Source organism: Microbaculum marinum (assembly GCF_037855135.1).
Taxonomy (GTDB): domain Bacteria; phylum Pseudomonadota; class Alphaproteobacteria; order Rhizobiales; family Tepidamorphaceae; genus Microbaculum; species Microbaculum marinum.
In genome coordinates, this window is sequence record NZ_JAZHOF010000004.1 from 511,333 (window position 1) to 568,021 (window position 56,689).

Genomic DNA, 56,689 nt, shown 5'->3' on the forward strand with positions numbered 1-56,689 from the left:
CTCCAGGGCGCGGCCGTGGCAGCTCGGCGCGGCGCTCGACATCCTGCGCGGTGTGCGGGCGGCCGACACGCCGGTGGTGTTCGCGACAGCGGTGAGCCGCGCCGACGAGACGATCGAGATCGTGCCGCTCGGCGACGCCGATCCCGCCCGCGCCGACATGCGCACGCTGGTGCTGGTCGGCTCGAGTGCGACGCGGACGATCGCCCGACCGGACGGTCGCGCGTGGGTCTATACGCCGCGCCGCGCGGGGGCCGTGGCGGTCGGCAAGGCCGAGGAGTGTGCGATTTGATCGCAGCCGTGTTCCATCAGACAGTGCCGCCTCCTCCCTCGGCTCATCGCCGCGGAACAGCTGATCCAGCGTCAGAACCCGGCGCAGCCGCCGTCCTGGGTCCCGGGTCAAGCCCGGGACATAGGCTGTGGTATGGGCAAATCCCGTACCCCACACTCGGACGACGTCCCGGGCTCGGCCCGGGACGTAGGCAGTGCTCTTGGAAATCGCGGTGCCATACGACGAGCCTACGCCCCGGACTTGATCCGGGGCCCAAGGCGGCGTTTGCGGAATTTGGCAGCGCCGAAGATCGGGCCGGAGATCGGACGGCGTCACGCCTGCCGGACACGCGCCTCCAGCCACGCGAGTGCTTGCTCGGCGGTGTCGACCGTCTCGGCGTCGGGATGGGCGGGGCGGGCGACCATCACGACCGGGATGCGGAGCGCGCGGGCGGCGGCGAGCTTGGCCTCGGTCGCGGTGCCGCCGGAGTTCTTGGTGACGATCACGTCGATGCGGTGCCCGTCCAGAAGCGCCCTCTCGGAAGGCTCGTCGAACGGGCCGCGCGCGATGATGACGACGGCGTTCGGGGGGAGATGTCCCGGATCGGGCGGATCGACGCTGCGGATCACGTATGTATGGACCGGCGCCTCGCGGAACGGCGCCAGTTCCTTCTGGCCGATCGTCAGGAAGACGCGTTTCGGGTCGTTTCCAAGCGCCGCGGCCGCGGCGGCCATGTCCGGCACGATCGTCCATCGGTCGCCTGGCTGCGGGCGCCACTCCGGCCGGCGGATCGCCAGCAGCGGGACGCCGGCCAAGCCGGCCGCTTCGACGGCGTTCCGCTTGATCCGGTCGGCGAAGGGATGGGTCGCGTCGATCATGAGGTCGAACCGCTCCGCCTCGAGATAGGCGGCAAGCCCCGCAGGCCCGCCGAAGCCGCCGACACGGAAGGGGACCGGCGGCGTGACCGGGGCCTTCGTGCGGCCGGCAAGCGACAGGAGCGGGGCGACGCGCGCGTCGCCGGCAAGGGCTCGGGCGAGCGCGCTCGCCTCGCTGGTGCCGCCGAGGATCAGGAGCCTGAGCTGTCTCATCGCGCCAAGGGGATGCCCCGATGAGCGCGGCCGCGCAAGCCCGTTCGCCGTGGCTGTCGATCATCGGCATCGGCGAGGACGGCATCGAAGGGCTGACCGGGGCCGCGCGGGCGCTGCTGTCCGGCGCGCGCGTCGTCTACGGCGGCAAGCGGCACCTGGCGCTTGCGGACGGGCTGATTTCCGGCGAGGCCAGAGCCTGGCCGAGCCCGCTCACCGGCGCCGTCGATGAGATCCTCGGGCTGGCGGGGACGCCCGTCGCGGTGCTCGCCTCCGGCGATCCGTACCTGTACGGCGTCGGCAGCCTGCTCGCCCGGCATGTGCCGGCGGCGCAGATCACCGCGATTCCGGCGCCGTCGGCGTTCTCGCTCGCCTGCGCCCGGCTCGGCTGGGCGGTCGCCGACTGCGCGCAGGTCACCTGCTGCGGGCGGCCGGTGGAGACGCTGGCGCCGCACCTGCAGCCGGGACGGCGGGTGCTGGTGCTGTCGGCCGACGAGACGACGCCCGCGGCGGTCGCGACATACCTGTCGGCTCGCGGCTTCGGCGCCTCGCGCCTGCACGTGATGGAGGCGCTGGGGGGACGGCGCGAACGGATCCGCGAGGCGGAGGCGTACGGTTTCGGCTTCAACGACGTCGACCCGCTGAACCTGATCGGAATCGAGGTCGTCGGCGCGGCGGGCGCAAAGGTGATCCCGCTGGCGAGCGGCCTGCCGGACGCCTTCTTCGAGAACGACGGCCAGCTCACCAAGCGCGAGATTCGGGCGGTGACGCTGTCGTCGCTGGCGCCGCGGGCCGGAGAGCGGCTGTGGGATATCGGCTGCGGATCGGGCTCGATCTCGATCGAATGGCTGCTGCGCCACCCCGCCAACCGGGCAATCGCGATCGAACGCGACCCGGAGCGTGCCGCGCGTGCGGCACGCAATGCCGCTAACCTGGGGGTGCCACGGCTCGAAATCGTCGAGAAAGCGGCTCCGGAGGCGTTCGCCGACCTGCCGGCGCCCGACGCGGTGTTCATCGGCGGCGGCGGACAGGCGGACGGGGTGATCGAGACGGCGTGGTCGGCGCTGCGGCCGGGCGGACGGATGGTGGTGAATGCGGTGACGCTCGAGACCGAGGCGCGGCTGATCGCGGCGCACGGCACGTATGGCGGCTCGCTGGCGCGGCTGTCGGTGGAGCGGCTCGAGGCGATCGGCGGCCGGCACGGCTTCCGGCCGGCGATGACGGTGACGCAGTGGGTGGGGCAGAAGCCCCGGGACGGCGGGGCATGATCGTCGCGGGGATCGGCTGCCGGTCGGGCTGCGGCGCCGACGAGATCGTCGCGCTGATCGGCGAGGCCGTGAAGCGCGCCGGGATCGCCAACTGCCGGTTCACCGCTCTCGCGACTGCCGCCTTCAAGGCCGGGGAGCCCGGCGTGCGCGAGGCGGCGGAGCGGATGGCGCTGCCGCTGCTGCCCGTGGGCGCGGATGCGATGCGTGCGGTCGAGGCCGATTGCCCGACCCGCTCGGAAAAGGCGCTGGAGGCGACGGGCTTCGCCTCCGTCGCCGAAGCCGCGGCGCTGGCGGCGGCGGGGCCGAACGGGCGGCTGGTGCTGCCAAGGATCGCCAGCGCCATGGCGACCTGCGCGCTGGCGGAAAGGGCGGGACGATGACGGTGCACTTCATCGGCGCCGGCCCGGGCGCGCCGGACCTGATCACGCTGCGCGGCCGCGACCTGATCGCCGCCTGCCCGGTCTGCCTCTACGCCGGATCGCTGGTCAACGCCGAGATCCTGGCGCACTGCCCGCCAGACGCGCGGATCGTCAACACGGCGCCGATGAGCCTCGACGAGATCGCTGCCGAATTCGAGACGGCGCACGCGGCGGGACAGGACGTGGCGCGGCTGCATTCGGGCGACCTCTCGGTGTGGAGCGCGCTCGGCGAGCAGATCCGGCGGCTCGAGGCGCTGGGAATTGCCTATACGGTGACGCCGGGCGTACCGGCGTTTGCAGCAGCCTCGGCGGCGCTGGCGAAGGAGCTGACGCTGCCCGAGGTGGCGCAGTCGGTGGTGCTGACGCGCACGTCGGGCCGCGCCTCGGCGATGCCGGAGGCCGAGACGCTGGACGCGTTCGGCCGGACGGGCGCGACGCTCGCCGTCCACCTGTCGATCCACGTGCTCGACAAGGTGGTCGCGGAGCTGACGCCGCACTACGGCGCCGACTGCCCGGCCGCCGTGGTCTACCGGGCGAGCTGGCCGGAGCAGCGGATCGTGCACGGCACCCTGGCGACCATCGAAGCGGAGATCGCGGCGCAACCGATGGAGCGCACCGCACTGATCCTGGTCGGCAAGGTGCTGGACGCGGAGGAGTTCCGCGACAGCGCGCTCTACGACGCGGGCTATCAGCGCCGCTTCCGCGGCCGGGAACCGGAGGCGTCATGAGCGGCGTCGCCAACCGGAGCAAAGGGCGCGTGGCCGGCGAGATTGCCGTCGCGGTCGAACACGGCGATTTCCAGCGCCATGCCGGTGCCGGCGATCACGTCGGCCGCCGTGCGCCACGCCGCGCCCGCCACCACGTCGCCGAGCGGGATGCCCTCCTCCGCCGCGGCGGCGAAGGCTTCGGGCGTGGTATTGGCGGCGACGATGCGCGCCCGCAGGGCGTCCGAGCCGCCCTCGGCAACCGCCACGTCGGCCAGGGCATCGAGGTCGACGCGGCCGCGCTTGGAGTGCAGGTCGAGGAAGCCTTGCGCGAGCTTGGTCATCTTGGCGATGCCGCCGGCGATCGTCACCTTCGGCACGGGATGGGTGCGCAGGTATTTCAGGGTGCCGCCGACGAAATCGCCCATGTCGAGCAGCGCCTCGTCGGGCAGGCCGTGCATCCGGGCGATTGCGGCTTCGGAGGCGCTGCCGGTGGCGCCGGCGACATGGTCGCGGCCGGTCGCCCGCGCCACATCGATGCCGCGATGGATCGAGGCGATCCAGGCGGCGCAGGAATAGGGCACGACGATGCCGGTGGTGCCAAGGATCGACAGGCCGCCGACGATGCCGAGGCGGCCGTTCAGCGTCCTTTCGGCAAGGGTCTCGCCGCCGGGGATGGAGATTTCCACATCGACGTCGCCGCTTGCGCCGGTGTCGGCGCAGACTTCGGCAATCGCCTGCGCGATCATCCGGCGCGGCACCGGGTTGATGGCCGGCTCGCCGGGCGGCATCGGCAGGCCCGGCCGGGTGACGGTGCCGACGCCCTCGCCTGCCCTGAAAGCGACGCCGCCGCCGGGGACGCCGGGCCGGACGGTCGCGACGATGAGGGCGCCGTGGGTGACGTCGGGATCGTCGCCGGCGTCCTTGACGATGCCGGCGCGCGCCCAATCCTCTCCGATGTCATGGCGGGCAAGTGCGAAGGCCGGCGTCTGGCCGCCCGGCAGCGTCACCGTTACCGGATCGGGGAAATCGCCGCCGACGAGCGCGGCGAAGGCCGCCTTGGCGGCCGCCGTGGCACAGGTTCCCGTGGTCCAGCCCCGGCGCAGCGGGCGCGTCTCGTCCATGGCGTGGCAGATAGCGCGTTGCGCGGGGGCTGTCACGGTGGATCGCCGGCCGGCATCCGGCGGCCCGATACGGCCGCAGGGTTGATCCTGCCGCCGTCACTCGCTAGTGCCGCGCCTTTCCTCGGTTATTGTTCGAAGACGCCATGACAACGCTCGACCTCCTCCGCCGCCTGATGGGAGACGTCCCGGTCTTCGAACTGGGCCACGTCTGGCTGGCCGGCGCCGGGCCGGGCGATCCGGCGCACCTGACGCTCGACGCGGTCGCGGGCCTCGCCCAGGCCGACGTGGTGGTGCACGACGCTCTCGTCGACCCGCGCACGCTGGCGATGCGCCGCGACGGCGCGGTGCTGGAGTTCGCCGGAAAGCGCGGCGGCAAGCCGTCGGCGACGCAGGCCGACATCACCCGCCGCCTCGTCGAGCTCGCCCGTCAGGACAAGCGGGTGCTGCGGCTGAAGGGCGGCGACCCGTTCGTGTTCGGCCGCGGCGGCGAGGAGGCGCTGACGCTCGCCGCGCAGGGGATCCCGTTCCGGGTGGTCCCCGGCATCACCTCGGGCCTGGCCGGGCTGGCGCTCGCCTCGATCCCGGCGACGATCCGGGGCGTCAACCAGGCGGTGATCCTGGCGACCGGCCACGGCGCCGACACCGAGGAGGGTCTCGACTGGGCGGCGCTGGCGGCGACCGGCCAGCCGATCATCCTGTACATGGCGATGAAGACGCTCGACCGGATCGCCGCGGCGCTGGTCGCGGGGGGGCTGAGCCCCGAAACGCCGGCGGCGATCGTCGTCTCCGCGACGCTGCCGGGGGAGCGTGTGCTGACCTCGACGCTGGCCGACATCGCGTCGGATGCAGAGGCCGCCGGGCTGGAGCCGCCGGCGATCGTGGCGATCGGCGGCATCGTCACCGTGCGCGAACAGCTGCTGGCGCTGATGCCGCGGGTGCTGGAGGCGGTGTCGTGAGCTCGGCTTCCAGCGGGGCAAAGGGGCTGATCGTCGCCGCGCCGCGCTCGGGTTCGGGCAAGACCACGGTGACGCTGGCGCTGATCGCGGCGATGCGGCGGCGCCGGCTGACGGTGAAGACCGCGAAATCCGGTCCCGATTACATCGATCCCGCCTTCCATGCCGCAGCCAGCGGCCGGCCCGGCATCAACCTCGACAGCTGGGCGATGCCGCCAGAGCTCGTGGAGGCGCTGGTCGGCGAGGCCGCCGCGGGGGCCGACCTGCTGGTCATCGAGTCGTCGATGGGCCTGTTCGACGGCATCGCCGGGGAACCCGGCCGGCGCGGCGCGGGCGCTGACCTCGCAGCGCGCCTCGGCCTGCCGGTGCTGCTGGTGATGGACGTCTCCGGCCAGTCGCAGTCGGCGGCGGCCGTCGCGCACGGGTTCGCGACGCTCGATCCGGCTGTCCGGATCGGCGGCGTCATCCCCAATCGCGTCGCCAGCGAACGCCACCTGACGCAGGTCGCCGATGCGATGGAGCGGATCGGCATGCCGGTCGCAGGCGCGCTGATGCGCGACCAGACCGTCGCCCTGCCCGAACGCCATCTGGGCCTCGTGCAGGCGCGCGAGCACGGCGACCTGGAGGCGCTGCTCGAGCGGCTGGCGGATCTCGGCGAAAATCAGCTGAACCTCGACAGGATCCTCGACCTGGCGGCACCGGTGGATGCCCGTGCCGGCGCGGCCGGGGCGCCGCTGAGGCCGCCGGGACAGCGCATCGCGCTGGCCGAGGACGCAGCCTTCACCTTCGTCTATCCCCACCTCGTCAACGGCTGGCGCCGCGACGGCGCCGAGATCGTGCCGTTCTCGCCGCTCGCCGACGAAGCTCCGCCGCCGGACTGCGACGTGTGCTGGCTGCCGGGTGGCTATCCGGAGCTGCATGCCGGCGCGCTGGCCGCGGCGACGAACTTCCGCGACGGTCTGACGCGCTTTGCGGAGCGCCGCCCGGTGCATGGCGAGTGCGGCGGCTTCATGGTGCTGGGACAGGGCATCGAGGACGCCGACGGCCACACGCATGCGATGACGGGCCTGCTCGGCCACGCCACCAGCTTCGCCAGGCGCAAAATGAATCTCGGCTACCGGCAGGCGCGGCTGCTCGCCGACTGCCCGGCCGGCAGCGCCGGAACGGTGCTCAGGGGCCACGAATTCCACTACGCGACGGTGACGGATCCCGGCGGCGACGATCCGCTCGCCGAGATCGCCGACGGGACCGGCAAGGCGCTCGGCCTCTCCGGCGGCCGCCGCGGGCTGGTCTCCGGGACCTTCTTCCATGCCATCGCCCGCGCCGGCTGAAACCGCGCGTTCGAACTCACTACGGGAGCACAGATGACGACGTTCGCCACACTCGACGCCCTGCGGGCCGCCTGCGCCGACCTTCCAGCCGGCAGCGCCGATGCCGCCGCCGCGGTCGCCGACAGGCAGTTGCAGCTCACCAAGCCGCCGGGAAGCCTCGGCCGGCTGGAATCGCTGGCCGCCTGGCTGGCGCGCTGGCAGGGCCGCGAGGCGCCGCTGCTCAACAGGGTGGTGATCCTGGTGTTCGCCGGCAACCACGGCGTGACCGCGCGCGGCGTCTCCGCCTTCCCCTCGAGCGTCACCGCCCAGATGGTCGCCAACTTCGACAGCGGCGGCGCCGCCATCAACCAGCTTGCCAAAGCGGCGCGGGCGGACCTGACCGTGGTGCCGCTCGACCTCGACAGGCCGACGGCGGACTTCACCGAAAGCCCGGCCATGAGCGAGGCCGACTTCCTCGCCGCCGTCAACGCGGGATACGCAGCCGTCCCGGAGGGCACGGACCTCCTGTGCCTCGGCGAGATGGGGATCGGCAACACCACCACGGCGGCAGCCCTGACGGCGGCGCTGTTCGGCGGCGACGGCGAGCACTGGGCCGGCCGCGGCACCGGCATCGACGATGCCGGGCTGAAGCGCAAGCGCGAGGCGATCGACGCCGGCCTCGACCGGCACCAGGACATTCTCGCCGACCCGCTGCTGGCGGCACTGTCGCTGGGCGGGCGCGAACTGGCGGGCATCTTCGGCGCGGCGCTCGCCGCGCGCATCAGGGGCGTGCCGGTGCTGCTCGACGGGTTCGTCTCGACGGCTGCCGCCGCGCCGCTCGCAAAGCTGTCGCCGACCGGGCTGGATCATGCCATCATCGGCCATTCGTCCGCCGAGGCGGGGCACTGGCGGCTCGCCGAGGCGCTCGGCAAGGTGCCGCTGGTCGATCTCGGCATGCGCCTCGGCGAGGCCTCCGGCGCCGCGGTCGCGATCCCCATCCTGCGGGCTGCCGTGGCCTGCCACAACGGCATGGCGACCTTCGCCGAGGCGGGCGTCGACAACAAGGACTGAGACCATGTCGCGACACGCCGAACTCGCCGCCGCCTTCGGCCTCCTGACGCGGCTGCCGACGGGGTGGATCGCCGATCCCGCCGAGCGGCCCGACCCGGCCCGGGCTGTCTGGGCCTATCCGTTCGCCGGCCTCGCCGTCGGGGCGATCAGCGGCGGGGTCTACTGGCTCACGCACGTGATCGGGGTGCCGTCCTTCATCGCCGGCGTGTTCGCGCTGGGGTCCATGGTGCTGGCGACCGGCGCCATGCACGAGGACGGCGCGGCCGACACCGCCGACGGCCTGGGCGGCGGCGCCGACCGGGCCGGCAAACTGGAGATCATGCGCGACAGCCGGATCGGCACGTACGGGGTGATCGCCCTCATCCTGATATTCGCGCTGCGGCTGTCGGTGATCGGCACGCTGGCCGACGCCGCCCTCGTCGCGGCAGCGCTGATGGCGACGGCCGCACTGTCGCGCGGCGCCATCGTGCCGCTGATGCACTGGCTCGGTCCGGCCCGCGCCGACGGCCTGGCGGTGCATGTCGGCCAGGCCGGCCGCAACGCGACGGCGGAGGCAGCGGCGATCGCCGCGCTGACCGCGTTCCTGCTGCTGCCGTTCGCAACCGCGCTGGCGGCAATCCTGGCGGCGGCGATCGGCGCCGCGATCGTCGGCCTGCTGGCCCGCTCGCAGCTCGGCGGTCAGACGGGAGACATCCTCGGCGCCGCCTGCGTGGCGGCGGAATGCGCCGCCCTCACCGCCATCGTCTCCATCACCGCACCAGGCTGACGCCTCGAACGCCCGACAGGCGCAGCGCGAGCTGCGCCAGCAGCAGGAAGCCGATGACGGTCGCCATGATGCAGACCGCGAACGCCGCCGCCTGGTTCAGCGCGCCGCGATCGTCGAGATAGAGCACCGAGACGGCTGCGAGCTGCGTCGACGGCGTGATCAGGAAGATCACGGCAGACAGCGTCACCATCGCCCGCATGAAGAAGAACACGCCGACGCCGAGGATCGTCGGCCAGATCAGCGGCAGGGTGATCCGCCACACCGTCGTCAGCTTGGTCGCGCCGAGCGTCGACGAGGCCTCGTCGAAGGTCGGGCTGATCTGCTTCAGGTTGGTGGTCGCCAGCAGGAAGCCCTGGGCGTGGTAGTGGTAGACGTTGCAGACGGCAATGATCAGGATCGTGTCGTAGATCCAGTAGACGGGCTGACCGGGTGTGTTGAAGGCCAGGATGTAGCCGAGCCCCAGCACCATGCCCGGCACCGCCGCCGGCAGGATCGCCAGGAAGTAGACGAAGCGGCCGGCGCGGCTCGGAAAGCTGTGGTTGGCATAGGCCGCCCCGATGACGAACACGATGGCCAGCAGCGCCGTGACGAGCGCGACCTCGATGCTGGTCCACAGCGGCTCGATGCCGTTCTGCACGTCGAAGCCGTAATGCCGAAGCGTCAGCGACAGGTTGTAGGGCCAGAGCCTGACGAAGCTGGCATAGACCACGATCGCCACAAGCGACAGGATGGCCGCGGCGATGACGATGCTGTAGGCGAGCCAGACCATGTCGCGGCCGAACCTCGGCTTCGGCACCAGCGGCACCGATTGCGACGTCACAGAGGCGAACTGCCGGCGGGCAATCCATTTCTCGCCCATCACCGCCAGCGCCGCCGGCAGCAGCAGCACCACGCCGATCACCGCGCCCATCGAGAAGTTGGCCTGGCCGGAGACCTGATTGTAGATCTCCACCGCCAGGACCGAATAGTTGCCGCCGATGACGACCGGATTGCCGAAATCGGTGATGACGATGGTGAAGACGACGAAGCCCGCCGAAGCCAGCCCGTAGCGGGTGCCCGGCAGCGTCACCGTCCGGAAGATCCGCCAGGGCCCGGCGCCGAGGCTCTTGGCCGATTCGTAGATGCGCGCGTCGGCGACCGCCAGCGCCGTGGTCAGGATCAGAAAGGCGTGCGGAAACGCATAGACGACGTCGGCGATGAAGATGCCCCAGAAGCCGTATATGTCGATCTCGGTGCCGAAGGTACGGTTGACCAGGCCGTTGCGGCCGAGCAGGAACTGCAGACCGAGCGCCTGCACGAGCGACGGGGAGAAGATCGGCAGCAGCGCGACGAGGCGCAGCACCGACTTGCCGGGCATGCAGCTTCTCTGCATCGCGTAGGCGAAGCCGTAAGCCAGCACCAGCGTGGTGACGGTAACGCTGATGCCGACCTGGAAGGTATTCCCGACGATACCGAGGAACCGGGCGCTGGTGAAATAGAGAACGAAGTTGCCGAGGCCGATGCCCTGCGGGGTGACGAACGAGGTCTTCAGGATCGCCCACAGCGGCACCAGCACGAACACCACCAGCAGAAGCCCGGTGATGCCGACCACGGCGGCGCCGAACACACGGTCGGCATCAAGATGCCGGCGGCGCACCGGACTCGTCGTCACTGAGGTCATGCGGGCGAGGCTGCCAGCCGCCTGACCCTGTTCTCGGGCAGAGCGAAGCGGATCGTGTCGCCCACCGTCAACGGTTCCCGGCGGCCATGAATCTCGATTTCCATGTTCTGGCCCGACGTCTCGACGTCGAGCCGCATGGTGTTGCCCAGGAAGGCCAGCTTGCGCACGGTGCCCTCGAACATGCCGTCCGGCCCGACGCTGACGTGCTCGGGGCGGATTGCCAGGACCGAGGCGCCGCCGCCGGCGCCCAGCCGGTCGCGCAGGGCGGGATCCTCGATGATGTTGAGCCTGCCGATGAACTGGCCGACAAAACGCGTGGCCGGCTCCCAGTAGAGGTCCTCCGCGCTGCCGACCTGTTCGATGCGGCCCGAGTTCATGACGACGATCCGGTCGGCCATCTCCATGGCCTCGTCCTGGTCGTGCGTCACCATGATCGTGGTGATGCCGAGCCGCTTCTGGAGATCGCGGATCTCGCCGCGCAGGCTCTCGCGCACCTTGGCGTCGAGCGCCGACAGGGGCTCGTCGAGCAAGAGCACCGACGGCTCCGGCGCAAGCGCGCGGGCAAGCGCCACGCGCTGCTGCATGCCGCCGGACAGTTCGTGCGGGTGCTTGCCGGCATCGCCGCGAAGGTGGACGATGTCGAGCATCTCGCCGACCCGCGCGTCGATCCGGGCGCGATCCCATTTGCGGCATTCGAGCCCGTAGGCGACGTTGCGCGCCACAGTCAGGTTGGGGAACAGGGAGTAGGACTGGAACACGACCCCGAAGTTGCGCTTGCGGGCCGGCAGGTCGGCGAGGTCGCGGCCTTCGAGGAGGATCCGCCCCTCGTCGAGTTCCTCGAGCCCGGCGATCACCCGCAGCAGCGTCGTCTTTCCGCATCCCGACGGCCCCAGGAAGCAGACGAACTCGCCTTCGGTCAGGTCGAGATCGACATGGTCGACCGCCACGACATCGGCAAAGCGCTTGGTCACGTCGCGCAGGCTCAGATACATCCGCGGACTCCAGTTTGGCCGAACGGTTTGCGCCGGGTATCGGATACGAAGCGGCGGGGACAGCGCGCGCGCCGTTCCCCGCCGGATTGCGCGCGCGGTGGCGCCTACTCCTCGTAGCGCTTCTGCCACTCGGCGAGGATGCGGTCGCGGTTCTCCGCTGCCCACGCGTAGTCCATCTCGAACAGCACCGTGGAAATGTCGTCCGGCAGACCCGCGGCCTTGAACTTCTCCGGCATCTCGCGACCCTGCATGGTCACGATCGACTTCCACTTGTTGTACTGCTCCTCGGCGCTCTTGGAGAGCGTCCAGTCAAGGAACTTCTTCGCATCTTCCTTGTTCTGCGAGGATGCCATAAGGGCGTTCGCCTCGAGCTCGTGGCCGGCGCCCTCGGAGGGAAGCACCATGGCGATCGGGTAGCCCTCGTCGATGTTCTTGATGGCGCGCAGCGCAAAGGAGATGCCGATCGGAAACTCGCCGGCGCTGGCCGCGTTGCAGGGCTTCGAGCCGCTCTTGATGTACTGGTCCATGCTCTTGTCGAGCGCGTCCAGGTACTCCCAGCCCTTCTCCTCGCCCATCATCTGCAGGATCGAGGCGACGTGCAGGTAGCCGGTGCCGGAGCTTGCCGGATTCGGCATCACCAGCTTGCCCTCGAACTCCGGCTTCGTCAGATCCTGCCAGGAGGTCGGCATCGGCAGACCGGCCTTTTCCATTTCCGGAAGGTTGACGCAGAAGGCGCCCATGTAGCCGGTGGTGGCGAACCAGTGCCCGTCCTTGTCGCGGAAGCGCGCCGGCACCTTGTCGATGCCTTCGGGCGTGTAGGGCTCGATCATTTCCATGATGCGCGGATCGACCATCGAGGTGGCCGCCCAGCCCCAGATCACGTCATGCTTGGGATTGTCGGCTTCCGCCAGCATGCGGGCGCGGAGATCGCCGGTGGACAGCCGCAGCACGTCGACCTCGACGTCCGGAAGGTCCTCCTGCATCGCCTCCAGGAAGGAGGCCAGTTCGTCCTCCTCGTAGGAGGTGTAGACGGTAATCTTTCCGGCGTCGGCGACGCCGGGAAGCGCTGCAAGCAGGGTCGCGCCGACGAATACGCCGGCTGTCACCCGCGCGACGCCGGCCAGGACGGCACGTCGTGCGAAACGATCGGTCATGTCTGAATTCTCCCTCAACCCGCCGGATGCACGTCGTGTTCACCCGTGACGCCATAGTGTCATAAAACTGTAACACCACAAACAGGGCTGTAAACGTTCATCCAGCCTGAATGTGGCGTTTCGCGCGAAGAGAGTGGCCGCAAACGAAAAGGCCGGGCTCCCCCGCGGGAGCCCGGCCTTTGGTCTGCCGGTTCGGCGTCGGCCGCCTACTTCAGTGCGCGCTTCCAGCGGTTGAGGTTGGTGAAGACCTCCTGGGTGATCCGGGTGCCGTGATTGTAGCGCCGGAAGGGACCACGCTTGTCCTTGTCGCGCTCGTAGGTGTTTACGGCGTAGGCGCAGGGATCGCACTTGCCGCGCTTGGAATAGACGGGCGCCCCGGTCATCCCGACGGTCTCGTTCGGATAGAAGACGCGGCGCGGCTGGGACACGGTCACGTTGCCCTTGCTCTGCCACATCGTCAGCTTCTTGTCGCTCGGGTAGCCGGTAATGATCGCCCTGCGGCCCTTCAGGGAACCGCTCTTCCAGAAATAGCCGAACCAGCCGGTCTTGTTGCCGATGTTGCAGTTCAGCTTGATCGCGCCGTAGTCGTAGTCGTCGCGTCCCTCCAGGGCCCAGTACGTCACGGTGTAGAGCCGCGTCGCCCGGCAATGGCCGTACGGAGAGGTCTTGCCGTTGCGGCCCGGATAGATCTTGTAGGTCAGGTAGTCGTGCCAGCCATCCCCCGGCCTGTAGACGCAGGAGCCCGCCGTCACCACGGTGTCCTTGTTGATGAACCAGCCGGTGCAGCGCTTGCGGGTGGCCTCGGCGCCGTCGATGTTGTCGTCGCCCTCGAAGGTCACCAGAGCGACGGCGCTGGCTGGAAACTCCTCCGTATTGACGATCTCGACGCGCCTGTTCCGGGGCCGGTCCTCGTTCGGGGCGCCGATCGAGCGGCTCGGCTCGATGGCCTTCAGGACCGCGAGTTCCTCGTCGCCGCCGAATTCCGCGCCGAAATCCTTCAGCGCTCCCGGACGGCCGGAGAAGCTTCGCGACACCTTGCCGCCGCTCGCCGACTCGACGGCCGACAGGCCCTTGCCGTCGCTCGACATGGGCGCGTGCCCGCTGGCGGCAAAGGCCGCCGGCGCCAGGACGGCAAGTGCCGATCCGAGCACCACCCCAAAACCAATACGCTTCATGATCGTCCTCGTTGTGTTGTCGCGATGCGCCGCCGTGCGGATTCGTAACGAATACCGGCTGATTCGCAGCACCCCCGTCGGCGTGACGGCACGTCGCCCGAATTTATGCGACCGCGCCAGCCTGTCAAGCATACGCCCGCCAGCAAAAACATGGTTTTCCGACGTTCGTATCAGTAATATCAAAAGAATAAAAAGTATAAATCAGACTATTCGAAACATATTTCCGCAAAGACTTGCCGAAGACGTCGTGTATACGGCAAGAACGAATTTTCGCGTCTGTAGCATGTCGGCAACCCTGCCCGCCGCCGATTTGCACGGCCCCGGCTCCCGCAGACGGCGAAGGGCGGCGCGCCATGCGCGCCGCCCCTGCCGACGGACCGGAGACCAGGCCGTCACTTCCAGTTGCTGATGTTGTTGAACACGGACCTGTTGATGCGGGTGCCGTGGTTGTTGGTGCTGAACGGCGCGCTGCCATAGGTGCCGTAGGCGTGGATCGCCATGCTGCACGGGCTGCAGTTGTCCGAACGGTTGTAGTAAACGGGCGAGCCGCTCATGCCGCCGGTCGTGTCGTTCTTGTAGAAGACCCGCCTCGGCTGGGAAACGGTGACGCGGCCCCTGCTGTACCACTGGGTGAGCGGCTTGTCGCCGGGATAGCCGGCGATCTTCGTCGGCAGGCGCTTGAGGCTGCCCTTCTTCCAGAAATAGCCGAACCAGCCGGTCTTGTTGCCGACCTTGCACTTCAGCTTGATGGCGCCGTAGTCGTAGTCGTCGCGGCCGGAATTGGCCCAGCCGGCGACCGTGAACAGCCGCTTCGCCCGGCACGAGCCGTACGGCGCGGTCGTTCCGGTGTAGCCCGGATAGACCCGGAACGAGGACTTGGAGTAGTAGCCGACGCCGGGATCGTAGACGCAGTGGCCGGCGGTCACCACCAGCCGCGGGCTGACCATCCAGCCGGTGCAGCGGCCCTCTTCGAACGTGATCAGCGTCACCGCCCGATAGGGGTACTTCCTGGTGTTGTTGACCTGCTTGCGGGTGTCCGCGCCGATGATCGATTCCGGCCCGATCGGCTCCAGCGCCCGGATCGCCGCGATCTCGGAGGTGGGAAGCCTCTGCTCGAGCGCAGCCGCGATGCCGCTGTAGCCGGTCGAGCCCTTGTTGCTTTCGGAAAGACGGCCATTGCCGCGCTTTTCCGAGACCCTCAGGTCCTTGCCGTCGTCGGACATGGCCGTGTGCATGCTCTGGGCCGAAGCCGCGAGAGGTGCGGCAAGCAGCGCAAATCCGAGCATCACGCCCGTAATCAATGTCTTCATTTCTGCCCTCGTAGTCGCTAGTATAGGGGTTTCGCCGCGTTCGACCGGCAATCACAGACGTCGAACGCCATAAGGCCGGCCGATTGCACTGCCGGCAATACCGCAGAGCCAGGCAATCGGGCGATCCGTGGAACCATTATCGGTCCGCCCCCTTCCTATACATTGGTAGCCGGTGAAATGGAATTGCCGTGCGAGCACTTCGATGCGTCTTGAAACCGCCCGAGCCGGTGAGCACAGTGGGCGGCGATTCGGGATCCGAACTCTGGAGGAGTGAAACGATGCGCCGCCTAGCACACCTGTGCCTGACCGTGGCCGGACTGGCGATGGCAACCGTCGGCAGCGCCGATGCGGCGACCTGCCACGGCGGCGCGAGCTTTTCCCAGTGGCTCGAAGGGGTCAAGGCCGAGGCCGCGGCGCAGGGCATCTCGCAGCAGACGATCCAGTCGGCGCTGGGCAACGTCCGGTTCGACCAGTCGATCGTCAACAAGGACCGCGGCCAGGGCGTCTTCTCGCAAAGCTTCCTCGAGTTTTCCGACCGCATGGTCAACCAGTACCGGCTCGACAACGGCCGCAAGCATCTCACCGGCAAGAAGGCGATGTTCGATTCGATCGAACAGCAGTTCGGCGTGCCGGGGCCGGTGCTGGTGGCGTTCTGGGCGCTGGAGACGGATTTCGGCGCGAACACCGGCGACACCTCGACGCTGAACGCGCTGGCGTCGCTGGCATATGACTGCCGGCGGCCGCAGCTGTTCCGCGAACAGCTGCTGGCGGCCCTGAAGATCATCCAGCGGGGCGACCTCAGCGTCGCCGAGATGCGCGGCGCCTGGGCGGGCGAACTCGGGCAGACCCAGTTCCTGCCGAAGGACTACTGGGAGACGGCGGTCGACTTCGACGGCGACGGGCGACGCAACCTGATCAAGAGCTCGGCCGACGCGCTCGCCTCATCCGCCGCGCTTCTCAAGAAGCACGGCTGGCGCGCCGGCCAGCCGTGGCTGGAAGAAGTGAAGGTCCCCGCCGGCATCCAGTGGGACCAGGCCGACATCGCCATCCAGCATCCGCGCTCGGAATGGGCCCGTATCGGGGTTACGCGCATCGACGGTTCGCCGCTGCCAGCCGACGGGCTGCCGGCATCGCTGCTGCTGCCGATGGGCCGCAACGGTCCCGCCTTCCTTGCCTATCCGAACTTCCAGGTCTACCTGCAGTGGAACCAGTCGCTGGTCTATGCGACGACCGCAGCCTACCTCGCCACCCGCCTGGCGGGAGCGCCGAAGGTCAGCCGCGGCAGCGCGCCGGCGCTGAGCCGCAACCAGATCATCGAACTGCAGAAGGCGCTCGTCGCCCGTGGCTACGACGTCGGCAAGGTGGACGGCATCATCGGCGCCAACACGCGGGCGGCGGTGAAGGCGGTGCAGGCGCAACTGGGCATGCCGGCCGATTCCTACCCGACGCCGGACCTTCTGCAGAAGCTGCGCTGACGCGCCGCCGCGAAACACGCCCGCGCATCGTCGGCCGGTCCGGTGAGGCAACAGGATGGATGAGGGAGCAGCCGTTCAACTCGCCGCAGGCGACCTGCGGGCGGAGATCCGGCCGGATTGCGGCGGGTCGCTGGGCGGCTTCTGGTCGCAGACGCCGGCGGGCACGACCGACTGGATGCGGCGGGCCCGGCCGGACGCCGCGGATGCACGCGGCATGGCCTGCTATCCGCTGGTGCCGTTCTCGAACCGGATCCGGGAGGGACGGTTCACCTTCCTCGATCGCGAAATCGTGCTGCCCCTGAACTACGCGCCGCACCCGCACGTCATTCACGGGCACGGCTGGCAGGCGGCCTGGCAGGTCGCCGAGAGAACCGGCCACACCGCCGTCCTGCACTACCGGCATGCCGCCGACGCCTGGCCCTGGACCTACCTGGCCGAGCAACGCTTCGCACTGGACGCCGCGACGCTGACCATCGCGATCTCGGTGACGAACCTCGACGACACGCCGATGCCGGCCGGCATCGGGCTGCACCCCTATTTCCCGCGGCACCCCGGAGGCCGGCTTTCGGCATCGGTCGGGGGCCTGTGGCGGTCGGACGACGAAGTGATGCCGACCGACCTGGTTCCAGCCGACACCGTCTGGCCGGCGGGAGCGCCGCTGATCGCGGACGAGCAACCGCTCGACAACTGCTTCACGGCGTGGGGGAAGCGGCTCGCAATCGACTGGCCCGGCTCGGACCGCGGTGACGCACGGCACCTGTCGCTGGAGGCATCCGGACCGCTCGACTTCCTGATCGTCTTCACCCCGCCCGGCGCCTCCTTCTTCTGCGCCGAGCCGGTGTCGCACTGCATCGACGCCTTCAACCTCGCGCGGACCCGCGACGACACCGGAATGGTGGCACTCGGTCCCGGCGAGACGCTGTCGGGCGAAGTCGTCTTTCGTCCGGGTCGGGCGCGGTAGTCCTGCTACCGCGATGCGGTCCTTGCCGGCCGCTGCCTCGGCAGGAAGGGGCTTATCTCCATCGAACGGTCCGGCCGCACCACGATGACGCTGTCCTCGGGTACGGCATGCCACTCGGAATGCTGGTCGTCATAGGGTTCCGAGGCGATCACCACGCCGCTGCCGAAGGCGCGGTGATAAAGCGTCGGGGCGATATGGTGGCGAGCCCACCGGAACGCCCACAGGCTTTCGCCGTCGGTGTGGACGGCGGCGAGTTCGAGGGGCTCGTTGTGATCCAGATCGGCGTTCAACGCGACGATATCGCTGAGCGTTTGCGCCATCGCGGCGATCGGATCGGTCTCCATCCCCCTGCCCATGGCAATCAGGAAGATCGCCTCACTGTCGCTCGCACCCTTGCGATAGCGGTAGAGGTCGGCGGGAATCATCATCTCGATGGCGCGGCGGATCCGCGTGTAGCCGCCGATGTAGCCGTTGTGCATGAACAGGCGCCGGCCGACCGCAAACGGGTGACAGTTCGCGGTCGCCACCTCGCCGGCGGTCGCCGCCCGGATGTGGCCGGCAAACATCGGCGAACGGAGCTGGTGACAGATCGACAGCAGGTTGGAATCGCCCCAGGCGGGACGGACCGAGCGGTACAGCCCCGGCGCCTCCCGGTTCCCGTACCAGCCGACGCCGCAGCCGTCGCCATTGACCGTCCAATGCGACTCGCGCGCCTCGCGCGACTGCCGGATCAGCGAGCGGGGCGGATCGGACAGCTGCGTCTCGAGATAGATCGGCTCGCCGGAATAGGCGACTAGACGGCACATGACGGTGATCCTCCCGGGCGTTTCGCGGAAGTATCGCCGAATTCGGCGGGAGAAAGAAGGACGACGGCAGCCCCTCCAAGGCCGGCCGGATCAGCGCAGCGCGTTGCCGTCGGTAATGCAGGCGCCTACACCGCCACCGGCAGGTCGACGACGCCCTCCTCGCCGAACACCCGGCGATAGCGGGCGACCTCGTCGTTCGGACCGGAAGCCTTGGTGACGTTGTCCGACAGCTTCACCGCCGGACGCCCGTCGGCCTCGGTCACCTTGCAGACGAGCGAGATCGCCTTGAGCTGGCCGTCGAAGCCGCTCGGGGCGCAGCCGCGGAAGTCGTTGGTGAGATTGGTGCCCCAGCCGATCAGCACGTTGGTCTTGCCGCGCAGGTGGCGGACCGAGGCCTCGATGGTGTCGACGTCCATGCCGTCGGACAGGATGATGGACTTTTCCATCGGATCCTCGCCGTAGGCCTTCCAATAGGAGATCAGTTCCTCCGCCCCCTCGATCGGCGGCTTGGAATCCGGCCGCGCGCCCTTCCAGCCGGCCACCCACGACGGCGCGTTCCTGAGAAAGTTGGTGGTGCCGAAGCAGTCCGGCAGCACGACCTTCAGATTGCCGTCGTACATCGTCGCCCAGTCGGCGAGCACCTGATAGGGGGAGGCGCGGAGCTCGTCGTCGCTGTCGGCCAACGCGGCATAGACCATCGGCAGCTCGTGGGCGTTGGTGCCGATCGCCTCGAGGCCGAGTTCCATCGCCATCTTGACGTTGGAGGTTCCCGTCAGGCTGTCACCGAGACCCTCCTTCAGCGCCTCCACGCACCAGAGCTGCCAGAGATAGGAGTGCCGGCGCCGGGTGCCGAAGTCGCCGACCTTGAGCGGACCTTCCTTGGCGAGCACCCTGAGGCGTTCGATCTTGTCCCAGAGCCGCGACTTGGCGCGCGCGTAAAGCACGTCGAGCTCGAAGCGGTTCATGCCGCGCACCGCCGCACGGGAGCGCAGCTCGGTGATGATGGCGAGCGCCGGGACCTCCCACATGCTGGTCTCGCGCCACGGGCCCTCGAAGCGGAGTTCGTACTGGCCGTCGTGGCGGGTCAGCTCGTATTCGGGAAGCTGGAAATCGGCGAGCCAGGCCAGGTAGTCCGGATCGAAGATCTGGGTGCGGCCGTAAAACGTGTTGCCGGCGAGCCAGATCAGCTCGTTCTTGCCGAAGCGAAGCGTGCGGGCGTGGTCGAGCTGGGCGCGCAGCTCGCCCTCGTCGACCTCGTCGGCAAGCCTGACGGACTCCGTCCGGTTCACCAGCGAGAAGGTGACGTTCACGTCCGCGTGCAGCCGATGGATCATCGATCCCATCAGCAGCTTGTAGAAGTCCGTATCGAGCAGCGTGCGCACGATCGGATCAAGCTTCCAGGTGTGATCGTGCACCCGCTTCGCGATATCAACCCTTACGGGCATGCCTGCCTCCCCCACGCGCGGGACCGTTCGGTCCCTGGAGGCGCATAGGACAACACCGCGGGTGTGCCGCGCAACCCGCAGGCGTCATGACGGCTATGCCGACCGTGCAACGGAGGCGTCGGATTGGGCCTTCCGGGCAGCCGCGCGCGGCCTCATGCGATGGTCACGCCGCCGTCGGCCACGATGACCTGTCCGGTGATGAAGCTCGCAGCCGGCGACGCCAGGAAGGCGGCGACCGGACCGATCTCCTCGGGCCGGCCGATCCGCCGCAGCGGCGTCGCATCGGTGCGCTGCTTCAGGCCCTCTGCGTCCTCCCACAGGGCGCGCGCGAAGTCCGTCCTGATCAGCCCCGGAGCGATGCAGTTGACGCGGACGTTCCTGGGGCCCCACTCAACCGCGAGGTTCCGGGCGAGGGCGAAGTCGGCGGCCTTGGAGATTCCGTAGGTGCCGATGACCGGACTGCCGCGCAGCCCGCCGATCGACGACACAATGATCATCGATCCGCCGCCGCGCTCGGCCATCTCGGGCAGCACGAGGTTGGCGAACCAGACGTTCGCCTTGACGTTTGAGTCCATGATCTTGTCGAACTGCTCGTCGGTGAGCGACGACATCGGGCCGTAGTGCGGGTTGACCGCCGCGTTCGACACCATGACGTCGATCCGGCCCCAGTGCTCGCGGGTGCGTGCGACCAGCGCCTGCACCTCGTCCCGGCGGGAGACGTTGCAGGGCACGACGATCGCCTCGCCGCCATGCGAACGGATGCCCTCGGCGACGGTCTCGCAGGCCTCCCGCTTGCGGCTCGAAATCACCACCCGGGCGCCGAGCGAGGCCATCGTCTCGGCGATCGACCTGCCGATGCCCTTGCTGGACCCCGTGACGATGGCGACCTGCCCGGCGAGGCTGAAGGGGTTGTTCATCGGGCTGCTCAGGCCGCCACCAGGCTGTCGCCGCCCGCAACCACGTCGAGATGGTGGTCGACGTTTCCGAAGGTGGCGTCGATCATCGTCGCCCGTTTGAAGTAGTGGCCGACCTTGAATTCCATGGTCATGCCGACGCCGCCGTGCAGCTGAATGCCGCTCTGGCCGACGCTCTTCGCCGAGCGCCCGATCTGGACCTTGGCCGCAGCCACCGCCTGCCGGCGGGCGGCCGCGTCAGGATCGCCGGCCATCATGGTCGCGAACATCGCCATGGAGCGGGCCTGCTCCAGGTCGACATACATGTCGACGGCTGCATGCTGCAGGGCCTGGAAGCTGCCGATCGGCACGCCGAACTGCTTGCGCACCTTCAGGTACTCGACCGTCTCCTCGTGAATCACGGCGAGATTTCCGACGGCTTCGGCGCACAGCGCGGCGATCGCCTCGTCGACCGCCCGTTCGATGACGGGCAGTCCGTCCTCCGGGTTGCCGACGACCGCCTCCGGGCCGACCCGGACGTTCTCGAACAGGATGTCGGCAGCCCGGTGGCCGTCCTGGGTCGCGTAGCCGCGCCGCGAGACGCCCTCGGCGCCGGCATCTACGAGGAACAGTCCGATGCCGTCGCGGTCGCGGCGACCGCCGCCGGTACGGGCGGAGACGATCAGCCGGTCGGCGCTGTCGCCGTGCAGCACCACGGTCTTGTGTCCGTCGACGATCCAGCCGTCGCCGTCCTTGCGGGCCGTCGTCGCGACATCGAAGAGGTCGTAGCGCGACTGGCTCTCCGCCTGGGCGAAGGCGAGCAGCAACCCGCCCTCGGCGATCTGCGGAATCAGGTCGGCCTTCTGGTCCTTGCTGCCGGCATGGCGCAGCAGGCCGCCGGCCAGCACCACCGTCGGAAAATAGGGCTCCAGAACCAGCGCCCGGCCGAAGGCCTCCATCACGATCATCGTCTCGACCGCGCCGCCGTCGATACCGCCGTACTCGGACGCGAAGGGCAGCGCCAGCAGGCCGAGCTCGGCGTACCGGGCCCACATGTCCCGGCTCCAGCCCGGCTCGCCGCCGAGCCATCCGTTGCGGCTCTCGAAATCGTACCGGTCGGCCAGAAGCCGCTCGACGCTGTCCTTGAGCAGCCGCTGCTCGTCGCTGAGATCGAAGTCCATGCCGTCCCCTAAAGTCCCAGGATCGCCTTGGCGATGATGTTCTTCTGGATCTCGTTCGATCCGCCGTAGATCGAGATCTTGCGCCAGTTGAAGTAGGTCGGTGCGGCAGGTCCCGCCCAGTCCGGACCGATCGGCGGCTCGTTCGAGCCCTCGTCAGGCTCTTCCTCGTATGGCAACGCGAAGGGGCCGACCACGTCCATCAGCAGTTCCGTCGTCGCCTGCTGGATCTGCGAACCCTTGATCTTGAGGATCGACGAGGCCGGATCGGGCCGCCCCGTATTGCCGCGCCTGGCGTCGGCCGCGACGACGCGGAGCTGGGTCATCTCCAGCGCCTTCAGCTCGATCTCGACGGAGGCAAGCTTCTCGCGGAACTTCGGGGATTCGATCAGCGGACGGTCATCCTGCGTCACCTGGCCGGCCAGTTCGCGGATCCGCTGCAGCCGCTGCTTGGAGACGCCGACGCGGGCGATGCCGACGCGTTCGTTGCCGAGCAGGAACTTGGCGTAGTCCCAGCCCCTGTTCTCCTCGCCGACGAGGTTTTCGGCGGGCACCCGCACGTCGTCGAAGAACACCTCGTTGACCTCGCGGCCGCCGTCGAAGGTCTGGATCGGCCGCACCGTGATGCCCGGCGTCTCCATGTCGATCAGCAGAAACGAGATGCCCTGCTGGCGCTTTTCGGCATGCGGGTCGGTGCGCACCAGGCAGAAGATCCAGTCGGCATACTGGGCGAGCGTCGTCCAGGTCTTCTGGCCGTTGACGACGTAGTGGTCGCCGTCGCGCCTGGCCGAGGTCCGCAGCGAGGCGAGATCGGAGCCGGCTCCGGGCTCCGAGAAGCCCTGGCACCACCAGTCGTCGATATTGGCGATGCGCGGCAGGAAGCGCTGCTTCTGGGCATCGCTGCCGAAGGTGTAGATGACCGGACCGACCATCGACACGCCGAACGGCAACGGCATCGGCGCCGGCGTGCGCTGCATCTCCTCCTGGAAGATGTACTGCTGCATCGGCCCCCAGCCGGTGCCGCCGTACTCGACCGGCCAGTGCGGCACCGCCCAGCCCTTCTCGTTGAGGATGCGCTGCCAGGCGACGATGTCGTCCTTCGACAGGTGGTGCCCGTCGACCATCTTGGCGCGGATGGCCTCGGGCAGCGCCTTGCGGAAGAACGACCGCACCTCGTCGCGGAAGGCGATCTCCTCCTCGGTGAACCTGAGATCCATCGACGGCGTCAGCCTCCGTTGACTTCGAACAGCCCGGCAGCCCCCATGCCGCCGCCGACGCACATCGTGACGACGACGCGTTTGGCGCCGCGCCGACGACCCTCGATCAGCGCATGGCCGGCGAGTCTGGCCCCCGACATGCCGTAGGGATGGCCGAGCGCGATGGCGCCGCCGTTGACGTTCAGCTTGTCCGGGTCGATGCCCAGACGGTCGCGGCAGTAGAGGACCTGGACCGCGAAGGCCTCGTTCAGCTCCCACAGGTCGATGTCGTCGACGGTCAGGCCGTGCCGCTCGAGAAGACGCGGCACCGCGAACACCGGGCCGATGCCCATCTCGTCGGGCTCGCAGCCGGCGGTGACGAAGCCGCGGAAGGTGCCGAGCGGCTCCAGTCCGCGCTGCTCGGCCAGCTTCGAATCCATGATGACGCAGGCCGAAGCCCCGTCGGAGAGCTGGCTGGCGTTGCCGGCGGTGATCGTCTTGTCATCGCCGCGCACCGGCTTGAGGCCGGCAAGGCCCTCGGCGGTCGACTCCGGCCGGGGACCCTCGTCCCGGTCGAGCACCGTCTCATTGTAGGAAACCTCCTTGGTCTCCTTGTCGACGACGGCCATCGTCGTCGAGATCGGCGCGATCTCGTCGGCGAACCGTCCGCCCTGCATCGCAGCGCCGGTGCGCTTCTGGCTCTCGAGCCCGTAGGCGTCCTGCCGCTCGCGGGAGATCCCGTAGCGCTCGGCGACCACCTCCGCAGTGTCGATCATCGGCAGGTAGACTTCCGGCTTCATGTCGAGCAGCGCCTGATCGAACTGATGGAAGGTGTTGCGGTGCTCGTTCTGGACGAGGCTGATCGACTCCAGCCCGCCGCCGACGCCGACCTTCATGCCGTCGTGGATGATCGAGCGGGCGATGACCGCGATCGACTGGAGCCCCGACGAGCACTGCCTGTCGATCGTCGACCCGGCCGTCGTCACCGGCAGGCCGGCGCGCAGCAGGGCGCGGCGGGCGACGTTGCCGCCGGTGGTGCCCTCGGGCATGGCGCAGCCCATCACCACGTCCTCGATCTCGGCGGGATCAACCCCGGAGCGCTCGACCGCGGCGGCGATGGCATGGCCGCCGAGGGTCGGACCGTCGGTGTTGTTCAGCGCGCCGCGATAAGCCTTTCCGATGGGCGTCCTGGCAGTCGATACGATCACGGCGTCAGTCATTCGAACTCGTCTCCTGGTGGGAATGGAAGGCCGGCGTCATCCGGCCGTATGGGTCGCAACCCGGCGTTTTTGGCGTTCTTCGTCGCGAAGTGCAATCTTCGAAAGCTTGCCGACCGCGGTGCGGGGCAGCGCGTCGCGGAATTCCAGCTCTCTCGGCATCTCGTGCCGGCCGATCCTGTCGGCCAGAAAATCCTGCAATTCGGCGAGCGTGAAGGACGCCGATCCGGGACGCAACGTCACGAACGCCTTGGCGGATTCGCCGCGGTAGTCATCGGCAACGCCGATCACCAGCACTTCGGCGACGGCTGGATGCTCGTAGATCGCCTGCTCGATCACCTGCGGATAGACGTTGAAGCCGCCGGACAGGATCATGTCCTTCTTGCGGTCGACGATGAAGAAAAAGCCGTCGTCGTCCATGTAGCCGATGTCGCCAGTCAGGAAACGGCCGTCGACGAACGCCGCCGCCGTCTCCTCCGGCCTGTTCCAGTAGCCGCGGGTGACGTTCGGCCCCCTGATCCGCAACTCGCCGGTCTCCCCGGCAGGAAGCACGCGCGTGGAATCGTCCAGGGCGACGACGTCCACCTCGATGCCCGGCATCGGCACGCCGATCGAGCCCGGCTTGTCCGGTCCGTCCGCCGGCAGGTTGGTGCCGGCGGGAGACGTTTCGGTCATGCCCCAGCCGCCGAGCAGCTTCAGTCCGGTCAGGCGCCTGAACCGCCTTGCGCTTTCCACCGGCAGCGGCGCCCCGCCGGAGCCGCAGTAGCGCAGCGAGGACAGGTCGCGGTCCTCGATGCCGGGCGCGTTGGCGATCGCGATCCACATCGTCGGGACGCCGAGAAAGACCGTCGCGCGCCTCTCCTCGATGTCGCGGATGCTGGTGTCGACGTCGAAGCGCGGCCGCAGCAGGATCTCGTTGCCGGCCCTGAACTGGCGCAGCAGGATCGTCGTCAGCGCGTAGATGTGAAACAGCGGCAGCACGCAGACGACGCGGTCCTCGCCCGGCTTCGACAGCTTCTGCGCCTCGAACCAGGTCTCGTAGATCGACGTGGCGGCGGTCAGGTTGGCGTGGGTCAGGATCGCGCCCTTGGGGCGGCCGGTGGTGCCGCCCGTGTATTGCAGCAGCGCGATGTCGTCGGGATCGATGCGGGGCCACGCGGACGGTGGCTCGGCACCGAGCACATAGTCCGACCAGCGCACGATCGCCGGATCGTCCGGGATCGGCGCGAGAGGGACCGGCGGAGCGCCCCAGGCGGTATCCCCGCCGACGATCACCTTGTCGAGATGGCCGTCGGCAAGGAGCCGGCACGCCATCGGCAGCAATTCGCCGAGATCGGTGGTGATCAGGGTCCGGGCGCCGCTGTCGCGCAGTTTCCAGGCAAGCTCGCGTTCGGCGTCGAGCGGACTCAGCATGACAAGTCGCGCACCGGTCTTCAGACCTCCGAAGAACGCGACCGGATGCCATGGCGTGTTGGGCAGGTAGACGGCCAGGGTCGTATCGCGGCCGATCCCGTCGCGCAGCAGTGAGGCGGCCGCCTCGTCGACGAGCCGGCCGTAATCACCATAGGTGAGCGGGACGCCGCGATACTCGGTGGCGCGACGAGGGCCGTAGTCCGCGACGGCCCTGTCGAAAAGTTCAGGGATGGAGGAGGTTTGAACGGGTGCGTCCCAGCTGATGCCCGGCGGATAGGATTTCTCCCAGGCAAAGGGACGCCCGGTCATGCGGCGCGTACTTTCTTTCCCGCCAGGGACGCAAAACCCGCTCCCTCGTCGGCGAGCTTCTGCAGCAGCGGGGCCGGCCTCAGGGCGTCGTTGCCCGTCTGCTCCGCATAGAAGTCGAGGCGATCGCGGATGTGGGCGAGGCCGACCTGGTCGGCATAGAACATCGGACCGCCCCGCCAGATCGGGAACCCGTAGCCGTAGATCCAGACGACATCGATGTCGCCGGAGCGCTGGGCGATGCCCTCCTCCAGGATCTTCGCGCCTTCGCTGATCATCGGGTAGATCAGCCGCTCGACGATCTCCTCGGAGCCGATCTCGCGGCGCTCGATGCCGAAGCGCTTCGCGGTCTCGACGATCAGCGCCTCGACCTCCGGATCCGGAGTGCCGCCGCGTGCGCCCTTCTCGTAGATGTAGAAGCCGCGACCGGTCTTCTGCCCGAAGCGACCCATCTCGCACAGCGCGTCGGCGATCTCCGCGCGGCCGCCCTCGGCATCGGCGCCGACGTGCTTGCGGATCCGCCAGCCGATGTCGAGGCCGGCGAGATCGCCCATCGCGAACGGACCCATCGGAAAGCCGAAGTCGGTGATCGCCTTGTCGACCTGCTGCGGGGTGGCGCCTTCGAGCAGAAGCTGCTCGGTCTGCAGCTGGCGGGCCTTGAGCATCCGGTTGCCGACGAAGCCGAAGCAGACGCCGACCACGACCGGCACCTTCCTGATCTTTCGGCCGAGGTCGATGGCCGTCGCCAGCACGTCGAAGTCGGTCTTTTCGCCGCGGACGATCTCCATCAGCCGCATCACGTTGGCCGGGCTGAAGAAATGCGTGCCCAGCACCGATCCCGGCCGGTTCGTCGCCGCGGCGATCTCGTCGATATCGAGATAGGAGGTGTTGGAGGCCAGCACCGCCCCGGGCTTGGCGATCGCATCGAGCTTTCCGAAGATGTCCTTCTTGATGTCCATTTCCTCGAACACCGCCTCGATGATGAAGTCGGCATCGGCGAGATCGGACATGTCCGTGGTGCCGGTCAGCCGGCTCATGCGGACCTTGAGCTCCTCCTCCGACATGCGGCCGCGGCTGACCGAGATGCGATAGTTCTTCTCGATCGTCGCAAAGCCGCGGTCGAGCGCCTCCTGCGAGGTCTCGACGATGGTGACCGGGATGCCGACATTGGCGAAGTTCATCGAGATGCCGCCGCCCATGGTGCCGGCGCCGATGACGCCGACCGTCTTCACCTCCCTCGGCGTCGTGCCCTTCGGCATGTCGGACACCTTGGAGGCCTCGCGCTCGGCGAAGAAGATGTGGCGCTGGGCCTTCGACTGGTCGCCGGCGACCAGTTCCATGAACTTCTCGCGCTCCTTCGTCAGGCCCTCCTCGAAGGGCAGCTCGAACGACCAGCGCACCGCTTCGACGCAGGCATGCGGCGCTTCGAGGCCGCGCGCCCTGGCGGTCAGCTTTCCGGCCGTCTCGTTGAAGGCCGTATCGTCCGCCTTGACCGCCTGCAACTTGTCGTCGCGGTCGCTGAGCCGCACCGGCCCGGTGCCGTCGGCCGCGAGCCTGCGGGCGAGCTCCAGGGCGGCCTCGTTGACGTCGCCGTCGGTCACCTCGTCGACGATGCCGAGCTTCAGGGCCTTGTCGGCGCCGACGAAGTCTCCGCTGACGATGATCTTGAGCGCCTCCTCCGGCCCGATCAGGCGCGGCAGCCGCTGCGTGCCGCCGGCACCGGGCAGCAGGCCGAGCTTGACCTCGGGAAGGCCGACCCGCGCCTTAGAGTCGGCCACGCGGTAGTGACAGCCGAGCGCCAGCTCGAAGCCGCCGCCGAGCGCCGTGCCGTGCATCGCGGCGACCACCGGCTTCGGCATGTCCTCGACCGCGTTGATCAGTTCGAACAGCGCGGGAGGCTGGGGCGGCTTGCCGAACTCGGTGATGTCGGCGCCCGCCGAGAAGGTTCGTCCGGCACAGGCCAGCACCACCGCCTTGACGTCCGCATCGTCGCGCAGGCCGGCCATCGCCTCATAGACGCCGGATCGCACGGCGTGACCAAGCGCGTTGACCGGCGGATTGTCGATCGTCACGACAGCCACTTCGCCGTCCTTGCGCACAGATACGACGTCACTCATTCCATACTCCCTTCGGTGTTCGCTGATCTGGAAGGCAGGCCAACCGCGATAGCGGCGGGGCCGGGACCAAAGCCATGGTTCGGGCGATACCTATAGGCGCTGCGAACCCTTCGGCAAAGGGCCGAACCGCCCGGCCTGCATCAAATCGCGCGTCCCCTCACCGAACTTGAATTCCGCAGTGCGAAATTCCGTTTTGCAAATTGACGTGGACGCTAAAAATTGCTGGTCTGGTTGTCAACGCAGGATTGAGACGATGCCACCGGTGCCGCAAAAAGAGCCGACGCAGCAGGACCGCAAGTTCGTCGTCGCCCTGGCGCGCGGCCTCGACGTCCTGCGCGCCTTCCGGTCCGCCGAGGGGATGCTGGGAAACAACGAGATCGCCGAGCGGACCGGGCTGCCGAAGCCGACCGTGTCGCGGCTGACCTATACGCTGACGAGGCTGGGCTACCTGACCCACGTGCCCCGCTTCAGCAAGTACAGGCTGGCGCCCGGAGTGCTGGCCCTCGGTTATACCGCGCTCGCCCACCTGGGCATCCGGCAGGTCGCGCGGCCGTTCATGCAGGACCTGGCCAACCATGCCGACGCGTCGGTGGCGCTGGGCGCACCCGACCGGACCCGAGTGATCTATGTCGAGCACTGCTTCAGCCGGTCGGTTCTGACCGTGCGCCTCGACGTCGGGTCGCGCATCCCGATCGCCACGACGGCCGCGGGCCGTGCCCTGATCGCGGTAATGAGCGACGAACAGCGCGATGCGACCTACCGCATCCTTGCCGAGCGGGCCGGCGCCGGCTGGCCGAAAATGCTGGAGGGAATCGAGACCGCCATTGCCGGCTACGAGGCGCGCGGCTTCACGATGTCGATCGGCGACTGGCAGCCGGACGTCAACGGCGTGGCGGTCCCGATCGTCATGCCCGACGGGACGGGTATGTTCGCCTTCAATTGCGGCGCGCCGGCATTCAGCATCAGCCCCGAAAGACTACTGGAAGACATCGGGCCGAGGCTGAAGGGGATCGTCAGAAAAGTGTCCGCCATCCTGAATGGCGGGGAAAACGAACCGGGCGAAGACTTGAACGAGGCCCGGAATTACCAGGGAGGAAACGTTGTCAATACAGGTGGGGGAGGCCGCGCGGGCCGACGGTTCACGGCCTGACCTGTCCGACAGCGGCGCGGCGCTCCTGTCGGTCGACGCCGTGGCGATCCGCTTCGGCGGCATCGTCGCGCTCGACGGCATCTCGTTCGACATCGCGCCGGGCGCGGTGCTGGGGCTGATCGGCCCAAACGGCGCCGGCAAGACCACCCTGTTCAACTGCATCAGCCGGCTCTACACGCCCGGCGAAGGCGCGATCCGTTACCACGGCACGAACCTCCTCGCGCTCTCCGCCCACCAGATCGCGCAGATCGGCATCACGCGCACCTTCCAGAACCTCGCGCTGTTCCGGACGATGTCGGTTGCCGAGAACGTCCTGGTCGGCAGCCATCCGCGCACACGAAGCAATTTCGTGTCCGACGCCCTGGGATTCGGCGGGATCAGGCCGCACCTGGCCGAGGAGATCGCCGAGATCCTGGACTATCTGGACCTCACACACATCGCCCACCGCATCGTCGCCGACCTGCCGACGGGCACCCAGAAGCGCGTCGAACTGGCCCGCGCGCTCGCCGGCCGGCCGAAGCTGCTGCTGCTTGACGAACCCGCCGGCGGCCTCACCCACAGCGAGGTCGACGAACTCGGCGACCTGATCCGCGCGATCCGCGACGACCGCGGCGTCACCGTGCTGCTGGTGGAGCATCACATGGGCCTCGTCATGGCGATCTCCGACACCGTCGTCGCGCTCGACTTCGGCCGCAAGATCGCCGAGGGCACGCCGGCCCAGGTGCAGAACGACCCCGAGGTGATCAGGGCCTACCTGGGGAGCGGCAAGCGATGAGCGAACCGATCCTCAGCGTCCGCGGGCTGGAGGCCTGGTATGGCCGCATCCAGGCACTGTTCGGGCTCGACTTCGAGGTCGCCGCCGGCGGCGTCACGACGCTCCTCGGCGCCAACGGCGCCGGCAAGACGACGACGCTGCGCGCGCTCAGCGGCATGATCCAGACGTCGGGCGACATCCTGCTCGCCGACACGCCGATCCGCGGCAAGGCGACGGAGGACATCGTCCGCCTCGGCGTCGCCCACGTGCCCGAGGGACGCGGCACCTTCACCGCCATGACGGTTGAGGAGAACCTGCAGCTGGGCGCCATGACGCGGCGCGATACCGGCGGGATCGCAGAGGACATCGACCGCATCTACGACTACTTCCCCCGCCTCGCCGAGCGCCGCCGCCAGCAGGCCGGCACGCTGTCCGGCGGCGAGCAGCAGATGCTGGCGATCAGCCGGGCGCTGATGCTGCGGCCCCGGCTGATGCTGCTCGACGAACCCTCCTTCGGCCTGGCGCCGCTGATCGTCGAGGAACTGTTCGCCATCCTGCGCCGCCTGAAGGACGAACAGGGCCTGTCGATGCTGGTCGTCGAACAGAACGCCTCGATGGCGCTCGACCTCGCCGACGAAGCGTATCTCATGGAGACGGGCAAGCTGATCATGTCGGGACCCGCGCAACAGATCGGCAGCGACGAGAACGTCCGTCGGGCGTACCTGGGCTACTGAGGGGCAAGGAATGGAACTCTTTCTCCATCAGGTTCTCGCCGGGCTCGCGACGGGCGGCATCTACGCCTGCATGGCGCTGGCGATCGTGATGATCTACCAGGCGATCCACCACCTGAACCTCGCCCAGGGCGAGATGGCGATGTTCTCGACCTTCATCGCCTGGCAGCTGATCGAGTGGGGCCTGCCCTACTGGATCGCCTTCTTCCTGACGATCGCGATCTCCTTCGTCGCCGGCATCGTCATCGAGCGCACCGTCTTCAAGCCGCTGCACGGCGCCCCGGTGCTGGCCCACATCGTGATCTTCATTGCCCTGTTCGCGATCCTCAACAGCGCCGCCGGGTTCATCTGGGAATTCACCATCAAGACCTTTCCCACCCCGTTCGGCTCCAGGTCGCTGCTCGGGGACGGGCTGATCAGCGCCCACCATGCCGGCATGATCGGCGTGACGCTGGTGGTCCTGGTGCTGCTGTTCCTGTTCTTCCGGCACACCCGGATCGGGCTCGCGATGCGGGCCGCCGCAGTCAACCCGGAGTCGGCGCGGCTGGTCGGCGTGCGGGTCGGCTGGATGATCGCGCTCGGCTGGGGAATGGCGGCTGCGATCGGCGCGGTCGCCGGCATGCTGATCGCCCCGGTGGTGTTCCTGGAGCCCAACATGATGCTGTCGATCCTGCTCTACGGCTTCGCAGGCGCCGTGGTCGGCGGCCTGACCAGCCCGGGTGGCGCGGTGGTAGGCGGCTTCACGGTGGGCGTGATCGAGAACCTGGCCGGCACCTTCATCCCCTATGTCGGGCAGGAGCTGAAGCTGACCATCGCGCTGGCGCTCATCGTCGTCGTGCTGATGTTCAAGCCGACCGGCCTGTTCGGCACGCGGCTGGTAACGAGGGTCTGAGCGATGGATCGCAGCGTCGCTTCGGAAACTCCCGCGAAAGCGGCCCCTCCGGACCGGGCCGAGACTTCGAACGCCGACCTGGGCATTCCGGCGGCGTGGAACAGGGCGGCGCTCGTCCTCGGCCTGCTGATCGCCGTCGCGCTGCCCTTCGTGGTGAAGAACTTCATGATCTTCCAGCTCACCACGGTGATGATCTACGCGATCGCAATCCTCGGGCTGAACCTGCTGACCGGGTTCAACGGCCAGTTCTCGCTCGGCCATTCGACCTTCGTGGCGATCGGCGCCTATACTACCGCGATCCTGATGGAGTTCGCGGGGGTGCCGTTCTACTGGACGGTCCCGGCCGCCGGCATGGTCTGTTTCGCGTTCGGGTTCCTGTTCGGCTTCCCGGCGCTGCGGCTGGAGAGCATCTACCTGGCGCTCGCGACCTTCGCGCTGGCGGTGGCGACCCCGCAGATCCTCAAGTCCACCCCGCTGGCGCCCTGGACCGGCGGGGTCCAGGGGATGGTGATCCTGAAGCCGGAGGCGCCGTTCGGCCTGCCGCTGAACGCCGACCAGTGGATGTATTTCGTGACGCTCGGGATCGGGCTGGCGCTCGCCGTCGCGGCGGTGAACCTGATCAACAGCCGCAGCGGACGCGCGATGAAGGCGATCCGCGACAACCCGATCGCGGCGCGGGCGATGGGCATCAACATCTCCCTCTACAAGACGACGGCGTTCGGCGTCAGTGCCCTCTACGCCGGCATCGCCGGCTCGCTAAGCGCCGTCGTGGTCCAGTTCGTGGCGCCCGACAGTTTCACCTTCGTGCTGGCCATCGGGCTGTTCGTCGGCCTGGTGATCGGCGGCGTCGGATCGATCCCCGGCGCGATCTTCGGAGGCCTGTTCCTGGTCTTCGTGCCCAACATCGCCGAGGAGGTCTCCAAGGGCCTCGCAGGCGCTGTCTACGGCGTCATCCTGATCCTGGTGATCTACCTGATGCCGAGCGGCGCGGCCGGGCTCGTCCGCCTGGCCGCGCTGAAGGTTGCAGCATGGCGCCGCTGAGGCGCCTCAACTGGGGAGGAAAGAATGACGATAGGCAAACATGCAGCCCTGGCCGGATTTGCCGCCGGCCTCGCCCTGGCCGCCTCGGCGGCCGGCGCCCAGACCTACGATCCCGGCGCCACCGACACGTCCATCAAGATCGGCAACATCAACCCCTACAGCGGACCGGCCTCGGCCTACGGCCAGATCGGCAAGACCATCGGCGCCTATTTCGACAAGGTGAACAAGGAAGGCGGCGTCAACGGCCGCACCATCGAGTTCATCTCCTATGACGACGGCTACAGCCCCCCGAAGGCCGTCGAGCAGGCGCGCAAGCTGGTGGAGAGCGACGAGGTGCTGTTGATCTTCCAGAGCCTCGGCACACCGTCGAACACTGCCATCCAGAAGTACATGAACGCCAAGAAGGTGCCGCAGCTGTTCGTCGCCACCGGCGCCACCAAGTGGGGCGATCCGGAGAACTTCCCCTGGACCATGGGCTGGCAGCCGAACTACCAGAGCGAGGGCCGCATCTACGCCCAGTACATCCTGGAGAACCATCCCGACGCCAAGGTCGCCGTGCTCTACCAGAACGACGACTACGGCAAGGACGTGCTCGAGGGGCTGAAGGACGGGCTCGGCGACAAGGGCGGCATGATCATCGCCGAGGCGCCGTACGAGACCTCCGACCCGACGGTCGATTCCCAGATCATCAACCTGAAGTCCTCCGGCGCCGACCTGTTCGTCAACATCGCCACGCCCAAGTTCGCCGCCCAGGCGATCAAGAAGGTGGCGGAACTCGACTGGCATCCGGTGCAGATCGTCAACAACGTCTCGCAGTCCGTCGGCAGCGTCCTCAAGCCCGCCGGCCTGGACAATTCCACCGGGGTCCTGTCGACCGCCTACACCAAGGATCCGACCGACCCGCAGTGGGCCGACGATGCCGCCTACAAGGAGTGGGAGGCCTTCATGGACGAGTACTATCCCGACGGCGACAAGACCTCGAGCTTCACGGTCTACGGCTACACCGTCGCCCAGACCCTGATGAAGGTCCTCGAACAGGCCGGCGACGAGCTGACCCGCGAGAACATCATGAGGCAGGCGGCGAACCTGAAGGACGTCGAGCTCGGCATGCTGCTGCCCGGCATCGTCATCAACACTTCCGAGACGGACTTCTTCCCGATCGAGCAGATGCAGATGATGAAGTTCAACGGCGAGCGCTGGGAGATGTTCGGCGACGTCATAGACGGCGCGGTCGGCAGTTAGCAGCGCAGGCAGGCGACCCCGCGACCATTGGCCCCCGGCAGACGTTGCCGGGGGCGTTTTTCCATGTGGCGCCGGGACGCCGCTGCTGTAGCCTCAGCATCGATCACGACCGCATCGGAAGGAATGCCGCCCATGAAGATCCTCAGCCCCAAGACCGTGGCCGCGCCGGGCGGTCCCTATGTCCACGGCATGATCATCGATCCCGGCAGGACCTGGCTGTCGGTGTCCGGGCAGGTCGGAACGAAGCCGGACGGCAGCGTCGCCGAGGGAATCGTCGAGCAGACGCGCACCGCCTGGACCAACCTGACCGAAATCCTGAAGGAGGGCGGCATGGAGATCCGCGACATCGTCAAGGTGACCTCGTTCCTGACGTCAGCCGATTTCATCGGCGACTACGGCAGGACGAGGGCGGAGTTCCTCGGCGACTTCCGGCCGACCTCGACACTGCTCGTCGTGGCGGGACTGGCGAGTCCGGAGTTTCTGGTAGAGGTCGAGGTCCTCGCCGCCCGGTAACCGGGCCGACAGTGCGGAGCGACGCCATGCGCTGCGGTTTCATCGGCCGCGGCCATCTCGGCGGCCATCAGTTCGGTGTCCCCCTCGATCTGGCCGGCATGACTTCGCAGACCTTCATCCGGGCGCGGGAGGTCTATGGCGGCGGGGCCTGGTCGACGCGGGTGGTGAAGCTGCTGGCGGATGCACGGGGCACCGACCTGCGCGCGCCGGGCTTCCGGAACGGTTGAACAGGGCGGCGCGCCGCCTTTGTTGCAGCATTCCGATGCGTGAAATACCTGCCCGAGGTTTCGCGGCACGGCAGGTTCCATGCTAGATCCCGTATCGGGATTGTTTTTGACGGAACATTCGGAAATGTCGGCAGGACTGCAGCACGAGAGCGTGTTCACGCTGGAAGCAACCCAGCTGAAATTCGGGGAAGGCGCCGTCGAGGAACTGGGATGGGAAATCCAGCGCCTCGGGCTGAAGCGGATCATGCTGGTCGCCGATCCGGTGCTGCGCGACTACGGCGTCACCGACCGGGTGCTGGCCCAGATCGAGTCAGGGGGCGCCACGGCCGAGATCTACGAGGACATCGCGGTCGAACCGACCATCGGGAGCTTCCAGAAAGCCGCCGACTTCGCCAAGGGGCGCGACTTTGACGGCTTCATCGGCCTCGGCGGCGGCTCGACCATGGACACCGCCAAGGTCTCGAACCTGATAAAGGTGCACGGCGGCGAGATCATGGACTACGTCAACCCGCCGATCGGCGCCGGCCGCAAGCCGCCCTCGCCGCTGCTGCCGCTGATCGCCATCCCGACGACGTCGGGTTCGGGCTCCGAGGCGACGACGGTGGCGATCCTCGACATCCCGGACCTGAAGGTGAAGACGGGGATCTCGCACCGCTTCATGCGCCCTCTGCTGGCGATCGTCGACCCGGATCTCGCCCGCACCACGCCCGGCGCCGTGACGGCTTCGGCAGGCCTCGACGTCGTTTGCCACGCCGCCGAAAGCTATATCTCCAAGCCCTTCGACAAGCGCGACCGGCCCGCCAACCCCGGCGAGCGGCCCCCCTATCAGGGCTCCAACCCGATCGCCGACATCTGGTCGATGAAGGCCCTCGAGTTCGGCGGCCAGTTCCTGGCCCGCGCGGTGCGCGACGGCGACGACCTGGAAGCGCGCGGCACGATGATGCTGGGCGCCACGATGGCCGGCATCGGCTTCGGCACGGCCGGCTGCCACATCCCGCACTCCTGCGCCTATCCGATCGCCGGCCTTAAGCACGCCTACACGCCGGCGGGGTACCGCACCAACCATGCGTTCGTGCCGCACGGGTTTTCGGTCATCGTGACCGCGCCCGCCGCCTTCCGTTTCACCTATGACGCGGCGCCGGAGAAGCACATCAAGGCGGCCGAACTCCTGACGGGCGGCCCGATCGACAATCCCGGCCCGGAAAGCCTGCCGAGGGCCCTGACCGACCTGATGAAGCAGGTCGGCGCGCCGAGCGGCATCGAGGAGCTCGGCTACACGGAAGCGGACATTCCGGACATCATCGATGGCGCCCTGAAGCAGCAGCGCCTGCTTGTGCTCGCCCCCAAACCGCCGGAGCGAGGCGATCTCGAGGCGATCCTGAAGCAGTCGCTGAAGCTCTGGTAGGGCGGCGCCGGCGACGACGGAGCGACGCGTCCGGGACTCTGGGACCGGTCAGGGCGGGCATCGAGCCCGCCCTGACCGTCACCCCCACCCCGACCCTCCCCCATCAAGGGGGAGGGAGAGTTAATCGACGGGCCGTCACTTCAACGCGCTTCGTCATGTGACGCACACATTCCGGCATTTCGATTCCCGCCAGTGCACCAATATCCCCCTTCCCCCTTGATGGCGAAGGGTCGGGGTGGGGGTGCGCGGCGCAGTGGCCGGGATCCGAACGGAACGTTGCGAGGCCGTTCGGATCGGCCGCCTCGAGATGGTCCGCCCAGTCACGCCAGCAAGAGCATCCTTCGTAGACGAAGGCCGCGCCGTCGAGGGTCGAATAGTGCATCCGGATGATGGCGCACGAGCCAGGCGTCGAGCCGTGCCCGGCCTGGGCGTTGGGATCGACCCCCACGGGCCGGGAGCCGAGCCTGGCAAGCGCGAGGACGGTGGGCGCACCGATGAAGCCGGCCGGATCGCGTGCGTCACAAGATGAGGTGCGGTTGACGTGATGGCCCGTCGATTAACTCCCCCTCCCCCTTGATGGGGGAGGGTCGGGGTGGGGGTGAGCGGCGCGGTGGCTCGATGCCACCGGGCCGCGTCCGTACCCGGGGCTCGCATGTGAGGATACCGGCTCTTCCTACAGCGTCCTGATGGTCTTCAGGGCGCCGTCGAGCATCTCGCCCTTCTCGTCCTTCAGCGCCGCCTCGATCAGGCGGTGCAGCCATTCGGCCGCGTCGTCGCGCCCCTTGAGGACGGGAAGTGCGGAGAGGACGCGGTCGAACTTCGATTCGCCGCGGGCATGGGTGTCGCTGTAGCCCTTGATGAGGCGGCGGCAGCGAATGACCTCCACCGCGAGATCGTAATCTTCGGGGATGGTGGCGTTGGCGAGCGACAGCCAGTCCTCAAGATGTGCCGTCTCGGTCCGGTGGCGGAGGCTGCGACGGCGTATCCGCCGCAGGCCGCCGACGAAGTAGAGCGCCAGGAACCAGCGGATCGTGTCGGTGCGAACGTGGCGTCCCCTGTTGACCAGCCGGTCGAGCGTCCGGCGCAGGCCGGGGCGCGTCACGATGAAGTTGCCAAGACCGGCCGGCATGGTGCCGCAGACTTCCTCGATGCGCGGGTGCATGAATTCGGTGACGTGCATCACGTTGCGGTCGCCGACGCCCATCTGCGTCTCGATGCGGCGGAAGCGGGAGGCTCGGGTCTTCAGATCGGCGACGCGGACGACGTCGTCATAGGCCATGGCGTTGGCAACGTACTTGGCCGACTCCACGGTGAAGCGGAATCCCTTTTCCACCCCGCCTGAAGCGCTGTCGCGATCGTACTGCGCCTTCAGCCGGTCGAGATACTCGCCGCCATAGCCGACGTCCTGGAAATCGACGACCTTCTCGAGCCCCGCCCGCAGCATCGGACGGGCAGCGGCGGGGAACTCCCGTTCGATCCGCTCGAGCAGGCCGCCCCAGGCACGGCGTTCCTTTTCCGGACCGACAACTCCCTTGTCGCCGGAGCGGACATCCGACCGTGTCAGCGACGCAGCGGCTGCGGGATTGCCGATCGCCTCGGCACCGGCCCGGAAAGCCCTGAGGCTCGCCTCGATGCCGCGTCCGCCCGCCTTGATCGTCTCCTCGAAGGTATCCGGTGCGAACGGCAGGACCCGGGCGCCCGCCAGCGCGCCGAACAGGCTGGCGGAGATGACGCTGCCGTTCTGCTTGGCCAGACGGTCGAGGTCGGCGGACAGGAACCGCCGCGATGCCGCCAGGGCGGCATCCGCAACCGGGTCGGACTCGGCGATGCCGCTGCCGGGCACGATCTTCTCGATCACGGCAAGCGTCCGGTCCGTGGAGGCGATCAGGGTGGTGCGGTCGGGGGTGACGAAGCCGCGCTGGATCGCGCGTCCCGCTTCCATCATCTCGGCGGCGAGCACGATGTCGACGTCGCCGGGCGAGGGCATCAGCGCAAGGACAGGCGTGCCGCCGGCCTCGTCCTCGCGCACCATCTCCACGTAGTAGATCGTCGCACCGGTCCGCTGGGCGACGCCGGGCACGGACGTCGCCTGGGCGTACCAGCCGTTGCGCTCGGCGACATCGACGATCCAGTCGGTGATGACGCCGCCGCCCTGGCCGCCGACCGCCAGGATCGCCAGCTTGATGACTTCGTCGCGGTCCGTCGCCAGCCCCGCGGCCGCGCCGGGATCCGTTTCCGTCATCGTCATCGCCATCTTGTCAGGCGGCTCCCGCGCTGAAGGTCAGCCGCGACGCGTCGCGGCGGCGCTGCAGCCAGCCGGTGACCCGCGTCCGCAGCCGGGCCATGAACCGGTCCCAGCCGCTGGGGTTGTGGATCACGTCGGCGCGGTAGAAGGACGGGCACAGCACCGCGGCGTCGGCAACCTCGCCGCAATTGCCGCAGCCGACGCAGGTTTCGTCGATCGCGGCCACGGGATCGTCGCGCAGCGGATCGTCGAGCGTCTTCACCGACAATGACGGGCAGCCGGACAGCCGCATGCAGGCGTGATCGCCGGTGCAGACGTCCTCGTCGACGCCGAAACGCGGCTTGACCGAGCGCTTGCCCTCCTTGATGGCACTGGCGAGCAGCGGCCGCTCGCGGCGCTGGCGGTTCAGCATGCATTCGGAGGAGGCGACGACGATCTTCGGTCCCTTCTCGTCGGTGGTGAGCGCCTCGCGGAAGATCTCGCGCAGCTTGCCGACGTCGTAGGTGCGGTCGACGTGGCGGACCCACTTCGCGCCGACGCCCTTCACGGCATCGGTGATCGGGTGGCTGGTCGAGCGCGACCGGTTCTTCGCGCGCGAGGAGGGGATGTCCTGACCGCCGGTCGCCGCCGAATAGTAGTTGTCGACGATCACGATCATGCCGTCATGCTTGTTGAAGACGGCGTTGGTGATGCCGCTGCTCAGGCCGTTGTGCCAGAAGCCGCCGTCGCCCATCACCGAGATTGGCCGCTTCTTCGCCTCGACGTTGAAGGCCGACGCCGATGCCGGACCGAGGCCGTAGCCCATGGTGCTGGCGCCGATGTTGAACGGCGGCATGATCGAGAACAGGTGGCAGCCGATGTCGGCGGCGACGTGGTGCTCGCCGAGTTCCTCCTGGACGAGCTTCATCGCCGCGAAGATCGGCCGTTCCGGGCAGCCGGTGCAGAAGCCCGGCGGGCGCGGCGGCACGACCTTCGACAGGTCCGGCACCAGCGGCGCCTCCGGCTCGTTCGGCGCCCGGTCCTTGTCGCTGAGCAGGCCGCCGGCGTGGTCGCGCAGGAAGTCGCGGATCGCGCTCAGCATCACCGCGCCGGTATATTCGCCGGCCATCGGGAAGGGATCCTTGCCGCGCAGGAGGGTGTCGATGCCCGCCTTGTGCAGCATCGCGCCGAAGGCCTGCTCGATATGGTTCGGCTGGGCTTCCTCGACGACCAGCACCGCATCCTTGTCGCGGGCGAAGTCGAGGAATTCGTCGTCGATCAGCGGGTAGGTGACGTTCAGCACATAGAGCGGCACGTCGGTGTTGCCGCGGATGTCGGCGAGGCCGAGCCGCTGCAGCGCCCGCATGACGCCGTTGTACATGCCGCCCTGCAGGACGATCCCGACATTGCCGTCGGCGGGGCCGAAGAACTCGTTGAGCTTGCGCTCCTTGACGAAGCTGACGGCGGCCGGCCAGCGCTTCGAGATCTTCTCCTGCTCGTGCAGGAACGAGGCCGGCGGCAGGACGATGCGATTGAGGTCTCGCTTCGGGGTCTCCAGCGCCTCGGCGAGCGACATCTTCGGCTTGACGTTGTCGCGGGCCTTGAAGCGGCCGTGGACGTGGCAGGCGCGAATCCGCATCTCAAGCATCACCGGGGTGTTCGAGGCCTCCGAAAGTTCGAAGCCCTCGCGCACCGCCTTGACGATCATCTCCAGGTTCGGCCGCGGGTCGAGCAGCCAGATCTGCGACTTCATCGCGAACGCGTGGCTGCGCTCCTGCATGATCGAGGCGCCCTCGCCGTAGTCCTCGCCGACGATGATCAGGGCGCCGCCGTTGACGCCGCCCGAGGCGAGATTGGCCAGCGCGTCCGAGGCGACGTTGGTGCCCACCGTCGACTTGAACGTGACCGCACCGCGGATCGGATAGTGCATCGAGGCGGCCAGCGTGGCCGCCGCGGTCGCCTCCGAGGCGCTCGCCTCGAAATGGACGCCGAGCTCGCCGAGGATGTCCTGGGCGTCGGCAAGCACGTCCATCAGGTGCGAGATCGGCGCGCCCTGGTAGCCGCCGACATAGCCGACCCCGCATTCCAGCAGCGCCTTGGTTACGGCGAGGATACCCTCGCCGCGGAACTCCTCGCCCGCGCCGATGCGCAACTGCTCGACTTCCTTCGCGAATGACCGTTCGGCCATGTTACCGGCTCCTCGTGTTCCAGCCGCGCCACAGCGGCGGCGGCAGCGCGCGCGCAGCGACCACCCGGTCCCGCGCGCAGAGCCCCCCGACCCTCGGCTTCAAGTCGCCCGAAACGCTGCGCGTTGCGTCCGACGCCGCGAGCTGCTCTCCTGGCGCTCGGCCACCCAGCGCTCCGCCGGAGCGGGGCGCGTCTCCGCCCTGCGGAAGCGGTGCTTCCGCTGCCGGCTCCGCCGGCACCGGGCTCCAACCCTCGCGCGGAAGGCACTCGAAACGCTGACGCGTTTCGTCCGCTGGCGCGGACCGTGCCTTACCCCCCTCTCCATCTCTCCCCCACAAGGGGGGAGAGGGGAACAAGGCGCCGGTCTTGGAGATACTGACCACCTCCTGCCGTGCAGCGAGACGTGCCTCCAAGGTCACGACGGGCGGTCGCTCCGATCGCCCCTCTCCCCCCTTGTGGGGGAGAGATGGAGAGGGGGGTGCGTGCACGGCACCGGCGGCAGACACGGCATCTCGTCGACACGCACCAGATGCGCCCGCCGTCCCGCGACCTCCGCCGGCTTCAGCCACTCCCTGCATCGGGCCGCCTTTCGCCCCTACTCCGCCGGCGCCCTGGTCGACCAGAGCACCGGTCCGCCGTCCTTCTCGTAGGCCATCCCGTCGGGGTAGCTGATCGCCTCGAGCTGCAGCCCCCAGGGGGCGAAGAAATACAGGATCGTCTGTCCGGCTGCCGGCCCCTCGTTGACCGGGAACGGGCCCATCAGCGTGCGGATGCCGTTCTCCTTGAAGTACTCCGCGGCGGCATCGATGTCCTCGACGTAGAAGGCCAGGTGATGGCCGCCGTGGTCGCTGTTCTTCGGCATCTCGGTGGTCTGGTCGGGCGCGGTGTACTGGAACAGCTCGATGTTGCTGCCATGGCCGCAGCGCACCAGCGAGATCTGTTCGATCACCGCGCGTGGATGGACGTTGACGAGGTCCTGCATGAAGGTGCCGGTATCGTCGCGGAACGGCCCGAAGGACATCGCCTTCTCGCATCCGACGATATCGACGAAGAACGTCTCGGCTTCGCCGATGTCGGGCACGGTGATGCCGACATGGTCCATGCCGGTCATCCCCGGGATCTCCGCCGATGCGGGCGCCTGGACGCCCGCCGAAGAGACCATCATTGCGGCGGCGGCCACTACTCCGAGCAAGGTCTTCATTCCGTTTCTCCTCCAGATGCGCCGCCCGGCAGCCGGTCCCCCCGGCTCCTGCCGTCAGAAGTCGTGGCGGCGGATGTTGCGCAGGACCCGCGTCAGCAGGACGATGAGGGTCTCGTAGTCCTCGTCGGAAAACCCGTCGAACATGTGCTCCAGCGAGCCGTGCATGACCGGCCAGACCTGGCGGAAGGCCTCGCGGCCCTTCTCGGTGAGATAGAGCTCGCGCACCCGCAGGTCGCCCTTGCGGTTCTTGCGGCGCACCAGCCCGTCGCGCTCCATGCCGTCGAGCGTCCGGCTCATGGTCGACTGCTCGGCGATGGTGAACACGGCGAGTTCGTTCACGGTGATGCCTGCCATCACCGAAAGAACCGACAGGATCCGCATCTGGATCGTCGTCAGGCCCTGCTCCTTCAGCCGCTCCAGCAGGTCGGTGTTCCAGCGCGCCGAGATCCGATTGATGAGATAGGGCGCGAAATGATCGAGGCCGATCTCGCCGAGCGACGGCACCCGTTCGGCACGGTCGCCGGCGGCTGCGTCAACCGCCATATCGGTGCGTTCGATCGCCACCGGCTTGTTCATTTCAGCGCCTTGCTCAGCGCGAAGCCCGATCCGCCGCCGAGGCCGGCGCCGGGATGGGTCGACGCGCCGATGTGATAGAGGCCGGCGACACGGGTCTTGTGATCGACCGTCGTCGGCAGCGGCCGCCAGATGAACGCCTGGTCGATGGCGCAGGAGCCGCCGTAGGGATCGCCGCCGACCAGGTTGATGTTCATCGCCTCCAGGTCGGCCGGCGAGTAGGCGCGCCGCGCGACGACGTTGTCGGCAAAGCCGGTGATGTGCTTTTTCAGGATCGCCTCGACCCGGTCGGCATAGGCTTCCCGAAGTTCTTCCGTCCAGCGGCCGTCGGCGGGAACGTCCAGCTTGCCGGCGGCATCGCCCTTCACGTGGCGCGGCGCCTCGGGCAACTGCAGCCAGAGGATGGCGGCACCGTCCGGGCAGCGCGAGGGATCGAGCGCATGGGGCTGGCCGACGCAGATCGTCGGCACCTCGGGCAGCATGCCGCGCTCGCACTCGTTGACCGCCTTGGAGACGCCGTCGAGGCCGGGGGTCAGGTGCGTCAGGGCCACCTGCTCCAGTCCCGCGGTCTTCCATTTCGGCGGCGTCTTCAGGGCGTAGTGGATCTGCATGTCGCCCTTGCCGTAGCGATACCCGTCGACCGCCTCGCGGGTCGGCGCGTCGACGGCTTCCGACGGCAGCAGCCGGCCGTAGAGCTGGTTCGGCGTGACGGAGCAGATGACCCCCTGCCCCGCCTCGACGATCTCGCCGCCGGCAAGCCGCACGCCGGTCGCGCGGCCGTTCGACACGATGACCTGCTCGACGTCGGCGCCGGTGCGAACCTCACCGCCCTGCTCGGCGATCAGCGCCTCGAACGCCTTGACGGCATTTGCCGCACCGCCCTTCGCGACGGGGGTGCCGGCGGCCTCGGTGGCGAACGCGATCACCCGGGTGATCTCGCCCGAGAACGCGCTCTCCGGACCGAGTCCCGCATGCAGCGTCCAGGGCGCGAACAGCGCCTGGATCAGTTCGGAGCGGTACGTCGTCTCGAGCCAGCCGCGGCTCGGACGCAGGCTTTCGCCGAGGCGGGCGGCAAGGCCCCGCACACCGCGGCGCCGCGCCTCGCGGAACAGCAGCTTCGCCGTCCCCCAGGTCCACAGCGCGCCGCCGACCAGGCCGAAGACGAGATCGGCGTCTCCCTCGACCGTCTCCATGTCGGCGCGGTAGCGGTCGCCATCGCCGGCAGACAGCTCGTTGAACCGTGCCACGTTGGCGTCGCGATCCATCGTCAGAACGACGCTGCGGCCGTCGGGCAGCAGCACCGCGGTCGGATGCGGCGTATGGGCGAACTCGAGCCCGTGCCGACCCAGATCGTCGCCGATCTCGGCGAAGGCAGGCGACGTTATGAACAGCACGAAGGTCGCCGCCATCACATCGTGCCTGTAGCCCGGCGCGGTGATCTCGTCGGTGCGCATGCAACCGCCGGCGACGTCCTCACGGTCGAGGACGATCACCTTCTTGCCGCGCTTGCCCAGAAGCGCGGCACAGGTGAGGCCGTTGATGCCGGCCCCGACGATCACGTAGTCCGCCGATGCGGCCATCGCTGTGTCTCCGCCTGATGGTCCCCGGACCGTTCAGCCCTTGGGAACGAGCGCCAGGGCCCGGATCGGGCTGCCCGTGCCGCCGACGAACTTCAGCGGTGCGGCGATCAGGACGGCACCCTTCGGCGGCAGCTTGTCAAGATGGGCGAGGCTGGCGAGGCCGTACCGGTTGTTCTTGTGCAGCAGGTTGTGCGCCGGATACGGCGGCTCGAAACCGCCTGCCGCGCCGGCGTCGGTGCCGACGCATTCCGTGCCCCAGCCGACGATCCCCTTGGAGATCAGGTACTCCACACAGTCGACGCTCGGCCCCGGCGAGTGCGGGCCGTTCTCGTCGGCATTGAGGAACTCGGCGCGGCTGCGATTGCGCGGCCACCAGTCGGTCCGCATCAGGACCCAGCTGCCCTCCTCGATCTCGCCATGCTCTGCTTCCCATTCCTTGACCATGTCCGCGGTCAGCAGGAAGTCGACGTTCTCGGCGGTCTGTTTCGAGCAATCGATGACGTTCACGGGAGCGACGAACTTCTTGACCGGGATCGTGTCGGTCTTTCCGTCCGGATAGTCCTTGCCCGTGATCCAGTGGATCGGCGCGTCGAAATGCGTTCCCGAATGCTCTCCGAGCTCATACCAGCTCCAGGCCCAGTACGGGCCGTTGTCGTCATAGTTCGAGATTTCGTGAACCTTGACCTGAGGCGTCTGCTGGAAAATGTCCGGCAACTGGATCAACGGCGTGTCCGGGCCAAGCGGCACTGCCAGGTCCACGACTTCGACGTCCCCGGAGATCAGAGCGGCGCCGAGTTTGGTCAGCGTCTCGGTTGATGTCATGTCTTCGATCCTCCCGTTGGGGCTTCCGGCGGCCTCCCTCGGACCCCGGCCGACCCCGGCCCGTGCAACTGGTTCGTCATCAGATTAGTCCGGAATTATGCATTTGCAAATGTCTAGGTTTGAAATAGACTTCGCCGCTGAGACGTCTTGAGGCAACGCCCGCGGCACGAACCGCGGCATCGAGGGGACTGGAGCAGCGCATGGAGTTCGACGCCGTATTCGTCGGCGCGGGCCATAACGCGCTTGCCGCCGCCGTTCATCTGGCGAACCGCGGCTGGTCCGTCGGCGTATTCGAACGCAACGAAACGGCGGGCGGCGCCGTCAGAACCGAGGAAGTCACGCTTCCCGGGTTTCGCCACGACCTCTACGCGACCAATCTGGGAATGTTCGCCGGGTCGGCCTTCCATGCCGACTACGGCGAGACGCTTGCCAGGCGGGGTCTTGCCTTCGTACCCGCCGAGCACTGCTTTGCGACGCCGACGCCGTCGGGCACGTGGTTCGGCGTTTCGAAGGATCTGGAACAGACCGTTGCGCGCGCCGCCAGGCTGTCCGACGCGGACGCAGCGCGCTGGCAGTCGATGCTGGCGGAGTTCGGCGCCGACGCTCCGCATCTCTTCGCCCTCCTCGGCTCGCCGATGAGCGCGCGCGCCTTGGCGAAGGTCGGCTGGAAGGCCTGGCGCGGCAAGGGCGTCGCCTGGATGCTCGACACGGCGAGGATGCTCGCCTCCTCGCCGCGCGAATTCCTCGAAGGCAATTTCGAATCGCCGGAAATCCGGGCCGCGCTGGGCGCCTGGGGCATGCACCTGGACTTCGGTCCCGACGTCGCCGGCGGGGCACTGTTTCCCTACCTGGAAAGCATGGCCGACCAGAGCTTCGGCATGGTGGTCGGCCAGGGCGGCGCCGACACGATCGTCAAGGCCATGGTCGCGGAGATCGAGGCGCGCGGCGGTGTGGTGCGCACAGGTGCGGAGGTCGTGAAGATCCGCACGGACGGAGGACGCGCGACGGCCGTCCTACTTGCCGACGGGCAGGAAGTCCGGGGCAGGCGGGCGGTGATCGCGACTGTGACGCCCGGCGCGCTGGTGGGACGGCTGCTCGACGGCGGCACCGGCGACGGCCGCTACGACCGCGCGGCCGCGAAGTTCCGCCACGGGCCGGGGACGATGATGATCCATCTCGCGACCTCAGGCCTGCCGGAGTGGAGCGCCGGGGAGGAGTTGCAGAGGTTCCTTTACATCCACCTCGCACCAAGCCTCGACATGATGAGCCGCGCCTATTCCGAGGCGGTCGCCGGACTGCTGCCGGCAGAGCCGCTGCTCGTCGTCGGCCAGCAGACCACTGTCGATCCTTCCCGCGCTCCCGACGGCAATCACACCCTGTGGATTCAGGTGCGCATGGTGCCGGGGACGATCCTCGGGGACGCGGCTGGCTCGATCACGGCCACCGACTGGGCAGGGGCCGGGCAAGCCTATGCCGACCGCGTCGTCGACATTATCGAGCGGTACGCGCCGGGCACGAAAGACAAGATCCTCGCGCGCTACGTGGAGACGCCAGCCGATCTGGAGCGCCGCAATCCGAACCTCGTCGGCGGCGACAGCCTGGCCGGCAGCCACCATCTGTCACAGAATTTCCTGTTCAGGCCGGTGCCGGGCTGGGCGAAGTACACCACGCCGGTCAACGGTCTCTACCTGATCGGCGCCTCCACCTGGCCCGGCGGCGGGACAGGGGCGGGGTCGGGATATATGCTTGCAAAATCGCTCGCCGGCACCTGACCCTCCGCAGAGCTGCCGACTGCCGGGACTCGCTTGACCTATGCATATGCATATCTCTAAACTTGAAATAAATTCGGGAACAGACCGACCGCCATGCGGCATCCGGGGGGATGCCGGCACATACGGGCGCCGCCAGTGACTGCCACCGGTGACAGACGGCGGGACCGCACCGACAAGGGAGAAGGAATCCAATGCTCACCAGACGTGACCTGATGAAACACGGCGCTGCCGGCGCCGCGATCCTGACCGCGGGCGCGGCCGGCCTGAGGCCGATCAGCGTATCGGCGCAGGGCGACGAACTGACCGTCGCCTACAACGTCAACCTGCCCTCGTTCGATCCGACGGTCGGCCCTTCGGCCGTCAACCCGACGATCCAGGGCATCTACCAATCGGTCTTCGACCAGTATATCGGACAGAAGCCGGACCTCGAGTTCCAGCCGGGCCTGCTGACCGAGTGGGGCTGGACCGACGACAAGTCGCAGATCAAGATGACGGTGCGCGAAGGCGCGACCTGGCACGACGGATCCCCCGTCACGCCGGAGGACGTCGTCTGGTCGCTGGAGCGGGCCGGCAATCCCGACACGGGCAACCCGATCCAGTTCGTCTGGAGCAAGATCGGCAACTTCCAGATCGACGGCAACGTCATCACCGCCGACGTCAAGGAGTTCGAGCCGACGCTGTTCAAGTGGATGGCGTTCCTGACCGGCTACGTCCTGCCGAAGGCCTACTACGAGAAGGTCGGCGCGGAAGGGTTCGAGAAGGCCCCGATCGGATCCGGCCCCTACAAGGTCGACAGCTTCGAGCGCAACGCGTTCCTGAAGCTCTCCGCCCATGAGGGCTACTGGGGCGGCGCGCCCGCCTTCAAGTCGGTGATCATCAAGTTCGTGCCGGACTCCTCCAGCCGCGTCGCCGAGATCGAATCCGGCAAGAGCCAGGTCGTCTTCGACATTCCCTACGAGGAATACGACCGCCTGCGCGAGAAGCCGGGCCTGAAGGGCGTCACCACCCCGATCTCCGACATCGCGATGATCTTCATCAACGACGTCGAGCCGATGACCGACAAGAACGTCCGTCTGGCCGCCGCCTATTCCATCGACAAGCAGCTGCTGATCGACCGCCTGCTGAAGGGCTACGGCGTCAAGATCGATACGCTGCAGACGCCGGAATACGCGGCCTTCGACCCCTCCACGGTCGTGCCATACGATCCGGAGAAGGCCGTCGAGCTGCTGAAGGCGAGCGGCTATTCGACCGACAATCCCGTCAAGTTCAAGATCCAGACCACGCGCGGCTTCAAGCCGAAGGACTACGAGATGATCCAGGCGATCGTCGGCATGTGGCGCAAGGTCGGCATCGAGGCGGAGATCGAGGTCTACGAGATCGCCAAGCACTACGAACTGCGCGCCGCCGACACCCTCGCGCCCGCCGCATTCTACAACTGGGGAAACTCGATCGGCGATCCGGCGACCTCCACCGGCTTCGCCATGTTCGGGCCCTCGCCGCATTCCGTCTGGGACGGCCAGGAGATGATGGACATGATCGGCCCGCTCTGGGGCGAACCGGACGAGGAGACGCGCATCGCCGGCTACAGGGCGGTCGACAAGAAAATCGCCGAGGAAGGCCTCGCCATCCCGCTGCTGCAATACGTGCAGCCGATCGTCTTCGCCGACACCGTCGAGGTCACTCCCAGCGTCTCCGGCGCGGTGCTGCCCTACCTGATGAAGCCGGCCGGCTGACTGGCCGGCCGTCAGATCACCGGACACTCCCCCCTCCCCCCTGTGGGGAGGGGTCGGGGGTGGGGGTAACGGCGAGACCGGCCTCGACGGCCAGGCGCGTCGTGCCAGGCCCCGCGTTCCGGATACCCGTCCGGCCCATCGAGGGCCGTCCGGGCATTCCTCCCACCCCGACCCTCCCCCACAAGGGGGGAGGGAGGTGTGGCGATTGCGCCGGGAAACCGCATCGGCTTGCGTGGTCTGCGATCGTCCACATACGCTGGTAAGTACAGACACGCCCCATGAATGCGCTCCGCGGGATCCTCACGCGAACTCTCACGACGGCGATCACACTGTTCGGGGTTGCCGTCATCGTTTTCGTGGTCATCCGGATCGCGCCGGGCGACCCGATCGCCATGATGCTGCCGCCCGGCGCCAGCGACGCGGACATCGAGCGGCTCAGGGCGCTCTACGGTCTCGACAAGTCGATCCCCCAGCAGTTCCTCATCTGGCTCGGCAACGTCCTGCAGGGTGACTTCGGCACGTCGATCTCGATCCGGCAGGACGTGCTCGGCATCGTCATCGGCCGCCTGCCGGCGACGCTGGAGCTGAGCCTGCTGGCGATGCTGATCGCCACCGTCCTGGGCGTCACCCTGGCCTTCGTCGCGACGCGCTGGCGGGAGACGCCGGCCGAAGCCGGCGTGGACGTGGCCAACGGCGTCGCGCTGTCGGTGCCGGATTTCCTGTGGGGCCTGGCCCTGATCCTGACCTTCGGCGTCGCCTGGCCGATCTTCGCGATCTCCGGGCGCGTCTCGCCGACCCTGGACCTGCCCTTCGTCACCCAGTTCTACCTGCTCGAGAGCATCGTGCGGCTGCGCTTCGACATCACCCTCGACCTGCTCAACCACATGATCATGCCGGCGCTGGCGCTCGCGCTGCCGCTTGCCGCCGTCATCGCCCAGCTGCTGAAGTCCTCGCTGAAGGAGACGATGGACCAGGACTACGTGATGCTCGCGCGCACCAAGGGCTTTCCCGAGAGCCAGGTGATCGCCCGCGACGCGATGCGCAACGCGATCCTGCCGACCATGACACTGACCGGCGTCCAGCTGACCTTCCTGATCGGCGGCACCGTGATCATCGAGCGGCTGTTCTCCTACGAGGGCCTCGGCAACCTCGCCATCGACGCGGTGATCAACCGCGACCTGCCGCTGATCCAGGGCATCGTGCTGCTGTTCGCCGTCCTGTTCGTGGCGATCAACCTGATCGTCGACCTGCTCTATACCGTCCTCAACCCGCGGCTCCGCCATGGCTGAGGCCGCCGCCCCCATGGCCCACCGCAGGCGCCGCCGGCCGCTGTCGTGGCGCCTGATCCTGTCGGGCTGCTGGCTGCTGATCGTCCTGCTTGCCGCACTGCTTGCGCCATATGTCGCGCCGCACGATCCGCTCGCGCAGGACCTGCTGATGGAGCGCCTGCCGCCGTTCTGGGTCGCCGGCTCGGAGCCCGGCTACTGGCTGGGCACCGACGGGCTCGGCCGCGACGTCCTCTCGCGCATCATCTACGGCGCCCGCATCGCGCTGACCGTCGCCTTCGTCGCCGCCACCGCCGCCTGCATCATCGGGTCGACGCTCGGCCTGATCGCCGGCTACTACCGCGGCTGGCTCGACCAGATCGTGTCGCGCATCGTCGACATCTGGATGGCCTTCCCGCCGGTCCTGTTCTCGATCCTGCTGGTCGCGGTGATCGGCACGGGCCTGCACTCGGTGATCCTCGCCATCACGGTGATCGACTGGATCCGCTTCTGCCGGGTGGTGCGCGCGGAGACGCTCGTGCAGCGGCGCATGGACTATGTCGACAGCGCCCGCGTCGCCGGGTTCTCGCAGTTCACCATCCTGATCAGGGAGGTGTTTCCCAACACGCTGCCGACGATCGTCGCCCTCCTGTCGCTGGAGATGGGCATCGCGGTGATCGTCGAGGCGATCCTGTCGTTTGTGAACCTGTCGATCTCCACCGACGACCCGACCTGGGGCGGCATGATCGCCGAAGGCCGCACCATCATCCACTTCGCCTGGTGGGTCCTGGTCTTCCCGCTCATCACCCTGTTCCTGACGGTGCTCGCCTTCGGGCAATTCGGCGAAGGCCTCAAGGACCGCTTCGACCCGGTGCTGCAATGAGCGGCGACGCGGGCGGCGCCTACCTCGACATCGACGGCCTGTCGATCTCCCTGCGCGCCGACCGCGAACATCGGCTGCTGCGCTCGGTGTCACTGCATGTGAGGCCCGGCGAGGTTCGCGGCCTCGTCGGCGAGAGCGGCGCCGGCAAGAGCATGATCGGCAAGACCATATTCGGCATCCTGCCGCGCGCCGTCAGCGTCGTGGAAGGCCAGGTGAGGCTCGGCGGCACGGACGTCCTCGCCTTGCCCGAAGGGCGCCGCCGCAAGCTGATCGCGCGGACCTCCGCGCTGATCCCGCAGGATCCTCTGACAGCGTTGAACCCGGTGCGGCGCATCGACGGCCAGATCACCGATCGTCTGACGGCCGTCCTGGGACAATCGCGCAAGCAGGCGCGACAACGGGCGCTGACCCTTCTCGAGGAGGTCCATATCAACGATCCGGAACGGGTGCTGGCGAGCTATCCCCACCAGCTCTCCGGCGGCATGCGCCAGCGCGTCCTGATCGCGGCCGCATTTGCCGCCGAGCCGAAGCTGATCGTCGCCGACGAGCCGACGACGGCGCTGGACGTGACGGTGCAGAAGCAGATCCTCCGGTTGATCGCCGAGATGCAGCAGCGCCACGGCACCGCGCTGCTGTTCGTCACCCACGACCTCGGCGTCGTCGCGAAGATCTGCCAGAACGTGACGGTGCTGTTCGGCGGCAGGGTGGTCGAGGACACCGACGTCAGGAGCCTGTTCGCCCAGCCGGCGCATCCCTATACGGCAGCCCTCATCAAGGCGACGCCGCGCTACGACCGGCCAGATGCGTCCCTGCTTCCCGTTCCCGCCGCCGTCATCGAGGCCACCAGGCGCGAAATCGCCGAGGTGGACGACGCCTGGATGGCCGCCCGCGGGCTCAGGCCCGCGCGGAGGGCGACGCCATGAGCGAACCGCTGTTCGAGGTCGAGGACCTGCACGTCGCACTGCCGGATCCCAACAACACGAAGCTGTTCGGCCCGACGCCGATGATCGGGATCCTGCACGGCGTCAATCTCCGGATCGAGGAAGGAACCGTGGTCGGTGTGGTCGGGGAATCCGGGTCGGGCAAGTCGACGCTCGGCCGCACGCTGGTCCGCCTGATCGAGCCGGTGCGCGGCACGATCCGGTTCTCCGGCAATGACATCACCCATACCGACGAACGCCTGCTGCGACCGCTCCGGCGCGACCTCCAGGTGATCTTCCAGGATCCCCTGTCGGCGCTGAACCCCCGCCTCACGATCGGCACGATCATCGGCAGGCCGCTGATGCTCCATCGTCTGGCGGCAGGACGGAAGGACGCCCGCCGGCAGGCCGAGGCGGCGCTCGAGATGGTCGGATTGCCGACCGCCTTCGCCAGCCGCTACCCCCACGAACTGTCCGGCGGCCAGCGCCAGCGCGTCGGGATTGCGCGGGCGATCGCGACGCGTCCGCGCTTCGTGCTTGCCGATGAGATCGTGTCGGGTCTCGACGTATCCAGTCAGGCGCAGATCTTGGCGCTGCTCGACCGGCTGAGGAACGAGCTCGGGCTGACCATCGTGTTCATCAGCCACGACCTGTCGGTGGTCCGGCGCCTGTGCGACCGGGTGGTGGTGCTGCGTCGCGGCGAGGTCCTGGAGAACCGGCCGACGGGCCCGCTCTTCGATCATCCCGAGCATCCCTATACCGCCGAACTGAAGGCGGCGATCCCGCTCCCGGAGGTCGACGAGGGATGGCTCGATGCGGCGAGATAGCGCAAGCGCCGATCTCCGGCGAATTCTTGTCCCTCGCACCCTCCATCCCATGTGATGGATGGTAAAATAGTTGCAGCTTAAAATATCGGATCTGATTCGATTCCGGTTCTTCGGCGTGCGGCATGGGGCTGCCTGCTGAAACCGCGGAACGACCGGACCAGCGTGAGACAGGGCGAGATGAAACAAAACGGCACGGCTGTGCACGCCGACCTGCAATTCTCGGATCATGTGGACGCCGAATCCAAGGTGGCGGAACGGCCCGAGGATCACAAGACCGAGCTGCGCCTGTGGCTGCGGATGCTCGCCTGCGCCAACCTGATCGAAGTCGAGATCCGCCAGCGTCTGCGCGAGCGCTTCGATACGACGCTGCCGCGCTTCGACCTGATGGCGCAACTCGAGCGTACCGAGGACGGATTGCTGCTCGGCGAGCTGTCCCGGCGAATGATGGTCTCCAACGGCAATGTCACCGGGCTGGTCGAGCGTCTCGTCCATTCAGGACTGATCGAGCGCAATGCCAACGAGGCGGACCGGCGCGCCGTTCGCGTCCGCCTGACCGACGAGGGACGCCGCGTCTTTTCGGTGATGGCTGCCGAGCACGCGGACTGGATCGCCGAGTTCTTCGACGGACTCGGCGAGGACGAACAGGAGGCCCTGCTGACGAGCCTCCGGGGATTGAAGCTGTCCGTGCTGTCCGCCATCAGCGGCCGCGCTGACCGGAAAGTCTGAAGCTCCCTACGGCTGGCCGGGTTGCATTGCCGAGCGCCGGATCGCGAACCGGCAGAGTTCCTCTCCGCCGCCGGCGGCGCACTGCGTTTCCTCCACTGCGACGTCATCGCCCAGAACCATCGACCCAACGGCGCGCAGCATGCCGACGATCGGGTAGCATACCGGCGGCGGCAACTCGCCGGCGGCATGTGCGAAGGGGCTGTTGCGCACCTCCAGCAGGATGACGTCGTCATCCTGGTGCTCGAAGTTCCAGATGCCCCATCCGAGTTGCGGGGCGGAGTCGGAGATGACGCGCAGAAGTCGGTCGGCTTCGTCGGGAGCGACGTAGCTCTGCGCGGAATGGCGTCCGCGCTCGGTGATGGAATCCGCGATCGCCGCGAATGCCTCGGTCCGCGCGCTATCCGATAGCCGCGCGAACAGGCCCATCAAGGCATCCGGGCGGATCAGCATGTAGCGGATGTCGCGATCGAGATACGCGCCAGTCTCGGCGTCGAAACGCAGGCGATCGCGGAACCCCGCCATTTCACCGCTCCTCTTTGATTGCACGGTACGACGTCATCGGAAGACTTCCGAGACCTGCGGGAATGCGATCAGCAACGCGATCAGCAGGAAGACGCAGCCGATATAGGGGGTTGCGGCCCGCGCGATCGTTCCCAGCGACGTGCCCGGCGGCGCCACGCCCTGCATCACGAACAGCAGCAGGCCGAACGGCGGGGTGGTGAAGGACACTTCGAGCATCAGCAGCATCAGGAGCCCAAACCAGATCGGATCGAAGCCGTAGGTCATCGCCAGCGGCAGGAAGACCGGCAGCGTGATCAGCATCATCGAGACCTGGTCCATCAGCATGCCGAGAACCAGGAGGACGAGCAGCATCAGGAGCAGGATGCCCAGCGCACCGACGTCGAAGCCGGTCGCCCAGCGCACCAGGCCGGAACTGGCTCCCGAAAAGGCGAGAAGCTGCGAATAGGTCGACGACGCGGTGATCAGCAGGAACGTCATGCCGGTGACGCGCGTGGTGTCGTCCAGCGACTTGCGGATGGAGTCCCAGGAGAGCGCCCGGTAGGCGATCGCCAGGATCAGGACTGCGAGCGTGCCCAGCGCGGCGGCCTCGGTCGGCGTCGCGGTTCCGGTCAGGATGGTGCCGACCACCGCCGCGACGATGATCGACATCGGGGCCACTTCGCGCAGCACCACGACGATCCGTCGGGCGAGCGGCACGTCTTCGGGCACGTAGTACGGCGCGGCGCTGGGATCGATCCGGCTCTGCACGTAGATCACCCCGGCATAGAGGACGGCAAGGATCACGCCAGGGACCAGACCGGCGAGCAGCAGCGCACCGATATCGATCTGCGCCAGCGATCCCAGCAGCACCGCAAGCGCAGACGGCGGGATGATGACGGCGAGCCCTCCCGAGCCGAGGATCGGACCGAGCGCCATGTGGTTCTTGTAGCCGCGACGGCGCATCTCCGGCACCATCAGCGTGCCGAGCATTCCGGTATTGGCGAGGCTCGATCCCGACAGGGCGGCAAACAGCGTCCCGGTCGCCACCGTCACGTAGGACAGGCGCGCCGGCACCCGTCCGATCATCATGTCGACGGCATCCAGCACCCGGCGTGCAAGGCCGGAATGGAAGAACAGCGACCCCATCAACAGGAACAGCGGCACCGGTGCGAGGGCGTAGGTGGTCACGCCCGCGGTCATGTTCGAGACAAGCTGGCCGACACCCACCCCGAATCCCAGTAGCGCGGCGGCGCCGATCACGTTGACGGCGATGAAGGCGAACGCCACCGGCAGCCCGAGCGCCATCGCGACCAGCAGCGGCACCATCAGCATCAGGAACCATTCCAGCCAGGCCATCACAGACCCCCGCTGCTTTCGGCCGGGCCGGCGTGATAGGATTCACCCGTCAGTGGAAACCGCAGGAACATCAGGCCGGCGAGAAAGAACGAGATCGGCATCGGCAGGTAGATGATCCATTCGGGCATGTCGAATGCCCGCACCTCGTAATTGCCGCTCATCCAGGCACCGGTGAAGGCAAGCCCGGCCCGCCACGTCATGAAGAAGCACAGCAGCGCGGCGAAGATCGACACCGCCGAACTCAGCCGCGCCCGCGCCGCCGGCGCCAGCGCCGCCAGCACCACCTCGACGCTGACATGCCCGCGTGTCCGGACCAGATCGGGAATCGTGAGCATCGCGATCCAGAACAGCGCATACTCGACGGTGTTCACCCCCCAGTACGGCGGCGTGAACCCGGCGTTGCGCATGGTGACGTCATAGACGACGATCACGAAAATCGCCGCGATAAGCCCCATGCCCGCGAAGAAGAAGATGCGGCTCGCCGATGCGGCCGCCCTGAACAGCATGGCCATCCCCGGTGTCCTGTGCCGAGAGCCGATTGAGGGAGGCCCGGCCGGAACGGCCGGGATCCTTGCTCGTTGCCGCGGAACCGACGGTCAGTTCGTGCCCTCGGTGAAGAACTTCTCCCGCAGCGCATCGTAGTGCGTATCGTCGCGGGACTTGAGCCGCTCCCATGTCACCGTGTAGGCGTCGTCCAGGTACTTCTCCCGCGCGGCGCCCTTCAGCTCGATGATCTCCATGCCGCCGTCGCGGAGCGCCTTGTCCTCGGCTTCGGTGGCAGACTTGACGGCCTCGTAGCTCTCCTTCTCGTAGGAGATGGCGACTTCCTCAAGGATCGCCTGCGCCTCCGGAGAGAGCTTGTCCCAGGAATCCTTGTTCATCGAAATCAGGACGTCGGTCTGGAAGAAGCCGGGATCGATGCGGTACTTCGTGAACTTGTCCCAGTTGAAGTCCCGGAAACCGAGCACCGTGTAGCCGGTGCCGTCGACCACGCCCCGTTCCAGCGACGTGTAGACGTCGGACGGGGACTGGACGACGTTGACCGCGCCGAGCGACTCGACGAAGGAGCGATAGAGCGGTGCCGTGCGAATCTTCAATCCGGTGAGGTCCGGATTCCCCTCCGCGTCGAGTTTCGGCTCCTTGGTCAGGAAGATGTGGAACGGCGCGCCCCCGTCGACATGGGCAAGCAGCACGGCATTCCCCTTCTCCTTGAACACCTCGTTGACCATGTCGAAACCGCCGTTCGCGCGGTTCTCCATCGGCGTGTGGTTGGAGCCCGCGAAGACCTCGCCCTCCGGGACGAGGTTGAGATAGAGCCCAGCCGGCAGATTGAAGATGTCGGCGACGCCGTTCATCTGCGCCTCGCCGAGCTTGAGCGGCGGCACGACTTCCGGTCCCCCGATCACCTCGATCCGCACGACCCCCTTGCCCTTCTCATTGACCTGGTCGGCGAACGACTGGAAGCTTTTCGCGTAGTAGGCCTGCGCGGGCGTGAAGGTTACGGCGCGCAGGACGGCTTCCTCGGCGGACGCCGTCGAGGACAGGCCGAAGCCGGCGACCGTGATCGATACTGCAGTCAGCAAACATGGGATATGCTTCATCTTCTGTTTCTCCTGCGACCCCTCTGAAAGGGACATTGTTCGACCGCCCTGACGGACGTATTCGCGTGGACGGGTTTGCGACGGCAGGCATCTGACGCGTCGGATGCGAGCCACCTGTTCCCGTCCCGTTGTTTTGACCCTAAAAGGCGCTTTCGACCGATTCCGCCGAGCGAAGGACGACCGGCCGCATGGCGACGCTCACTCCAAGCACCCGACCTGACGGACTGGAGTCCGAGCTCCGGAAAAGTCTCGGCGAGGGCAGCGTCATCGACGATCCGGAAGTCCTCGCCGCCCGGG

General features: G+C 68.0%; 51 protein-coding genes and 1 pseudogene (2 of these 52 running past the window's edge). 27 read left to right on the forward strand and 25 right to left on the reverse strand.

The genetic code is table 11. From position 1 onward, the window contains the following. Positions 1-289: the 3' portion of a precorrin-3B C(17)-methyltransferase gene (gene cobJ / locus V3328_RS12410; RefSeq protein ID WP_340329973.1), read on the forward strand. The gene continues 500 nt to the left of window position 1, outside the view; only the last 289 of its 789 coding nucleotides appear in the window; its start codon lies off the left edge, out of view; the stop codon is at positions 287-289. 311 nt (positions 290-600) lie between these two features. Here the strand turns inward: cobJ and V3328_RS12415 are convergent, their stop codons facing one another. Continuing rightward, positions 601-1,356, reverse strand: coding sequence for a cobalt-precorrin-6A reductase (locus V3328_RS12415; protein ID WP_340329974.1), 756 nt, complete (start codon positions 1,354-1,356; stop codon positions 601-603). Between the two features lie 20 nt (positions 1,357-1,376). On the opposite strand from V3328_RS12415, the gene cbiE reads away from it, so the two are divergent. The 3 genes from cbiE to cobM are packed head-to-tail and all read left to right on the forward strand — an operon-like array spanning position 1,377 to position 3,768. Then, positions 1,377-2,621: a precorrin-6y C5,15-methyltransferase (decarboxylating) subunit CbiE gene (cbiE, locus tag V3328_RS12420; protein WP_340329975.1), complete on the forward strand. Its 1,245-nt coding sequence runs from the start codon at positions 1,377-1,379 to the stop codon at positions 2,619-2,621. After that, positions 2,618-3,001 (forward strand): cobalamin biosynthesis protein, encoded by a 384-nt coding sequence (locus V3328_RS12425; RefSeq protein ID WP_340329976.1) that lies wholly within the window; start codon positions 2,618-2,620, stop codon positions 2,999-3,001. The genes cbiE and V3328_RS12425 overlap by 4 nt, the downstream gene beginning before the upstream one ends. Further along, positions 2,998-3,768 (forward strand): precorrin-4 C(11)-methyltransferase, encoded by a 771-nt coding sequence (gene cobM, locus V3328_RS12430; protein WP_340329977.1) that lies wholly within the window; start codon positions 2,998-3,000, stop codon positions 3,766-3,768. Before V3328_RS12425 ends, cobM begins: the two co-directional genes overlap by 4 nt. Here cobM and V3328_RS12435 read toward each other — a convergent pair. Beyond that, entirely contained in the window at positions 3,729-4,868 is a 1,140-nt protein-coding gene (locus V3328_RS12435; protein WP_340330061.1) for a cobalt-precorrin-5B (C(1))-methyltransferase, read from the reverse strand. The two genes, cobM and V3328_RS12435, sit on opposite strands and share 40 nt — an antisense overlap. 143 nt (positions 4,869-5,011) lie before the next feature. On the opposite strand from V3328_RS12435, the gene cobA reads away from it, so the two are divergent. Genes cobA through cobS form a run of 4 tightly spaced genes read left to right on the forward strand, consistent with a single transcriptional unit; the run spans position 5,012 to position 8,968 of the window. After that, positions 5,012-5,824: a uroporphyrinogen-III C-methyltransferase gene (gene cobA, locus V3328_RS12440; protein WP_340329978.1), complete on the forward strand. Its 813-nt coding sequence runs from the start codon at positions 5,012-5,014 to the stop codon at positions 5,822-5,824. Continuing rightward, positions 5,821-7,152: a cobyrinic acid a,c-diamide synthase CobB gene (locus tag V3328_RS12445; RefSeq protein ID WP_340329979.1), complete on the forward strand. Its 1,332-nt coding sequence runs from the start codon at positions 5,821-5,823 to the stop codon at positions 7,150-7,152. Before cobA ends, V3328_RS12445 begins: the two co-directional genes overlap by 4 nt. A 33-nt stretch (positions 7,153-7,185) precedes the next feature. After that, the gene (gene cobT, locus V3328_RS12450) at positions 7,186-8,202 is read left to right on the forward strand and encodes a nicotinate-nucleotide--dimethylbenzimidazole phosphoribosyltransferase (RefSeq protein WP_340329980.1); all 1,017 of its coding nucleotides are present in this window, start codon (positions 7,186-7,188) and stop codon (positions 8,200-8,202) included. Positions 8,203-8,206: 4 nt separating this feature from the next. Then, a complete protein-coding gene (cobS, locus tag V3328_RS12455; RefSeq protein ID WP_340329981.1) occupies positions 8,207-8,968 on the forward strand; it encodes an adenosylcobinamide-GDP ribazoletransferase in 762 nt (253 codons plus the stop codon). Here the strand turns inward: cobS and V3328_RS12460 are convergent. The 5 genes from V3328_RS12460 to V3328_RS12480 form a co-directional block, all read right to left on the reverse strand. Next, positions 8,952-10,628, reverse strand: a complete 1,677-nt coding sequence (locus V3328_RS12460) for an ABC transporter permease subunit (protein ID WP_340329982.1) — start codon at positions 10,626-10,628, stop codon at positions 8,952-8,954. The genes cobS and V3328_RS12460 overlap by 17 nt on opposite strands. Beyond that, positions 10,625-11,620, reverse strand: coding sequence for an ABC transporter ATP-binding protein (locus tag V3328_RS12465; protein ID WP_340329983.1), 996 nt, complete (start codon positions 11,618-11,620; stop codon positions 10,625-10,627). Before V3328_RS12465 ends, V3328_RS12460 begins: the two co-directional genes overlap by 4 nt. 104 nt (positions 11,621-11,724) lie before the next feature. After that, a complete protein-coding gene (locus tag V3328_RS12470; protein ID WP_340329984.1) occupies positions 11,725-12,774 on the reverse strand; it encodes an extracellular solute-binding protein in 1,050 nt (349 codons plus the stop codon). Positions 12,775-12,980: 206 nt separating this feature from the next. Next, positions 12,981-13,949, reverse strand: a complete 969-nt coding sequence (locus V3328_RS12475; protein ID WP_340329985.1) for a trypsin-like serine peptidase — start codon at positions 13,947-13,949, stop codon at positions 12,981-12,983. Positions 13,950-14,341: 392 nt separating this feature from the next. After that, positions 14,342-15,259, reverse strand: a complete 918-nt coding sequence (locus V3328_RS12480; protein WP_340329986.1) for a trypsin-like serine peptidase — start codon at positions 15,257-15,259, stop codon at positions 14,342-14,344. Positions 15,260-15,537: 278 nt separating this feature from the next. On the opposite strand from V3328_RS12480, the gene V3328_RS12485 reads away from it, so the two are divergent. Beyond that, entirely contained in the window at positions 15,538-16,734 is a 1,197-nt protein-coding gene (locus tag V3328_RS12485) for a lytic murein transglycosylase (RefSeq protein ID WP_340329987.1), read from the forward strand. A gap of 55 nt (positions 16,735-16,789) precedes the next feature. Continuing rightward, positions 16,790-17,695 (forward strand): aldose 1-epimerase, encoded by a 906-nt coding sequence (locus tag V3328_RS12490; RefSeq protein WP_340329988.1) that lies wholly within the window; start codon positions 16,790-16,792, stop codon positions 17,693-17,695. Positions 17,696-17,700: 5 nt separating this feature from the next. On the opposite strand, the gene V3328_RS12495 is transcribed toward V3328_RS12490, so the two are convergent. From V3328_RS12495 to V3328_RS12530, 8 genes are all read right to left on the reverse strand, one after another. Further along, positions 17,701-18,501, reverse strand: a complete 801-nt coding sequence (locus V3328_RS12495; RefSeq protein WP_340329989.1) for a class II glutamine amidotransferase — start codon at positions 18,499-18,501, stop codon at positions 17,701-17,703. Positions 18,502-18,626: 125 nt separating this feature from the next. Next, positions 18,627-19,946 (reverse strand): nicotinate phosphoribosyltransferase, encoded by a 1,320-nt coding sequence (locus tag V3328_RS12500; protein ID WP_340329990.1) that lies wholly within the window; start codon positions 19,944-19,946, stop codon positions 18,627-18,629. 152 nt (positions 19,947-20,098) lie between these two features. After that, positions 20,099-20,863, reverse strand: coding sequence for an SDR family NAD(P)-dependent oxidoreductase (locus V3328_RS12505; RefSeq protein WP_340329991.1), 765 nt, complete (start codon positions 20,861-20,863; stop codon positions 20,099-20,101). Positions 20,864-20,871: 8 nt separating this feature from the next. Then, positions 20,872-22,020: an acyl-CoA dehydrogenase family protein gene (locus tag V3328_RS12510; RefSeq protein WP_340329992.1), complete on the reverse strand. Its 1,149-nt coding sequence runs from the start codon at positions 22,018-22,020 to the stop codon at positions 20,872-20,874. Between the two features lie 8 nt (positions 22,021-22,028). After that, positions 22,029-23,234 (reverse strand): pimeloyl-CoA dehydrogenase large subunit, encoded by a 1,206-nt coding sequence (gene pimC, locus V3328_RS12515; RefSeq protein WP_340329993.1) that lies wholly within the window; start codon positions 23,232-23,234, stop codon positions 22,029-22,031. A gap of 8 nt (positions 23,235-23,242) precedes the next feature. After that, positions 23,243-24,433 (reverse strand): acetyl-CoA C-acyltransferase, encoded by a 1,191-nt coding sequence (locus V3328_RS12520; protein WP_340329994.1) that lies wholly within the window; start codon positions 24,431-24,433, stop codon positions 23,243-23,245. Between the two features lie 36 nt (positions 24,434-24,469). After that, the gene (pimA, locus tag V3328_RS12525; RefSeq protein WP_340329995.1) at positions 24,470-26,152 is read right to left on the reverse strand and encodes a dicarboxylate--CoA ligase PimA; all 1,683 of its coding nucleotides are present in this window, start codon (positions 26,150-26,152) and stop codon (positions 24,470-24,472) included. Further along, positions 26,149-28,266, reverse strand: coding sequence for a 3-hydroxyacyl-CoA dehydrogenase NAD-binding domain-containing protein (locus V3328_RS12530; RefSeq protein WP_340329996.1), 2,118 nt, complete (start codon positions 28,264-28,266; stop codon positions 26,149-26,151). Before V3328_RS12530 ends, pimA begins: the two co-directional genes overlap by 4 nt. A 178-nt stretch (positions 28,267-28,444) precedes the next feature. On the opposite strand from V3328_RS12530, the gene V3328_RS12535 reads away from it, so the two are divergent. The 9 genes and pseudogenes from V3328_RS12535 (at position 28,445) to V3328_RS12575 (ending at position 36,221) form a co-directional block, all read left to right on the forward strand. Then, the gene (locus V3328_RS12535) at positions 28,445-29,416 is read left to right on the forward strand and encodes an IclR family transcriptional regulator (protein ID WP_340329997.1); all 972 of its coding nucleotides are present in this window, start codon (positions 28,445-28,447) and stop codon (positions 29,414-29,416) included. Next, positions 29,373-30,191 carry an ABC transporter ATP-binding protein gene (locus tag V3328_RS12540; RefSeq protein ID WP_378758977.1) on the forward strand — a complete coding sequence of 273 codons (819 nt, stop codon included), beginning with the start codon at positions 29,373-29,375 and terminating at the stop codon, positions 30,189-30,191. Before V3328_RS12535 ends, V3328_RS12540 begins: the two co-directional genes overlap by 44 nt. Further along, positions 30,188-30,904 carry an ABC transporter ATP-binding protein gene (locus V3328_RS12545; RefSeq protein ID WP_340329998.1) on the forward strand — a complete coding sequence of 239 codons (717 nt, stop codon included), beginning with the start codon at positions 30,188-30,190 and terminating at the stop codon, positions 30,902-30,904. Before V3328_RS12540 ends, V3328_RS12545 begins: the two co-directional genes overlap by 4 nt. A 10-nt stretch (positions 30,905-30,914) precedes the next feature. Then, a complete protein-coding gene (locus V3328_RS12550) occupies positions 30,915-31,793 on the forward strand; it encodes a branched-chain amino acid ABC transporter permease (RefSeq protein ID WP_340329999.1) in 879 nt (292 codons plus the stop codon). Positions 31,794-31,796: 3 nt separating this feature from the next. Then, a complete protein-coding gene (locus V3328_RS12555; RefSeq protein WP_340330000.1) occupies positions 31,797-32,834 on the forward strand; it encodes a branched-chain amino acid ABC transporter permease in 1,038 nt (345 codons plus the stop codon). Positions 32,835-32,858: 24 nt separating this feature from the next. Then, positions 32,859-34,076, forward strand: coding sequence for an ABC transporter substrate-binding protein (locus V3328_RS12560; RefSeq protein WP_340330001.1), 1,218 nt, complete (start codon positions 32,859-32,861; stop codon positions 34,074-34,076). Between the two features lie 132 nt (positions 34,077-34,208). After that, entirely contained in the window at positions 34,209-34,589 is a 381-nt protein-coding gene (locus V3328_RS12565) for a RidA family protein (protein WP_340330002.1), read from the forward strand. A gap of 62 nt (positions 34,590-34,651) precedes the next feature. After that, positions 34,652-34,816, forward strand: a pseudogene (locus V3328_RS12570) (NAD(P)-dependent oxidoreductase); the annotation flags it as partial. A gap of 124 nt (positions 34,817-34,940) precedes the next feature. Then, positions 34,941-36,221, forward strand: coding sequence for a hydroxyacid-oxoacid transhydrogenase (locus tag V3328_RS12575; RefSeq protein ID WP_340330004.1), 1,281 nt, complete (start codon positions 34,941-34,943; stop codon positions 36,219-36,221). Positions 36,222-36,894: 673 nt separating this feature from the next. Here the strand turns inward: V3328_RS12575 and V3328_RS12580 are convergent. The 6 genes from V3328_RS12580 to V3328_RS12605 form a co-directional block, all read right to left on the reverse strand. Then, a complete protein-coding gene (locus V3328_RS12580) occupies positions 36,895-38,469 on the reverse strand; it encodes an indolepyruvate oxidoreductase subunit beta family protein (protein WP_340330005.1) in 1,575 nt (524 codons plus the stop codon). A 10-nt stretch (positions 38,470-38,479) separates the two neighbouring features. Then, positions 38,480-40,633 (reverse strand): thiamine pyrophosphate-dependent enzyme, encoded by a 2,154-nt coding sequence (locus V3328_RS12585; protein WP_340330006.1) that lies wholly within the window; start codon positions 40,631-40,633, stop codon positions 38,480-38,482. A 594-nt stretch (positions 40,634-41,227) separates the two neighbouring features. Further along, on the reverse strand, positions 41,228-41,833 hold the full coding sequence (locus V3328_RS12590) for a VOC family protein (RefSeq protein ID WP_340330007.1): 606 nt from the start codon (positions 41,831-41,833) through the stop codon (positions 41,228-41,230). A gap of 54 nt (positions 41,834-41,887) precedes the next feature. After that, complete coding sequence (locus tag V3328_RS12595) at positions 41,888-42,409, reverse strand: MarR family winged helix-turn-helix transcriptional regulator (protein ID WP_340330008.1); 522 nt, start codon at positions 42,407-42,409, stop codon at positions 41,888-41,890. Beyond that, positions 42,406-43,986: a phytoene desaturase family protein gene (locus tag V3328_RS12600; RefSeq protein ID WP_340330009.1), complete on the reverse strand. Its 1,581-nt coding sequence runs from the start codon at positions 43,984-43,986 to the stop codon at positions 42,406-42,408. The genes V3328_RS12595 and V3328_RS12600 overlap by 4 nt, the downstream gene beginning before the upstream one ends. Before the next feature lie 33 nt (positions 43,987-44,019). Beyond that, positions 44,020-44,808, reverse strand: coding sequence for a cyclase family protein (locus V3328_RS12605; protein ID WP_340330010.1), 789 nt, complete (start codon positions 44,806-44,808; stop codon positions 44,020-44,022). Positions 44,809-45,008: 200 nt separating this feature from the next. On the opposite strand from V3328_RS12605, the gene V3328_RS12610 reads away from it, so the two are divergent. The 7 genes from V3328_RS12610 to V3328_RS12640 all read left to right on the forward strand — a co-directional run bounded on the left by V3328_RS12610 (position 45,009) and on the right by V3328_RS12640 (position 52,934). Continuing rightward, positions 45,009-46,580, forward strand: coding sequence for a phytoene desaturase family protein (locus V3328_RS12610; protein WP_340330011.1), 1,572 nt, complete (start codon positions 45,009-45,011; stop codon positions 46,578-46,580). 191 nt (positions 46,581-46,771) lie between these two features. Then, positions 46,772-48,313 (forward strand): ABC transporter substrate-binding protein, encoded by a 1,542-nt coding sequence (locus tag V3328_RS12615; protein WP_340330012.1) that lies wholly within the window; start codon positions 46,772-46,774, stop codon positions 48,311-48,313. 278 nt (positions 48,314-48,591) lie between these two features. Further along, positions 48,592-49,602, forward strand: a complete 1,011-nt coding sequence (locus V3328_RS12620) for an ABC transporter permease (RefSeq protein ID WP_340330013.1) — start codon at positions 48,592-48,594, stop codon at positions 49,600-49,602. After that, the gene (locus V3328_RS12625; protein WP_340330014.1) at positions 49,595-50,461 is read left to right on the forward strand and encodes an ABC transporter permease; all 867 of its coding nucleotides are present in this window, start codon (positions 49,595-49,597) and stop codon (positions 50,459-50,461) included. Before V3328_RS12620 ends, V3328_RS12625 begins: the two co-directional genes overlap by 8 nt. Continuing rightward, entirely contained in the window at positions 50,458-51,384 is a 927-nt protein-coding gene (locus tag V3328_RS12630) for an ABC transporter ATP-binding protein (protein ID WP_340330015.1), read from the forward strand. The genes V3328_RS12625 and V3328_RS12630 overlap by 4 nt, the downstream gene beginning before the upstream one ends. Then, positions 51,381-52,208, forward strand: coding sequence for an ABC transporter ATP-binding protein (locus V3328_RS12635; protein WP_340330016.1), 828 nt, complete (start codon positions 51,381-51,383; stop codon positions 52,206-52,208). The genes V3328_RS12630 and V3328_RS12635 overlap by 4 nt, the downstream gene beginning before the upstream one ends. Before the next feature lie 177 nt (positions 52,209-52,385). Continuing rightward, positions 52,386-52,934 carry a MarR family winged helix-turn-helix transcriptional regulator gene (locus tag V3328_RS12640; protein WP_340330017.1) on the forward strand — a complete coding sequence of 183 codons (549 nt, stop codon included), beginning with the start codon at positions 52,386-52,388 and terminating at the stop codon, positions 52,932-52,934. A gap of 6 nt (positions 52,935-52,940) precedes the next feature. On the opposite strand, the gene V3328_RS12645 is transcribed toward V3328_RS12640, so the two are convergent. From V3328_RS12645 to dctP, 4 genes are all read right to left on the reverse strand, one after another. After that, complete coding sequence (locus V3328_RS12645; protein WP_340330018.1) at positions 52,941-53,456, reverse strand: V4R domain-containing protein; 516 nt, start codon at positions 53,454-53,456, stop codon at positions 52,941-52,943. A gap of 33 nt (positions 53,457-53,489) precedes the next feature. Then, the gene (locus V3328_RS12650; protein ID WP_340330019.1) at positions 53,490-54,791 is read right to left on the reverse strand and encodes a TRAP transporter large permease; all 1,302 of its coding nucleotides are present in this window, start codon (positions 54,789-54,791) and stop codon (positions 53,490-53,492) included. Then, entirely contained in the window at positions 54,791-55,303 is a 513-nt protein-coding gene (locus V3328_RS12655; RefSeq protein ID WP_340330020.1) for a TRAP transporter small permease, read from the reverse strand. Before V3328_RS12655 ends, V3328_RS12650 begins: the two co-directional genes overlap by 1 nt. Positions 55,304-55,387: 84 nt before the next feature. Beyond that, positions 55,388-56,392, reverse strand: coding sequence for a TRAP transporter substrate-binding protein DctP (gene dctP, locus V3328_RS12660; RefSeq protein WP_340330021.1), 1,005 nt, complete (start codon positions 56,390-56,392; stop codon positions 55,388-55,390). A gap of 188 nt (positions 56,393-56,580) precedes the next feature. Between dctP and V3328_RS12665 the strand changes: the two genes are divergently transcribed. After that, a protein-coding gene (locus V3328_RS12665) for an FAD-binding oxidoreductase (protein WP_340330022.1) crosses the window boundary here: on the forward strand, positions 56,581-56,689 show its 5' end (the start). The gene runs 1,304 nt beyond the window's last position; the window shows 109 of its 1,413 coding nt (coding positions 1-109); its start codon is at positions 56,581-56,583; its stop codon lies off the right edge, out of view.

Excerpts from the sequence above, each read along its gene's own strand:
- V3328_RS12460 (WP_340329982.1), bottom strand. The coding sequence starts at position 10,628 with ATGACCTCAGTGACGACGAGTCCGGTGCGCCGCCGGCATCTTGATGCC.
- V3328_RS12590 (WP_340330007.1), bottom strand. The coding sequence starts at position 41,833 with ATGAAGACCTTGCTCGGAGTAGTGGCCGCCGCCGCAATGATGGTCTCT.
- V3328_RS12640 (WP_340330017.1), top strand. The coding sequence starts at position 52,386 with ATGAAACAAAACGGCACGGCTGTGCACGCCGACCTGCAATTCTCGGAT.
- V3328_RS12575 (WP_340330004.1), top strand. The coding sequence starts at position 34,941 with ATGTCGGCAGGACTGCAGCACGAGAGCGTGTTCACGCTGGAAGCAACC.
- V3328_RS12530 (WP_340329996.1), bottom strand. The coding sequence starts at position 28,266 with ATGAGTGACGTCGTATCTGTGCGCAAGGACGGCGAAGTGGCTGTCGTG.
- pimC (WP_340329993.1), bottom strand. The coding sequence starts at position 23,234 with ATGGATCTCAGGTTCACCGAGGAGGAGATCGCCTTCCGCGACGAGGTG.
- V3328_RS12495 (WP_340329989.1), bottom strand. The coding sequence starts at position 18,501 with ATGTGCCGTCTAGTCGCCTATTCCGGCGAGCCGATCTATCTCGAGACG.
- cobS (WP_340329981.1), top strand. The coding sequence starts at position 8,207 with ATGTCGCGACACGCCGAACTCGCCGCCGCCTTCGGCCTCCTGACGCGG.
- V3328_RS12625 (WP_340330014.1), top strand. The coding sequence starts at position 49,595 with ATGGCTGAGGCCGCCGCCCCCATGGCCCACCGCAGGCGCCGCCGGCCG.
- V3328_RS12630 (WP_340330015.1), top strand. The coding sequence starts at position 50,458 with ATGAGCGGCGACGCGGGCGGCGCCTACCTCGACATCGACGGCCTGTCG.
- V3328_RS12500 (WP_340329990.1), bottom strand. The coding sequence starts at position 19,946 with ATGCCCGTAAGGGTTGATATCGCGAAGCGGGTGCACGATCACACCTGG.
- V3328_RS12610 (WP_340330011.1), top strand. The coding sequence starts at position 45,009 with ATGGAGTTCGACGCCGTATTCGTCGGCGCGGGCCATAACGCGCTTGCC.
- V3328_RS12490 (WP_340329988.1), top strand. The coding sequence starts at position 16,790 with ATGGATGAGGGAGCAGCCGTTCAACTCGCCGCAGGCGACCTGCGGGCG.
- V3328_RS12480 (WP_340329986.1), bottom strand. The coding sequence starts at position 15,259 with ATGAAGACATTGATTACGGGCGTGATGCTCGGATTTGCGCTGCTTGCC.
- V3328_RS12550 (WP_340329999.1), top strand. The coding sequence starts at position 30,915 with ATGGAACTCTTTCTCCATCAGGTTCTCGCCGGGCTCGCGACGGGCGGC.
- V3328_RS12645 (WP_340330018.1), bottom strand. The coding sequence starts at position 53,456 with ATGGCGGGGTTCCGCGATCGCCTGCGTTTCGACGCCGAGACTGGCGCG.
- V3328_RS12595 (WP_340330008.1), bottom strand. The coding sequence starts at position 42,409 with ATGAACAAGCCGGTGGCGATCGAACGCACCGATATGGCGGTTGACGCA.
- V3328_RS12475 (WP_340329985.1), bottom strand. The coding sequence starts at position 13,949 with ATGAAGCGTATTGGTTTTGGGGTGGTGCTCGGATCGGCACTTGCCGTC.
- cbiE (WP_340329975.1), top strand. The coding sequence starts at position 1,377 with ATGAGCGCGGCCGCGCAAGCCCGTTCGCCGTGGCTGTCGATCATCGGC.
- V3328_RS12620 (WP_340330013.1), top strand. The coding sequence starts at position 48,592 with ATGAATGCGCTCCGCGGGATCCTCACGCGAACTCTCACGACGGCGATC.
- V3328_RS12465 (WP_340329983.1), bottom strand. The coding sequence starts at position 11,620 with ATGTATCTGAGCCTGCGCGACGTGACCAAGCGCTTTGCCGATGTCGTG.
- V3328_RS12425 (WP_340329976.1), top strand. The coding sequence starts at position 2,618 with ATGATCGTCGCGGGGATCGGCTGCCGGTCGGGCTGCGGCGCCGACGAG.
- V3328_RS12555 (WP_340330000.1), top strand. The coding sequence starts at position 31,797 with ATGGATCGCAGCGTCGCTTCGGAAACTCCCGCGAAAGCGGCCCCTCCG.
- cobT (WP_340329980.1), top strand. The coding sequence starts at position 7,186 with ATGACGACGTTCGCCACACTCGACGCCCTGCGGGCCGCCTGCGCCGAC.
- V3328_RS12560 (WP_340330001.1), top strand. The coding sequence starts at position 32,859 with ATGACGATAGGCAAACATGCAGCCCTGGCCGGATTTGCCGCCGGCCTC.
- pimA (WP_340329995.1), bottom strand. The coding sequence starts at position 26,152 with ATGACCGGGCGTCCCTTTGCCTGGGAGAAATCCTATCCGCCGGGCATC.
- V3328_RS12600 (WP_340330009.1), bottom strand. The coding sequence starts at position 43,986 with ATGGCCGCATCGGCGGACTACGTGATCGTCGGGGCCGGCATCAACGGC.
- V3328_RS12435 (WP_340330061.1), bottom strand. The coding sequence starts at position 4,868 with ATGGACGAGACGCGCCCGCTGCGCCGGGGCTGGACCACGGGAACCTGT.
- V3328_RS12655 (WP_340330020.1), bottom strand. The coding sequence starts at position 55,303 with ATGGCCATGCTGTTCAGGGCGGCCGCATCGGCGAGCCGCATCTTCTTC.
- cobA (WP_340329978.1), top strand. The coding sequence starts at position 5,012 with ATGACAACGCTCGACCTCCTCCGCCGCCTGATGGGAGACGTCCCGGTC.
- V3328_RS12650 (WP_340330019.1), bottom strand. The coding sequence starts at position 54,791 with ATGGCCTGGCTGGAATGGTTCCTGATGCTGATGGTGCCGCTGCTGGTC.
- V3328_RS12510 (WP_340329992.1), bottom strand. The coding sequence starts at position 22,020 with ATGGACTTCGATCTCAGCGACGAGCAGCGGCTGCTCAAGGACAGCGTC.
- V3328_RS12485 (WP_340329987.1), top strand. The coding sequence starts at position 15,538 with ATGCGCCGCCTAGCACACCTGTGCCTGACCGTGGCCGGACTGGCGATG.
- V3328_RS12605 (WP_340330010.1), bottom strand. The coding sequence starts at position 44,808 with ATGACATCAACCGAGACGCTGACCAAACTCGGCGCCGCTCTGATCTCC.
- V3328_RS12505 (WP_340329991.1), bottom strand. The coding sequence starts at position 20,863 with ATGAACAACCCCTTCAGCCTCGCCGGGCAGGTCGCCATCGTCACGGGG.
- V3328_RS12520 (WP_340329994.1), bottom strand. The coding sequence starts at position 24,433 with ATGACTGACGCCGTGATCGTATCGACTGCCAGGACGCCCATCGGAAAG.
- V3328_RS12565 (WP_340330002.1), top strand. The coding sequence starts at position 34,209 with ATGAAGATCCTCAGCCCCAAGACCGTGGCCGCGCCGGGCGGTCCCTAT.
- V3328_RS12585 (WP_340330006.1), bottom strand. The coding sequence starts at position 40,633 with ATGGCCGAACGGTCATTCGCGAAGGAAGTCGAGCAGTTGCGCATCGGC.
- cobM (WP_340329977.1), top strand. The coding sequence starts at position 2,998 with ATGACGGTGCACTTCATCGGCGCCGGCCCGGGCGCGCCGGACCTGATC.
- V3328_RS12470 (WP_340329984.1), bottom strand. The coding sequence starts at position 12,774 with ATGACCGATCGTTTCGCACGACGTGCCGTCCTGGCCGGCGTCGCGCGG.
- V3328_RS12545 (WP_340329998.1), top strand. The coding sequence starts at position 30,188 with ATGAGCGAACCGATCCTCAGCGTCCGCGGGCTGGAGGCCTGGTATGGC.
- V3328_RS12415 (WP_340329974.1), bottom strand. The coding sequence starts at position 1,356 with ATGAGACAGCTCAGGCTCCTGATCCTCGGCGGCACCAGCGAGGCGAGC.
- dctP (WP_340330021.1), bottom strand. The coding sequence starts at position 56,392 with ATGAAGCATATCCCATGTTTGCTGACTGCAGTATCGATCACGGTCGCC.
- V3328_RS12580 (WP_340330005.1), bottom strand. The coding sequence starts at position 38,469 with ATGACGATGACGGAAACGGATCCCGGCGCGGCCGCGGGGCTGGCGACG.
- V3328_RS12615 (WP_340330012.1), top strand. The coding sequence starts at position 46,772 with ATGCTCACCAGACGTGACCTGATGAAACACGGCGCTGCCGGCGCCGCG.
- V3328_RS12635 (WP_340330016.1), top strand. The coding sequence starts at position 51,381 with ATGAGCGAACCGCTGTTCGAGGTCGAGGACCTGCACGTCGCACTGCCG.